Annotated in this window: 45 protein-coding genes and 1 pseudogene; 26 read left to right on the forward strand and 20 right to left on the reverse strand. The window is 46.2% G+C overall.

What is annotated here, in order from left to right; all coding sequences use genetic code 11:
- A partial coding sequence (locus tag ACAN55_RS21635) for a hypothetical protein (protein WP_379137835.1) occupies positions 1–218 on the forward strand: 218 nt, incomplete at its 5' end.
- Here the strand turns inward: ACAN55_RS21635 and ACAN55_RS21640 are convergent.
- Positions 200–571 (reverse strand): hypothetical protein, encoded by a 372-nt coding sequence (locus ACAN55_RS21640; RefSeq protein ID WP_379137838.1) that lies wholly within the window; start codon positions 569–571, stop codon positions 200–202. The two genes, ACAN55_RS21635 and ACAN55_RS21640, sit on opposite strands and share 19 nt — an antisense overlap.
- A gap of 25 nt (positions 572–596) precedes the next feature.
- Positions 597–1,544 (reverse strand): SDR family oxidoreductase, encoded by a 948-nt coding sequence (locus ACAN55_RS21645; RefSeq protein WP_379137841.1) that lies wholly within the window; start codon positions 1,542–1,544, stop codon positions 597–599.
- A gap of 167 nt (positions 1,545–1,711) precedes the next feature.
- On the opposite strand from ACAN55_RS21645, the gene ACAN55_RS21650 reads away from it, so the two are divergent.
- Positions 1,712–2,086 (forward strand): MerR family transcriptional regulator, encoded by a 375-nt coding sequence (locus ACAN55_RS21650; protein WP_379137844.1) that lies wholly within the window; start codon positions 1,712–1,714, stop codon positions 2,084–2,086.
- Positions 2,087–2,409: 323 nt separating this feature from the next.
- Positions 2,410–4,494 (forward strand): methyl-accepting chemotaxis protein, encoded by a 2,085-nt coding sequence (locus tag ACAN55_RS21655; RefSeq protein ID WP_379137847.1) that lies wholly within the window; start codon positions 2,410–2,412, stop codon positions 4,492–4,494.
- Between the two features lie 122 nt (positions 4,495–4,616).
- Here the strand turns inward: ACAN55_RS21655 and ACAN55_RS21660 are convergent, their stop codons facing one another.
- The 7 genes from ACAN55_RS21660 to ACAN55_RS21690 all read right to left on the reverse strand — a co-directional run bounded on the left by ACAN55_RS21660 (position 4,617) and on the right by ACAN55_RS21690 (position 11,851).
- Positions 4,617–5,432 (reverse strand): ABC transporter ATP-binding protein, encoded by an 816-nt coding sequence (locus ACAN55_RS21660; RefSeq protein WP_379137850.1) that lies wholly within the window; start codon positions 5,430–5,432, stop codon positions 4,617–4,619.
- On the reverse strand, positions 5,432–6,463 hold the full coding sequence (locus tag ACAN55_RS21665; protein ID WP_379137852.1) for a FecCD family ABC transporter permease: 1,032 nt from the start codon (positions 6,461–6,463) through the stop codon (positions 5,432–5,434). The genes ACAN55_RS21660 and ACAN55_RS21665 overlap by 1 nt, the downstream gene beginning before the upstream one ends.
- The gene (locus ACAN55_RS21670) at positions 6,460–7,494 is read right to left on the reverse strand and encodes a FecCD family ABC transporter permease (protein WP_379137855.1); all 1,035 of its coding nucleotides are present in this window, start codon (positions 7,492–7,494) and stop codon (positions 6,460–6,462) included. The genes ACAN55_RS21665 and ACAN55_RS21670 overlap by 4 nt, the downstream gene beginning before the upstream one ends.
- Positions 7,495–8,568, reverse strand: a complete 1,074-nt coding sequence (locus ACAN55_RS21675) for an iron-siderophore ABC transporter substrate-binding protein (protein ID WP_379137858.1) — start codon at positions 8,566–8,568, stop codon at positions 7,495–7,497.
- Positions 8,569–8,803: 235 nt separating this feature from the next.
- A complete protein-coding gene (locus ACAN55_RS21680; protein ID WP_379137861.1) occupies positions 8,804–10,297 on the reverse strand; it encodes a peptide MFS transporter in 1,494 nt (497 codons plus the stop codon).
- Between the two features lie 284 nt (positions 10,298–10,581).
- A complete protein-coding gene (locus tag ACAN55_RS21685) occupies positions 10,582–10,986 on the reverse strand; it encodes an SRPBCC family protein (protein ID WP_379137864.1) in 405 nt (134 codons plus the stop codon).
- A gap of 22 nt (positions 10,987–11,008) precedes the next feature.
- Positions 11,009–11,851, reverse strand: coding sequence for a helix-turn-helix transcriptional regulator (locus ACAN55_RS21690; protein WP_379137866.1), 843 nt, complete (start codon positions 11,849–11,851; stop codon positions 11,009–11,011).
- A 116-nt stretch (positions 11,852–11,967) separates the two neighbouring features.
- Between ACAN55_RS21690 and ACAN55_RS21695 the strand changes: the two genes are divergently transcribed.
- From ACAN55_RS21695 to ACAN55_RS21710, 4 genes are all read left to right on the forward strand, one after another.
- Positions 11,968–12,810: an NAD-dependent epimerase/dehydratase family protein gene (locus ACAN55_RS21695; RefSeq protein ID WP_379137868.1), complete on the forward strand. Its 843-nt coding sequence runs from the start codon at positions 11,968–11,970 to the stop codon at positions 12,808–12,810.
- A 339-nt stretch (positions 12,811–13,149) separates the two neighbouring features.
- Entirely contained in the window at positions 13,150–14,004 is an 855-nt protein-coding gene (locus ACAN55_RS21700) for a GyrI-like domain-containing protein (protein WP_379137957.1), read from the forward strand.
- Positions 14,005–14,009: 5 nt separating this feature from the next.
- On the forward strand, positions 14,010–14,594 hold the full coding sequence (locus tag ACAN55_RS21705; RefSeq protein WP_379137871.1) for a GNAT family N-acetyltransferase: 585 nt from the start codon (positions 14,010–14,012) through the stop codon (positions 14,592–14,594).
- A 41-nt stretch (positions 14,595–14,635) separates the two neighbouring features.
- Positions 14,636–15,049, forward strand: a complete 414-nt coding sequence (locus ACAN55_RS21710; protein ID WP_379137874.1) for a VOC family protein — start codon at positions 14,636–14,638, stop codon at positions 15,047–15,049.
- 143 nt (positions 15,050–15,192) lie between these two features.
- Here ACAN55_RS21710 and ACAN55_RS21715 read toward each other — a convergent pair whose 3' ends face one another.
- Positions 15,193–15,624: a MarR family winged helix-turn-helix transcriptional regulator gene (locus ACAN55_RS21715; RefSeq protein ID WP_379137876.1), complete on the reverse strand. Its 432-nt coding sequence runs from the start codon at positions 15,622–15,624 to the stop codon at positions 15,193–15,195.
- Between the two features lie 181 nt (positions 15,625–15,805).
- Between ACAN55_RS21715 and ACAN55_RS21720 the strand changes: the two genes are divergently transcribed.
- The 3 genes from ACAN55_RS21720 (at position 15,806) to ACAN55_RS21730 (ending at position 19,629) form a co-directional block, all read left to right on the forward strand.
- On the forward strand, positions 15,806–17,086 hold the full coding sequence (locus tag ACAN55_RS21720) for an amidohydrolase family protein (RefSeq protein WP_379137878.1): 1,281 nt from the start codon (positions 15,806–15,808) through the stop codon (positions 17,084–17,086).
- Between the two features lie 4 nt (positions 17,087–17,090).
- Positions 17,091–18,509: an MDR family MFS transporter gene (locus ACAN55_RS21725; RefSeq protein ID WP_379137881.1), complete on the forward strand. Its 1,419-nt coding sequence runs from the start codon at positions 17,091–17,093 to the stop codon at positions 18,507–18,509.
- Positions 18,510–18,648: 139 nt separating this feature from the next.
- On the forward strand, positions 18,649–19,629 hold the full coding sequence (locus ACAN55_RS21730) for a phosphotransferase (protein WP_379137884.1): 981 nt from the start codon (positions 18,649–18,651) through the stop codon (positions 19,627–19,629).
- A 106-nt stretch (positions 19,630–19,735) separates the two neighbouring features.
- Here ACAN55_RS21730 and ACAN55_RS21735 read toward each other — a convergent pair whose 3' ends face one another.
- Entirely contained in the window at positions 19,736–20,713 is a 978-nt protein-coding gene (locus ACAN55_RS21735; protein WP_379137887.1) for a hypothetical protein, read from the reverse strand.
- Positions 20,710–21,204 (reverse strand): RNA polymerase sigma factor, encoded by a 495-nt coding sequence (locus ACAN55_RS21740; RefSeq protein ID WP_379137890.1) that lies wholly within the window; start codon positions 21,202–21,204, stop codon positions 20,710–20,712. The genes ACAN55_RS21735 and ACAN55_RS21740 overlap by 4 nt, the downstream gene beginning before the upstream one ends.
- Positions 21,205–21,351: 147 nt before the next feature.
- On the opposite strand from ACAN55_RS21740, the gene ACAN55_RS21745 reads away from it, so the two are divergent.
- From ACAN55_RS21745 to ACAN55_RS21755, 3 genes are read left to right on the forward strand one after another with little or no spacing between them, the layout of a single operon-like run.
- On the forward strand, positions 21,352–21,858 hold the full coding sequence (locus ACAN55_RS21745; RefSeq protein WP_379137893.1) for a MerR family transcriptional regulator: 507 nt from the start codon (positions 21,352–21,354) through the stop codon (positions 21,856–21,858).
- Positions 21,855–22,286 carry an SRPBCC family protein gene (locus ACAN55_RS21750; RefSeq protein WP_379137896.1) on the forward strand — a complete coding sequence of 144 codons (432 nt, stop codon included), beginning with the start codon at positions 21,855–21,857 and terminating at the stop codon, positions 22,284–22,286. Before ACAN55_RS21745 ends, ACAN55_RS21750 begins: the two co-directional genes overlap by 4 nt.
- A 12-nt stretch (positions 22,287–22,298) precedes the next feature.
- On the forward strand, positions 22,299–22,745 hold the full coding sequence (locus ACAN55_RS21755; protein ID WP_379137899.1) for an SRPBCC family protein: 447 nt from the start codon (positions 22,299–22,301) through the stop codon (positions 22,743–22,745).
- Positions 22,746–22,871: 126 nt separating this feature from the next.
- Here ACAN55_RS21755 and ACAN55_RS21760 read toward each other — a convergent pair whose 3' ends face one another.
- Positions 22,872–23,510 carry a nitroreductase family protein gene (locus tag ACAN55_RS21760; RefSeq protein WP_379137901.1) on the reverse strand — a complete coding sequence of 213 codons (639 nt, stop codon included), beginning with the start codon at positions 23,508–23,510 and terminating at the stop codon, positions 22,872–22,874.
- A 118-nt stretch (positions 23,511–23,628) separates the two neighbouring features.
- On the opposite strand from ACAN55_RS21760, the gene ACAN55_RS21765 reads away from it, so the two are divergent.
- The 3 genes and pseudogenes from ACAN55_RS21765 (at position 23,629) to ACAN55_RS21775 (ending at position 27,107) form a co-directional block, all read left to right on the forward strand.
- Positions 23,629–23,988: a MerR family transcriptional regulator gene (locus ACAN55_RS21765; protein WP_379137904.1), complete on the forward strand. Its 360-nt coding sequence runs from the start codon at positions 23,629–23,631 to the stop codon at positions 23,986–23,988.
- A 255-nt stretch (positions 23,989–24,243) separates the two neighbouring features.
- Positions 24,244–26,657 (forward strand): annotated as a pseudogene (gene helD / locus ACAN55_RS21770) (RNA polymerase recycling motor HelD).
- A gap of 69 nt (positions 26,658–26,726) precedes the next feature.
- The gene (locus tag ACAN55_RS21775; RefSeq protein ID WP_379137908.1) at positions 26,727–27,107 is read left to right on the forward strand and encodes a YciI family protein; all 381 of its coding nucleotides are present in this window, start codon (positions 26,727–26,729) and stop codon (positions 27,105–27,107) included.
- Between the two features lie 242 nt (positions 27,108–27,349).
- Here ACAN55_RS21775 and ACAN55_RS21780 read toward each other — a convergent pair whose 3' ends face one another.
- Entirely contained in the window at positions 27,350–28,753 is a 1,404-nt protein-coding gene (locus ACAN55_RS21780) for an S-layer homology domain-containing protein (protein ID WP_379137912.1), read from the reverse strand.
- Positions 28,754–29,068: 315 nt separating this feature from the next.
- Between ACAN55_RS21780 and ACAN55_RS21785 the strand changes: the two genes are divergently transcribed.
- Positions 29,069–31,141 (forward strand): methyl-accepting chemotaxis protein, encoded by a 2,073-nt coding sequence (locus tag ACAN55_RS21785; RefSeq protein ID WP_379137915.1) that lies wholly within the window; start codon positions 29,069–29,071, stop codon positions 31,139–31,141.
- Positions 31,142–31,237: 96 nt separating this feature from the next.
- Here the strand turns inward: ACAN55_RS21785 and ACAN55_RS21790 are convergent, their stop codons facing one another.
- From ACAN55_RS21790 to ACAN55_RS21800, 3 genes are all read right to left on the reverse strand, one after another.
- Complete coding sequence (locus ACAN55_RS21790; protein ID WP_379137918.1) at positions 31,238–31,618, reverse strand: hypothetical protein; 381 nt, start codon at positions 31,616–31,618, stop codon at positions 31,238–31,240.
- Positions 31,619–31,631: 13 nt separating this feature from the next.
- On the reverse strand, positions 31,632–31,859 hold the full coding sequence (locus ACAN55_RS21795; protein WP_379137920.1) for a hypothetical protein: 228 nt from the start codon (positions 31,857–31,859) through the stop codon (positions 31,632–31,634).
- A gap of 163 nt (positions 31,860–32,022) precedes the next feature.
- The gene (locus ACAN55_RS21800) at positions 32,023–32,781 is read right to left on the reverse strand and encodes an SDR family NAD(P)-dependent oxidoreductase (protein WP_379137922.1); all 759 of its coding nucleotides are present in this window, start codon (positions 32,779–32,781) and stop codon (positions 32,023–32,025) included.
- Positions 32,782–32,927: 146 nt separating this feature from the next.
- Between ACAN55_RS21800 and ACAN55_RS21805 the strand changes: the two genes are divergently transcribed.
- The 7 genes from ACAN55_RS21805 to ACAN55_RS21835 all read left to right on the forward strand — a co-directional run bounded on the left by ACAN55_RS21805 (position 32,928) and on the right by ACAN55_RS21835 (position 37,739).
- Complete coding sequence (locus tag ACAN55_RS21805; protein WP_379137961.1) at positions 32,928–33,299, forward strand: MerR family transcriptional regulator; 372 nt, start codon at positions 32,928–32,930, stop codon at positions 33,297–33,299.
- 32 nt (positions 33,300–33,331) lie between these two features.
- Positions 33,332–34,279 (forward strand): helix-turn-helix transcriptional regulator, encoded by a 948-nt coding sequence (locus ACAN55_RS21810; RefSeq protein ID WP_379137925.1) that lies wholly within the window; start codon positions 33,332–33,334, stop codon positions 34,277–34,279.
- 64 nt (positions 34,280–34,343) lie between these two features.
- Positions 34,344–34,883, forward strand: a complete 540-nt coding sequence (locus tag ACAN55_RS21815) for a DinB family protein (protein WP_379137928.1) — start codon at positions 34,344–34,346, stop codon at positions 34,881–34,883.
- A 321-nt stretch (positions 34,884–35,204) separates the two neighbouring features.
- Positions 35,205–36,194 (forward strand): effector binding domain-containing protein, encoded by a 990-nt coding sequence (locus tag ACAN55_RS21820; protein ID WP_379137931.1) that lies wholly within the window; start codon positions 35,205–35,207, stop codon positions 36,192–36,194.
- 158 nt (positions 36,195–36,352) lie between these two features.
- Complete coding sequence (locus ACAN55_RS21825; RefSeq protein ID WP_379137934.1) at positions 36,353–36,796, forward strand: hypothetical protein; 444 nt, start codon at positions 36,353–36,355, stop codon at positions 36,794–36,796.
- Position 36,797: 1 nt separating this feature from the next.
- Positions 36,798–37,022, forward strand: coding sequence for a helix-turn-helix transcriptional regulator (locus ACAN55_RS21830; protein WP_379137936.1), 225 nt, complete (start codon positions 36,798–36,800; stop codon positions 37,020–37,022).
- A gap of 21 nt (positions 37,023–37,043) precedes the next feature.
- On the forward strand, positions 37,044–37,739 hold the full coding sequence (locus ACAN55_RS21835; protein ID WP_379137938.1) for a DUF4386 domain-containing protein: 696 nt from the start codon (positions 37,044–37,046) through the stop codon (positions 37,737–37,739).
- Between the two features lie 21 nt (positions 37,740–37,760).
- Here ACAN55_RS21835 and ACAN55_RS21840 read toward each other — a convergent pair whose 3' ends face one another.
- On the reverse strand, positions 37,761–38,672 hold the full coding sequence (locus ACAN55_RS21840) for a GNAT family N-acetyltransferase (protein ID WP_379137941.1): 912 nt from the start codon (positions 38,670–38,672) through the stop codon (positions 37,761–37,763).
- A 144-nt stretch (positions 38,673–38,816) separates the two neighbouring features.
- Between ACAN55_RS21840 and ACAN55_RS21845 the strand changes: the two genes are divergently transcribed.
- The gene (locus ACAN55_RS21845; RefSeq protein ID WP_379137944.1) at positions 38,817–40,328 is read left to right on the forward strand and encodes a M64 family metallopeptidase; all 1,512 of its coding nucleotides are present in this window, start codon (positions 38,817–38,819) and stop codon (positions 40,326–40,328) included.
- 138 nt (positions 40,329–40,466) lie between these two features.
- On the opposite strand, the gene ACAN55_RS21850 is transcribed toward ACAN55_RS21845, so the two are convergent.
- Positions 40,467–42,125 carry a histidine kinase N-terminal 7TM domain-containing diguanylate cyclase gene (locus ACAN55_RS21850; RefSeq protein WP_379137948.1) on the reverse strand — a complete coding sequence of 553 codons (1,659 nt, stop codon included), beginning with the start codon at positions 42,123–42,125 and terminating at the stop codon, positions 40,467–40,469.
- Positions 42,126–42,271: 146 nt separating this feature from the next.
- Between ACAN55_RS21850 and hprK the strand changes: the two genes are divergently transcribed.
- Positions 42,272–43,192, forward strand: coding sequence for an HPr(Ser) kinase/phosphatase (hprK, locus tag ACAN55_RS21855; RefSeq protein ID WP_379137951.1), 921 nt, complete (start codon positions 42,272–42,274; stop codon positions 43,190–43,192).
- A 117-nt stretch (positions 43,193–43,309) separates the two neighbouring features.
- Here hprK and ACAN55_RS21860 read toward each other — a convergent pair whose 3' ends face one another.
- Positions 43,310–43,543, reverse strand: a complete 234-nt coding sequence (locus ACAN55_RS21860; RefSeq protein WP_379137954.1) for a hypothetical protein — start codon at positions 43,541–43,543, stop codon at positions 43,310–43,312.
- Positions 43,544–43,602 lie beyond the last annotated feature (59 nt).

A 43,602-nucleotide genomic window follows, 5' to 3' on the forward strand; every position in this document is an offset into this window, starting at 1 on the left:
AATATTCCATGAACCGCCGTATACCGAACGGTACGTACGGTGGTGTGAGAGGTCGGGGGCTCGCCGCCCCCTCCTACTCGATTGAAGCTATCCTAATAAGGCAAGCCATCTTGCTGCTAACAGAACATGGCTCGCCAGGTAAAGTGCTTGTTTTTACTAATAAAAAAGGCGAAAGAGTGCTTACTTCTTCAGATCCAAATTACAGGTGTAGCAGATAGGAAGCAATAGCTGCGATAACGAGCAAAACAAATACGGCACTGATGAATTTCGGTTCCTTATACGGAAGGAATTTAATGCTGAATGCCAGCCAGAGAACGGCGGCAGCGAGGGTGAGCGTGAGGACCGGCCATTGAACCACCAGTTCCGGTGCCCGAAGAACAAGGATCAGGCCGAACAACCCAAATAGAATTTCCCCCAGTGCGAAGGCGGTATTCATTCCATAATAATAGGTTGTCTCCGTACTGGGAGTTCGTACACCTCGCACATATTGGGAAATCACATCAACTATGAAATGCATTGAACCCGTAACAATAATCCAGCCATAGGCTACTACCCACAAAGTTATTCTCATAGATTCAAACTCCCGATCAAGAGGATTATGGTTTCATGGAAGCGATTGTGTCGAAATCGATATGCGTCAGTTGTTTGGACACTTCCCACAGTCTGGAAGCGACAGCGGTATCTAACCCTTGAGGAGCAATCTTGCCAGGCTTTGGTAATCCTCTTATCTCTCCAGGACCGCCGGGACCGTAATAAGTCTCCGCTTTAGCGTCTGGCGATGTGGCTGCAAACAGCGTTGGAAGCGCGCCTTGTGCGGCCGGTTGGAAGAGGATCGGACCCAGCAGTCTTCTTGCAATACCTGCGGGGCTGTTCGGCCCGGCCCCATTGACAAGTAAGTCCGTACGCGACACCCCCGGATGAACCGGGATGCTCAGTAGTCCCCAGCCTGAAGCGTCACTGCGTCGCTGCAGTTCTAGTGCGAACATAATCATGGCAAGTTTAGATTGCGCATAGGACTTCATTGCTTGATAACGGGCTTCGAATTGCAAGTCGTCGAAATGGATGGCGCCGCTGCGGTGGGCAACGCTGCTTAGATGGACCACTCGTGGTGCTTTTCCTTTGCGCAGCAGGGGCATCAGATGAGCTGTCAACGCAAAGTGTCCGAGGTAATTGGTACCCAATTGAAGCTCAAAACCGTCTTTTGTGGTTTTGCGGGTTGGTGGCGTCATTACGCCGGCATTGTTGATCAGAAGATCAAGGCTGTGACGCTTTTTACTCATCCGTTCACCGAACGCTTGCACCGAGGCCAGGCTGGCAAGATCCAATTCCTCAAAACGTATGTTGGCTGAGGGGACACTGTTGCGGATCTTTTTAACCGACTCTGATCCCTTTGCTGCGTTGCGGCCGGCTAATATGACCTCTGCCCCATGTTTAGCCAGCTCCAAAGCCGTTTCGTAGCCCAAGCCCCCCGTGCCGGTAACAATAGCCGAACGTCCTCGCTGAGATGGAATATCTGATGCTGTCCATTTAGGGAATTTCTCCATTTGGCTTACACTCCTTTGTTTAATTGCTATAGCTCTTATTCGTATGGTCAGCTTCTGATCATCGTCATTGAAAATCGACTGGCTGCTCTATATACTAAATGCTAACACTTAGAGTTTTATCGAAGTCAAGCGGTCGTTTTCAATATGAATCTTAGAGGTGAAGGATGATGTATAGTATCAATGAAGTAGCTGCGATTTGCGATGTGACTGCGCATACGCTCCGCTTTTACGATAAAGAAGGACTATTGCCTTTTGTGGGACGCAATGACGCGGGGAATCGGATATTTTCTGACCAGGATTTGGGGCTTATTAAATTGATATGCTGCCTGAAGAACACGGGAATGCCTATTAAAGAGATTAAAAGGTATATCGAAATGCTCATGGAAGGCGAACATACTGCGGAAATGCGGCGGCAAATGATCCTCTCACAGCGTAAGGAAGTGCTGCGGCAAATGGATGAATTAAAAAAGAATCTGAACATTCTTGATTTGAAGGCTGCTTTCTACGACTCCTATAAAGTCGGGCTTCAGAGTGAACATTAAGAGCTCTTGTCCAATCATTTACTTGGAGTTAACTCTAACTGTTTTTAATAGCATGCTCACAATAAGGCAATGGACTTGGTTCACCCAACGGTGAGCCTTTTTGTTGTAGTCGCACTTTAAGGGCAAACCCATCTGTGCCTTGAACTCGTCAAACCGTACGCAGAGCAGCGATCCTCCCATTACAGGAGAGTCGCTGCTTTTGTTTGCTTTGTTCGAGAAAATAATGTCGAATTTATAGCATAATTGTGACGAATTATGTCGTAAATTGTAGAATATATTGGTATAATGTCGGTGAGTATAAAAGTGTACATGGGGGAGATCTTATGCCAAAAGACCAGCAGCCCGTAATCAACAAGAAGAAGATTGTATTGGAGTTCAATGTATTGCAACGACTAAGAAATATTGATTTTAAGAAAATGGTCAAAGGGATGCGGTTTCGAATCACTGTTTTAATAATGATTATGTCGCTGGTCCCTCTTATTCTTATTTCCTATATTGAGATGAGTCAGTATGATAAGGAAACAACGAGTAATATCTCAGATAAGGAGCTCACTCTGGCTCGTACGAATGCCGATATTGTGGATGATTGGCTGGGTGAGAAGATATCCAACATCGAAGAAGTGATTACAAATACGAAGGATTTCAACAAGCTAAGTCTTGAGGATGTTAATAAACTGGTAAATCCTATTGGTATAATAGATACGGAGGTCGCATCAACATCAATGATACCTGCAACAGGTAAAATTGGTGTCGGTGATAAAGTGTTTGACCTTTCCGAGAGAGATTATTTTCGTATCCCTCGCGATACGGGAAATCCAGCTATAAGTGATATATTCATCAATAAATCATCAGGAAATATGAATATCGGTTTTGGTGTTCCAATCTATAATGAGACTAAGGAATTCAACGGTGTCGTTGTCAGCCTTGCAGAGATTGATATCTTGAAGAAATATATCGGCAAAATTAGTCTCGAGAAAACGGGTTACGGGTTTATGTTATCCAGTAAAGGTGATTTTATCTATCATCAGGATAAGAAGTATTTGAATCAAAACTATGCAAAGACGCTTAAAAGCAAAACATTAATGGATGCGATGAGTAATCATGTGATGGTGGAGGATAGCGGAGTTGTTACATATATAGATGATAAAGGTATAAGCAAGCAAGCGGCCTTTGCAACGGTTCCGAGAACGGGCTGGAAAGTCGTCATTACGGTTCCAAAATCTGAGGTATACGAGGAACTTGACCGTACGACGCTCTTGACCCTGATTCTGGTTGGTTCAACGGGTGTCATCGTGATCCTTCTTTCTATCCTGCTTGCAGGATTTATTGCCAGACCCATTGAGCGCTTATCCCGTCATGTGGATATCCTTGCAAAGGCAGATTTCACGAACTCCGTTTCACCTCATTTACTGAAACGCAGCGATGAAGTAGGAAACCTTGCCCGCTCGATAGACACAATGACCGGATCCATTCGCGAGGTATTGAAGCAGGTTGTAGAAGAAACCTCCAATGTTAAGCTCAATATCAATCAATCCTCCGAAAGAATGGTTGAATTAACTTCGCAAGCGGAGGACGTATCTTCTACAACAGAGCAGATGTCCGCCGGAATGCAGGAAACGGCTGCTTTGACGGAGCATATGAATGCTACTTCTGAAGAAATCTCGAAAGCTGTTCATTCTATCGCCGATAAAGCCCAGGAAGGGGCGGAGGTGGTAAAGGATATCTCCGGTAGAGCTCAGCAGTTAAGAGAAGAGGCTATTCAATCCAGAGGAACCGCACAAGAAATACGGAATGTGATTGATACGGAATCGAGGACCGCTATCAAGAAGGCGGATGCCGTTGAAGAGATTAACGTGCTGACTGCTTCCATCCTGCAGATCACCAGCCAGACCAATTTGCTCGCCTTGAACGCATCTATTGAAGCGGCACGTGCAGGAGAAGCGGGCAGAGGCTTTGCAGTGGTGGCTAATGAAATCCGCAAATTAGCTGAGCATTCAGCGGTAACGGCCAATAGAATTAAGGAGGTCAATCGACTGGTTCTGGAATCGGTTCGTGGGATACGACTGGCTTCGGAGAAGGCCCTTGAGTTTATCGATCAAACGGTAATTCATGATTATAGCCGGCTGGTTGATACGGGAGAGCAATACTTCAAGGATGCGGCTACATTTGAAAATTTGGTCGTCGATTTTAGCGCAACATCGGAGGAACTGCTGGCTTCGATCCAAACCGTGAGTCAGTCTATTAAAGAAGTGACTATCTCCAATAATGAGAGTGCAGTCGGAACTCATGACATCGCAGAGAGAACAGCGGAGATGTTAAGTAAATCGGAGGACATGTCGAATTTAATGAAGACTACGGAAGATACTGCGCTTAAGCTGATTGAGGCCGTATCCAGATTCAAGATTTAAGGATCGTCAATCAAGTTACTCAAGACCAAAAGGCCATCCCGCGAAGGATGGCCTTTTAATTTGCCATCGTGATGCCAAGGGAAGAAGTAGAGCATAATGCTGCAGGGTCATTGTTCTCTAGTTTAAGAGTACATTTGCATTCTATTATGATGCCGTCCAATAGGAACCACAGATGGAGAACCCGATACGGTGTCTTTGATTACAGCGCATTGAAGACAAAAAATGTCTTTAATCAAATTGCTTGTAATCACCTTTGACGGCTCGCCTTCGGTTACAAGCTTTCCTTCATGAAGAGCAAAGATATGGTCTGCATAACGTGCAGACAAATTGATATCATGAAGCACCATTACAATGGTGGTACCACGTTTGCGGTTCAAATCTGTCAGCAGATCAAGGATTTCGACTTGGTAGGTGATATCTAAGTAAGTAGTTGGTTCATCCAGAAACAATATGTCTGTTTGTTGTGCCAGAGCCATCGCAATCCAGACACGCTGTCTTTGACCGCCTGAAAGCTCATCGATATTCCGGTCGGCAAATTCAGTAATATTCATAATCTCCATGGCCTCAGTGACAGCTTCATAATCCTTTTTGGTCCAGCCTCTAAGAAACGTTTGGTGCGGGTATCTTCCCCGGCCCACTAAATCAGCAACCGTTATTCCTTCTGGAACCACAGGAGATTGAGGGAGAAGTCCTAACACCCGTGCCAATTGTTTTGGCGGAATTTTGTGAATGGGCGCTCCATCCAGGGTAACTTGTCCGGAGGTAGGTTTAATAAGTCTGGCCATCGTTTTAAGCAGTGTGGATTTACCACAGCCGTTGGCTCCAATAATAATGCTTATTTTATTGCTGGGAATTGAAATGCTGACCTCATGCAGAATGGTTTTATTATCGTATCCGGCGGTGATTTTTTCAGCTTGAAAAATATGTGTCGGGTTCATTATAAATCACCCTTTCGATTGATTCGGATGAGCAGGTAGATCAAGTAAGGCGCACCCAGGATTCCTGTAATTACACCTACAGGGTATCTGGCAACGAAGGCGAATTGTCCAATAAGATCGGATGCTAAAACCAAAATGATTCCAACAAGACCAGCTGGGAGAATGCCTGAAAAACCCGCACCTACAAGTCTTTTTGCGATAGGTCCGGATAGGAATGCGACAAATGCGATGGGCCCTGTTGTAGCTGTAGCTAACGCAATGATAAGTACTGAACTGACAATAAGAGCAATCCTTGTCTTATCCGTATGGATTCCGAGTGAAGTTGCTGCCTGCTCTCCAAGTTCTAACATATCTAATGGTTTCCTGAATGAGAAGATTACAGGGGTGAAGATAAGAACTGTAATGATCAGAGGATATAAGTTATCCATCTTGGCCCCGTTTAAACTGCCGCTTAGCCATCTCATGGCCGTAGGGACATCTTGTTGCTTACCAATGAGTAGTAAGTAGGATATGACAGCGTTAAGCATTGCTTGAATTCCAATTCCTATTAATATCAATCTGCCGATAGAGAAGGAGGTTCCTTTGGATAACAGCATGATCACTAACACTGTAGCCAGTCCGCCCACAACAGAAGCAATTGAAACAACCATATTACTGGCATGCAGAACAATGATGCAAAAAACAGCGGCTGCACTTGAACCGGCGGTTATTCCTATAACATTCGGGTTAGCTAAAGGATTTCGTAACATGGTCTGGAATACATATCCGCCAACTCCGAAAGCAAATCCGGCAAAAATCCCTGAAATCAGCCTCGGAAAACGTATGGTACCCACTGCAAAAGTCGCACCTTTTACATCCTCACCCAGCAGAACGCGAAGTACAACCTGAACGGGATAAAATGTGTTGCCCAGCATAAGCATTGTGCAGCAAAGGGCGAGAGCAATGCTTGCAAGTAAGGAAGTCATAATTATGAAACGACGGCGTCTTTTGGCTCTGCCTAATTTAATAAGGTTCACATTTTCATTCATCATAGAGCACGCATTTTCGCTTTCATAGTTAATAGGATTAGAATAGGAGCTCCAATAAATGCTGTAACTATACCCACTTCCAGCTCCCCGGGACTCCCAATAAGCCTGCCACATATGTCCGATATCGTTAGAATAATTGCCCCTGAGAGGGCTGACATTGGGATAATATAGCGTAAATCGGGTCCGATAATGAGTCGCACTACGTGGGTGGCTAATAGACCAATGAAGCCGATCGGGCCTGCCAGTGCTGTTGCTGCACCGCATAGTAGAATACCGGCAAAAGCAGCAACTAGTCTAAGCAATCCAGTACGAACTCCCAGTCCTTTAGCAACTTCATCGCCTAATGCTAATGCATTCAGTGCCGGCGCTGTGAACAAGGCGATCAGTATTCCAACCGTTAAAAAAGGAATAAAAGTAGAGATAGAGCTCCAGCTTCCTGATCCAACACTGCCTACTTGCCAAAATCGAAATTGATCCATAACGTTCGTGCGGGGAATCATGATTGCGATAACAAGAGATGATAATGCAGCACTTGTAGCAGCACCTGCTAAAACGAGTTTAAGGGGGGTGGCTCCCCCACTCCCCATAGACCCGATTCCGAATACAAAAATGGCTGTTATGATTGCCCCCAGCAGTGCAAGCCATATATATTGACTGGCAGTACTAGCATTCAAGAAGGAAATTCCGCAGACTACAAATAGAGCCGCCCCAGTGTTGACTCCCAATATACTAGGATCTGCAATAGGATTACGGGTGACGGATTGCATTAGAGATCCGGAGACCCCTAATGCAGCCCCGCACATAAGGCTAAATATAGTTCGGAAAATCCGTTGACGTACAACAAGTGCTTCGTGGGTCTGTACATCAGGGTGGAGCAAACCATCCATAAGCTCAGTCCATCCAATGGCACGAGAGCCAAAGGCAAGAGACGCTAATACACTAGCACCGAGTAAAATAATAAGGAGTATGAGTAATTTTATAAAATGCTTCGGAACAAGTAACTGCTTATTTTCTGAAACGGCTGTATTCATCATTTAGTTCAACTTGCTAACAGCTTCTGAGAGTAATTTCAGGTATTCATCAATGGAATAATTAATGGCAAGCGGGTTTGGATTTCCTGCCGCTGCAAGCGGAGTGTTATCTCCAATAATGACAACAGATCCTCTTTTAACGGCTGGAATCTCCCCAAGGATGGGATCAGCTTGAAGTGCTTTCAATGTATTCTCATCTCCATAAGATACAAAGATATCAAGGTCGTTAAGAATATCTGCATTTTCAGCGCTTAGTTCTAAATAGAAACTGCTTGGGTCAGTTACTTGACTCGTAATACTTTCAGGGTATTGCATGCCTAACTCCGTAAGGAATTCACCACGGGCATCGGTTGGTGTATAAACATAAAACTTAGATAAATCAGTAGCGGTAAGGCTGACAAAGGCGGCTTTTTTACCTTTAATTTCGGGATATTCATTTGCTTTATCTTGAATTAGCTTCTCTGTATCGGCAATAAGCTGCATGCCTTCTGCTTCCATTCCCATACCCATGGAATTGTATTTAATTTGTTCGCGCCATGAAGCCAGCCACGGGCTGGATTGATAAGCTACAACCGGAGCGATTTCGCTTAATGTATCATATTCTTCTTGAGTGATTCCTGAATAAGCTGCAAGAATGACATCCGGATTAGCATCCGAAATGGCTTCGAAATCCAAGCCGTCCGTATCTTGAAAGATATTTGGATTTTCTTCACCAAGTTCTTTTAACTTCTCGGCAGTCCAAGGTAACATTCCGCTCTCATCTTGAACGCCGTAGTTTGCAGCTGAGAAACCTACAGGCACAACGCCAAGTGCAAGAACAACATCATGGTTTGCCCATGAAATAGTGACAACACGTTCAGGTTTCTTTTCAATCACAGTTTCCCCTAATGCGTGCTTGATCCTGATGGGATATTTAGATGTAGCTGCTGCATCTTTGGAATCCGTAGCTTCTGGTTTTGACCCTTCATTTGAGGCAGATTCAGAATTTGATTGCTGATTGGAACAACCAACCAGTGCTAACACAAGCATAGCAATCATTAGTATTGTGAATAATGAGAATTTTCTTTTTGCATTCATTTGTGTACCCGCCCTCACCACGAATTTATTTGATAATAATTATCATTATCAATAATATAAGTTCTCCTTTGGTGGGTTGTCAACAAATTATCATCCGCGAAACACGAAAAGTGGACAACGAATTCTGCAATCTGTGGGAAATGAGCTTTTAGAGAAAGCGTGGTTAAATAGTTCAACCAACAAAAAAGGAGCACCAGAGTAAACGGGTGCTCCTTACTTATCAACGCTTGTTCTTCTACTGAATGCCTTTCATATACCCCTGAATTTTCGGGGAGAACGAGAAGAGCAGAATACCGAGGATGATTGCTGCTCCTCCAATGACACCAAAGTACACCATTTCGGTGGAAGGCGAATAGAATTTCACAATCTGCGCATTAATCGCTTGGGCAGCTGCATTGGATAAGAACCATAAGCTCATGGTCTGAGCTGAGAAAGCGGAGGGTGCTAATTTTGTCGTGGCCGATAGGCCTACAGGGGACAAGCATAATTCCCCCAGCACAACGATGAAATAACTGAGAACGAGCCATAAAGGATTGACCATGGCATCCTCACCGCCAAAGTATGCCGGCAACAGGATCACAAGGAAGGATAATCCGGCGAATAATAGACCCAAGGCGAATTTCTTCGGTATCGAGGGCTGCCGTTTTCCGAGTTTCACCCAAAGCCAAGCGAATACAGGGGCTAATGTGATTACGAACAAAGGGTTTAGAGACTGAAACCAGGCTGGAGAAATATGAAGTCCGGCGAAATCCAGTTGCGTCCGTTTATCCGCATAGCTGGCAAGGATGGTTGACCCTTGTTCTTGAATCGCCCAGAACATAATTGCTGCAATAAAGAGCGGAATATAAGCCACGAGTCTTGAGCGTTCAACGCTTGTTGTCCGCGGACTACGGAACATGACAATAAAGTACAGGGTTGGAATCAGAATTCCCAGAATACCTACGATCACGACAAAGGATTTAAACGTTAACAGACCTAACGGAATCGTAATAGCAACGATAACAGCGAGAAGCGCTGCGCCGATACCGAATAGAAGGGATACTTTTTTTCGTTCTGCTGGTGATAACGGACTTGCTACTACAGTGCCTGCAAGGCCGAGGTTTTTCTTCTTGGTACTGATGAAGAGAATTAAGCCCAGGAACATTCCGACAGCTGCAATTCCGAAGCCCAGGTGGAAATTATAATCCATACCGATGGTTCCAATAATGAGCGGTGCGATGAATGCCCCCAGGTTGATGCCCATGTAGAAAATACTGAACCCTGCATCCCGGCGCCCATCATGTTCGCTGTATAGTTCACCTACAATACTGGATACATTAGGCTTCAGCAAGCCTGTACCTAGTACGATCAGAACCATGGATACAAAAAATAAGGTAATACTTCCCGGAATGGCCAGGGTGATGTGCCCCAGCATGATTAATATGCCGCCGTAGAATACAGCTTTGGAAGCTCCAAATATCCGATCCGCTAACCAGCCGCCAATAATCCCGGACATATAGACAAGTGAACCATAGATAGACATAATGGCGAGCGCGGTGCTCTCATCCATGCCGAGTCCGCCTTGACTCAGTTCGTAGTACATATAATAAACAAGGATAGCTTTCATCCCATAGTAGGAAAAACGCTCCCAGAACTCTGTGAAGAACAGAGTGAACAACCCTTTAGGATGTCCCAAAAAACCCCGTTGCGGAACACTTTCCACGATTTTTTGCTTGTTTAAATCAGCCATGCTGATACTTCCTCCCTTGTTGGTAACTTAAATTTGTGCTAAAAGTATCATCCCTTAGTAAGAATACCCGTTATGAGTCATTTTCAACGTTCCAAGCCCATATTAGTCTCTACAGCGGATGCAAAGAGGTTATTATACTACACTCGATGTAAGGTTGGATGTGATATAACTCAAAAAATGGAGTTTATAAAGATCATTATCAAGGCTGAAGGGAAAAATAAGGATGGAATAGAAAAGGCACGATTAGCCTGGTAAAGTGCTAATCGTGCCTTTTAATCTGTACACTATATATTAGACTCGAGGGTCTTTTTCATAACCTCTGCGCCGCGATCTACACGAGCTTGAATCTCAGGAGTGAGATGCTCTGGAAGGAAATCAGTTATCCAAAGAAGCTTAGTGCCGCTATCGCCATGAGGAAAGACTTGGAAAGATGCGTGATGATGCAGCAAAGGCATGCTTCCTTCTTGTACCGCATAAGCCATTCGGCGTTCCCTTTCATCAATGGAAACGATGAACTCGCGGACCATACCACCATTTGGCAGTATGAGTGTTCTTTCGTGGCCGTTCATAAGGGTATTCTCGGTATAGCCAGGGACCAGACGATGATGGACAGCACCCACATCGCTCACCGCATCCCACACCTGATCAGGCAAGGCAGCAATCAAAATCTCCTTGTAAATTGTTGGCATATCATCACACTCCTTGAGCTCATTATATTACTTTTCCGTCCTGATTACTCACTATACTTCCCAGACGTGCAGCCGTATCCGCTGAAGCAGTATAAATCATGATCTTCAGATCCGGATGGGTCGGCGGCTGGAGAGTCACATGTTCAAACTCCATCTCTCCGATACGGGGATCGTACCACCGTTTGTGGCAGTCGGTTACGACCTGAACGTCATGCATCGGCCAGCTCTCACGAAACAACTGGCTGGTCTGCATAAATTCCTCAATAAGCTCCTGGAATCCCGGATCATTAGGGAAGTGTCCATAATCCGCACGAAAGCGTGCAATCATGATTTGTCTTTTGTTTCCCCAATCCTTTATACCTGATCCCAACCTGTTTTTTGTCAGGAAGAGTCTCATATAATTGGGTTTATACTGCAGATGATCTGATAATGACGGGAACTCGAATACAAACTCAGCGGCTTTGTTCCAGTACAGCAAATCCCAGGTTCTCCCGAGCACAAATGCCGGATTCGGTTCAAGAGCCCTAATCATCTGTTCCAAGCCTGTATTTAATTGCGGATGTTCCAGCTTGTCCTGTTCTGCCGGTCTTGCAAGAAGATAGAGATGGCGGCGTTCATCCTCAGTCAATTGCAGTGCTTTGGCTATGTTATTCAGTACATCCTCTGACGGATTAACACTTCTGCCTTGTTCCAAAGAGGTGTACCATGATGTTCCGATATGGGCAAGCTGGGCAACTTCTTCCCTTCGCAGCCCCGAGGTCCGGCGTGATCCATAGGATACCAATCCTACTTCTTCCGGAGTAAGACGCTCCCGGCGCGAGCGCAAAAATTCGCCTAATGACTTTCTGGAAGGAATTTCTTCCATTCAAACTCCTCCTTATCCTGACACTTTCAATCATACGATAAACGCAGGAAGGTTGCTACTTACGCGTTCTATTATACTGCCAGTATAGCTTCTAAAACTTAGGAGGATTTGAAACCATGAACATTTTCGTAACAGGTGCCACAGGAAAAGTAGGAAGCCGTTTTGTCCCGCGTATGTTGCAGCGGGGCCATCACGTTAAAGTATTAGTTAGGGACGCTGCAAAGGCAGATTGGCTTCGTCAGCAGGGAGCTGAACTTATTGAAGGCGATCTTTTAAAGCCGGAGGGTTATGTGGACGCTCTACGGGGTACTACTGCTGTGATTCATTTGGCAGCTCAGTTCCGCGGGGTGGACGAGAATACCGCCAAAATTTCAAACCTCGATGGCAGCATAGCCCTGGCAGGCGCTGCATTACAGGCGGAAGTGCCCCGATTTGTTTTTGCCAGTACCAATAATGTATACGGCTCCGGGAATCGGTCAAGACCCAACCGTGAAGATGACGAGCTTAGACCTGCCTTTGCTTATCCGCAAACCAAAGCCGCAGCCGAAACGGCTCTGCTGGAGCTTCACCGCGAACAGGGAATGGGACTGCGTATCGTACGGCTTCCTTTTGTCTATGGTGACCGCGATCCGCATATCGAGGAATTTCTACCGCATATGCGTAACTGGAATCCGGCTAAACGAATGCATATGGCACACCATGCGGATGTAGCTCAAGCTCTGTTACTCGCCGCTTCCACACCAGGTATTGATGGCAGGATCTATAATGTTGCTGACGATGCGCCGATCTCCGCTGCGGAATTAGCCCAACTCTATCATAGTGAATTTACGCCAGATGCCCTGCAGCAGGCTTACGATCCATGGGATATGGTCGTCGATACCACACGGATCAGAGAAGAATTAAATTACCGGCCGATTTATCCGTCATTTTATACGGCAAGAGATGCCGGGGCGCTCTAAATAAAGGTGAAGGCGCTTGATAACGGAACAAAGTGAGACCCCAAAAGGCCATCCTGCGAAGGATGGCCTTAAAACTTGCCGTTACAGGCAGCTTGGTGAACCGTATCATAAGAGATGATGCAATGTCTTTGCCCGCGAAGCACTTCGCCGACAATAATTTCTTTTAATTTCCAATCCCTACTTGTACTATAGATCTGTATTCTCTTATTTGCTCGGGTACTGAACTAAGCACTCTATGCCCGAAGGAGAGCGACGATTACCTTGCATTTTTTGTGCACAGATTGCAAGGCTTTATTTTTCGTAATGTTTTATATTGAATGTCGAGAGGATGTAGCGGCAATGGATTGGGTTTCGAGAATGAATGAGGCCATAAATTATATCGAAGATCATATTACCGAAGAGATAGCTTACTCCGAAGTAGCTAAAGTCGCATGTTACTCCGCATACCATTTCCAACGTCTGTTTTCTTTTATTACCGAGGTTTCGTTGCCAGAGTATATTAGACGGCGGCGCCTCACTTTAGCGGCCTTTGAGCTTCAGAGCAGCAATATTAAAGTAATTGATCTTGCCCTGAAGTATGGCTACGATTCGCCGGAGGCTTTCGCTCGTGCTTTTCAAAATATACACGGTACAACGCCAACCGCTGCACGCCATGCAGGAACGAAGCTTAAAGCCTTTCCCCGAATGTCCTTTCAACTCTCAATCAAAGGGGTTGCGGAAATGAACTACAGGATTGAAGAAGTGGATCCGTTTACGATTGTAGGAGTCAAGAACCGTATTAACACAGAACATGCCTTCGAAATTGTGCCCCCCTTATGGCGTGATGCAAGAGAATCAGGGGTTTTTGAGCAGCTATGGGAAATTCGGAATGTAGGCCATAAGGTCAGAGGAATTTTAGGTGTCTGTGCCAATGGAGAGTTCGGCAAAAATGAAGAATTTGATTACATACTAGGAATCACTTCTGACGAGATTCCCCCTGAAGGTATGGTGAAGATGGACTTTCCGCAAGCAACATGGGCGGTTTTTGAGGCGGAGGGATCGCCGAATCATATTCAGGATATATGGAAACGACTCTATACAGAATGGGTTCCCGTTTCTTCGTACGATCTTGCTTATTTGCCGACAATTGAATGCTACCTGCCTATAGAGGACAATAAAAACGAATTATGGGTACCCGTTATTAAGAAAGGGTGAGACTATTGAATATAAGCTCCGTTTTTGGTCAATTTCCCGAAATCCAATCCGAAACCATCGTACTTAAAAAAGTTGCAGAAACCCACCTGGACGATGTCTTTGACATCTTTAATAATGACCGGGTATTTGAATACTGTGGGATTATTCCTAAGCATAATAAAGACACCGTAATGAACATGATTGGGCATTTTGAGCGGGATTTCAATAAGAAAACAAGGATCAAATGGGGAATATTTATCAAAGCAGAAGAGGAGAAGCTTGTTGGAATCATTGAGGCTGTTGATTTTAATCAGAAAGTCGATATGGTTACAATCGGATATTTCCTGGCCGAAACTTACTGGAGAAAGGGAATTGCGACTCAAGCAGTAAACGTGCTTCTACGATATTTATTTGAAGACGTACACGTCAACCGGGTACAAGCGGAAGTGATGCCTGCCAATCATGCTTCCCAAAAGGTGTTATTGAACAATGGTTTCCTTAAAGAGGGCACCTTGCGGCAAGCATCTGTATGGTCTGGTAAGGGAGTCGTAGATCTCCAAATTTACGGTATCTTAAAGGAAGAATATATGGCACACTCTGCGGATGTATGAACTATATATTGAATTTCTATTGGAGAGGTGGAATTATCGGCGTGAGAGTTAAATTAGAAGGAATCACTGTTTTGGCGGTTGATGTGCCCGGATTAACTAGCTTTTATCGGGATGTCCTGGGGTTTAAGGCTGTTGTTGAAGAAGATCATTACGCTGAATTTGAGAATGACGGCGTGCGTTTAGCTATTTTCTCCGGACCTTTAATGGCAGATAACACGAACGGTCATCTTTCTTTTAAAGAAGAGCGTAAGGGGCAAGCCTTCGAGCTTAACTTCGAATGTAATTCACCCGAGGATGTTCATGTGATGTATGATGATTTAGTTTCAAAAGGGGCTACAGGAATAGCAGCGCCGAAGGTGGTGCCCTGGGGGCACACCACAGGATTCTTTGCAGATCCGGAAGGTAACATTCATTCCCTCTTTGCGGTTAACCCCGTTACGGCGGGGAATAGTTGAGGATCACACTTCAAGGAAATATGAGACAAGCCAGTTTATCTTTAGAATATTTCGGTTAAAACAGGAGTCCCCTTTCGGCTGAATGCTCAGCTGAAGGGGACTTTTAGATAATATATCAGGCTTACAATGATCGCCTCAAAATACTACATGGTTGTTTTAACTTTGATTAATAATTTCATGAAGGCCGCACTTTCTTCTTCGGTAAGGCCCCGGGTAATGTTTTTCTCTACTTCTGTAAATATTTCGTCGAATTCTTCGACGAGGTCGGCGCCTTTTTTTAATAAATATATTCTTTTTTGCCGCTCGTTATCTTTGGGGATTTCACGCTTGATATACCCCTTTTTCTCAAGTCCTTGAAGCATGCTGGTAATGGTAGCTCCTGTACGGTTAAAGTGATCAGCTAAATCCTTCTGGATCACGCCTTTGTCCTGATGTTCAAAAATATAGCCCATCATCTGTCCTTGCTGAGCGTTTAGCCCCAGTTCCGATAACCTGGCATTCGCCATGCCTCTGATCTTCATGCCGATATCCCGAATCGAATCCGAATAAGGGGTGTGCAAGCCTTGCTTAGTCATCCTGCGCCTGACTCCTTCGCTATAGTTTGAAATCTAATTATAAGATCATCTTAAATTTAGAAAGCCGAATTGTCAAAGGCAAACTGTTAGATAACAAATAATATTTATATTGACAGTTTGAATTCAAACAGTTATATTTCAATCATAAATAAACCATATTTTTATATTGGAGGCTGACACAATGATTACTGCAATCACAAACGTGCGTATATTTGACGGCGAGAAAGTGATCAGACCGACCACGGTCCTGATCGAAGGGGAACAGATCCTATCCGTGGGCGGGGAAATTCCGGAGCATGCAACCATTATCGATGCGGAAGGCGGGACATTGCTGCCGGGTCTGATTGATGCTCACGTTCACACTTCCGTAGAGGGCTTGCGCGATGCATTGAAATTCGGAGTTACGACAGAGCTGGAAATGATGGGCGGATACACAAAAAGCGGCCGTGAAGCACAATTGAAGGGTCTTGAGGATATTGCCGACGTACGATCTGCCGGAATGGGAGTCACACCTCCCGGCGGTCATCCGGATGAACTCATGCCGGGGGATGGAGAAATTCCGGACTTTGTTCTGAAGGAATTAGAGAAGATGAGTGAGGAAGACCGCAACGCAATGCTGGCCGCCCATGCGCATGATCATGGAGAGGCGCTAACGGTATCGAACCTTGACGAAGCTGTAGCGTTCGTCGGCGAACAGGTTAATGCGGGTGCCGACTATATCAAGATTATGATCGAAGAAGGGACGGTATTAGCTGCACCCGGGCTGCCTGTCTTAAGTCAGGATATTCTGAGAGCGGCTGTAGAGGAAGCGCACCGGCATCAAAAAATTGCAATTGCGCATGTATTGACTGCCGAATCTGCCCGGTTAGCCATAGAAGTCGGGGTTGAGGGACTCGCCCACATTTTCATTGACCGCCCGGAGAGCACTCCCGAATTGGTTGCGATGATTGCAGAGGCGGGTGCTTTCGTTACGCCATGTCTTGTCTTGAACTCCTCGATTATCGGTCACACTGCATCGGAAATGGCAAGTGATTCGCGTGTGAGTTCCAAGCTCAGCCCCGAATGGATCGATACGCTGAATTCCAGCTTCAATACGTATCCGCAAGGCAGCATGGAAGATAACTTTCTGAATGTAATGGACCTTCACCGTGCAGGCGTGGACATCCTAGTGGGTACAGACGTATCTGTACCGGTTCCATCACTGGGAGGACTTGCCCATGGAGTCAGCGTGCATCATGAGATGAAGTTGTTAGTGGAAGCGGGATTCACGCCTGTAGAAGCCCTTCAGTCTGCTACCTCGAAAACAGCACGCCGTTTCGGCCTGACCGATCGCGGATACATTGCAGAGGGGGCGAGGGCCGACCTGGTCCTGGTTGATGGCGACCCGACAACGAATATCTCGGATACGTTATCGATTCGCGGAGTATGGCAGCGGGGTATCCGGAAATCAACAGAGGCGTGAGACCATGATACAGCAATCCCAGAATGCACAAGCTGAATTTTCATTGCGGAGGATTCTACCCGTATTATTGACTGTCGCAGCCGGCATGTTCCTTGTGATCTTGGATAGTACGGTCATGAACGTGGCTGTGCCTAAGCTGGTCGAATCGTTTGACACCACTCTAGGTACGGTTCAATGGGTTATTACCGCGTATACGTTGGCCATGTCGGCCGTCATTCCGCTGGCGGGTTGGTTCTCGGATCGATTCTCAGCCAAGCGGGTATTTATCTTAAGTATCATTCTGTTTGTGCTAGCATCCGTACTTTGTTCATTCGCCAAGACGTCGGAGCAACTGATTATGTATCGGATCATTCAAGGGCTGGGAGGCGGGATGGTTGCTCCGATCGGAATTGCCACCGTATTCCGGATTTCTCCGCCCGACAGAAGAGGCTCTATTATGGGGATTCTCGGCATCCCGATGCTGTTAGCTCCGATTCTTGGGCCTGTGCTGTCCGGCTGGCTGATCGAATCTATCAGTTGGCATTGGATCTTTCTCATTAATGTTCCTGTTGGTATTGTTGCTTTCTTGATGGCCGTTAAATACCTTCCGGTCTCCAAGCCGTTGCATGAGATGAAATTGGATGTTCCGGGTGCTTTGCTGGCACCGATCGCCTTTACCTCTCTCGTATTCTGTGTTCATCAGGCCGGAGAAGAGGGCTTGCTGAACGAGTGGACACTTGCCTCTCTTGTGATCGGGTTTACTGCCATGTTGCTTTTCATTTGGCACGAACTCCGGCAGAAGCAGCCGCTGCTCGAACTGCGGGCGTTCCGTTCCCCGGCGTTTACGCACGGTATTATCCTGGGTTGGACCAACCAGATTGCCCTCTTCGGAAGCCTGCTGCTGTTCATGCTCTATCTTCAACAAGCCAAGGGGTTATCCCCGCTTGAGGCTGGACTGTACGTTATTCCCCAAGCCATCTTATCGACCATCGGAATTAACGCGGGTGGGAAGTTGTTTGACCGATATGGCGTTAGGCCGGTTGCCATTGCCGGGATAACTTCCCTCGCTTGTGCCTTGTTCGCCTTGACTCATATTACCTCGGACACCAGTCCGTTCTACATCATGTGCAGCTTTGCATTCGTAGGACTAGGTCAAGGACTGACGATGATGCAGATTAACACCCATGTCCTAAGGTCGGCACCCAGGGAGCTGGTCAGCCGTGTAACCCCGATTACTGCATCTGCGCAGCAGATTATGTCATCATTCGGGATCACGATAACGACTGCTTATCTCTCTCGTCAGATCCGGGCTTTACCGGCGCAGCATTCCGTAGAGCAGTTGGGACGCGCATTTGGTCATACCTTCTGGATTACACTATCCTTCTCGCTGATCGCCTTGATTCTGAGTTTGTTTCTACAACAAAAAAAGCCCAAGGAATCGTAATTCCTTGGGCTTTTCGTATGATCATTTTTGCAAAGACCTTATTCAACATCATAACAAAACGCGAAGAAACAGTCTATACTTTTTTTTCCAAATGCCCTATATTAATCAAGCAATAAATTGAGTAGAAGGAGAGCGGAATATGGACGGATGGAGTCATTTATTACAGGGAAGGCTCGGGATTTGGGCAGAACAGATTTTTGGAAAAGGTTATCCTCCGGAAGAAGCTGTGCAGCTGCGCGGCGGAGCGCAGAAGGTCGTTTATCAGGTTCGTTGTTCCAATGGTTTTCGTTTTATCCTGTATATCTGGGATGTACGGTTGAATTACTTTCGCCAAGAACTGGAACGGGATGAGGCTAAAACCGTTTCCGGTTTCGGGGGACTGCAATTTCAAACCGTTAACGCTTTGCTCAGGAAGCTGCATATTCGTACACCGGAGCTGTATCACTTTGAACCGGGCGGGCTAAAGGGTGAGGCGGATTTCGCATTTGTGGAGTATATCGAAGGAAAGGAAGCTTCAGAATTTTTTCATGCTGATCTGGCGATTCAGGATCAAATCTTCGAACCGCTTTCCGGGATGCTGAATCAGATGCATCAACAAACTAGAGAACACTGGGGGGCGCTGCATGAACCGGTGCCGCAAGTACAGTCCGGGTGCCATTTTCCTATGCTTGCCGAAGCTTACCGGCAGTTGGAGTATTTGGCTGAGAACCTTTCGGAATATCGGAATCATCATGACAGGTTTGTTCAAGTCATAGAGGCGTTGGCAGCACGAATTGTTGAAAGACCGTATTACAGCTTTATCCATGCGGAGCTTGGGCCGAACCATGTCCTGGTGGACAACCAACTGCGCCCGTGGCTGATCGATATCGACGGTGCCTTGTTTTTCGATCCTGAATATGAACACAGCTTCTTGGAGTTCCGGTTCGACAACTACGGGCGTTACTTGAAACATACTCACCTGGATCCCCATCGGATGGCCTTCTATAAGCTGTATCATCACATTTCCTACAGTGCGGGTCCCCACCGGTTGCTTCAAAGAGGATTTCCGGAAGCGGAATTAGTCAAAGAAATCATGGCGTTCAACACGCAGAGTGCCTTACGGGTAATTGCAGATTACTAAAATTTTGAAGAAGCGAATTTGGTTAAGGAACGATTGCACGCCGATGTGCATAAAGAAAGGGCCACCCCGCTAAGGATGGCCTTAAATCTTGCCGCTCGCGCTTACTTTACGGATTCATACTGTTCCACAGCGTTTGGAAAGCACCGGACTCGACCTCGAAGAATACCGGTGAATTGCCGTAGCGTACAAGTCCCTGACCAAATAGTGTCAACTCAACCCGGGCTTTGTCTTCCAATTGCAGGTAGATAATCTTGCGGTCTTCATTATCGTAAATGCCTTGCTCGATTAGCGGCTCCGCAGCCAGTGGTTTGGCCGCTTGGAGTGCTGTCAGGAAGCCTTCAAAGGCTTCATTGCCGGTGAGCGATGTGTACTGCTGCTTGCCGTTGTTCCAGCTGTCGAAGCTTTCCCACTGGGCGGCAGCGATTCGGCCTTCCAGATTCAGCTTGCCGAACAGGTCTGCTCCGCTGCTTACAGTGATGCCATTCGTATGTTCGAACAGTTCGGCGAAGATCTGGCCGTCCATTTCCGTATAAGACATAACGAGGAAGTCGGTGTCGTATCCTTTTACGGAATAGATATCCGCTTCACCGATGTTGGAGGATAGCTCGACATATTCATCTTTGCCGCTCCATTCGTCGATACCGCCAGTCGTCCGGCCCAGCTTCTCGCCGCGCAGCGCAGCAGCGTCAGCCGGGTCAATGCGAGTTGCTGCTTGTGTATAGATATTGTCCTTATATACGACTAGGGCGATCATATCTGCCTTGACGCCTGACTCCTTATCCGGCAGATCTATCTTGGGAATAACGATGCTAGCAGAAGTATTCGTTGCAGAGCCGCCCGGGCTTGAAGCGTCCGGATTTACTTGGGCCACCTGCTCCGGGGATGCCGTACCGTTCAACTGTTGCCATATACTTGGTGCAGACAAGCCGATCCCGGCGGCGAGCACAACGCTAGCTGCAATAATGACCATTTTACGGGGACGCTTCCGCTCCATTTTGCTGACTAATCCATGTTTCATTTCTTCGCTCGATTTCATCGAATCCACCGCTTTCTTGTATGTTGTCCGAAACTGATCTTCCTTCACTGCGGTTCATCTCCTTCCAGTTCCAGTTTTAACAGCTGCCGTCCCCGCTGAAGTCTCATCTTCACCGCAGACTCGCTGATTTGCAGAATCTTGCTGATCTCCTGGACGGGATAATCCTCGTAATAATACAGATGAATAACAGTCCTATACTTCACCGGCATCGCCAGCACGAGCTGTAAGATCGCCAATTCCTCGGGGCTGTCAGCCGTAACCGGCTCCGCGCCCTCCAGCCTGACTTCGCGCTTGCGCCAGCCTCTGCCCAGTAGATTCTTGCAATGATTGGTGATTACCCGGATCAGCCAGGCTTTCTGGTGTTCGTCATCTTTGAATTGAGGTGCTTTCTCCATTAGTTTGATGAAGGTGTCCTGAGTGGCTTCTTCAGCATCCTGGTAACTGCCCAGATGAACCAGAGCAATCCGGAACAGCATATCTGCGTAAATTTCGTAACTCTTCATCACATGATTGCCCGGCCGGGTCATGGATCGCTGCATGAGGTTATGCCCTCCTTTACCTATAACACCCTTAAGGACGGCATTTGGTCACATTTTGTTCCGAGGAAATTTTGCTTGCCCCTTACGTGACGTCATCTTTTATAATGAAGATACCGGTACACAGTTAGCGCTAACGAAGGAGTCGTTATGAAACGATATTGGAAGGTGGGAGATTTGGCAAGACTAACAGGACTCACCGTACGGACCTTGCGATTCTATGATCAGATCGGTATTTTCTCGCCATCGGGCCAGACGGAATCCGGTCATAGGCTTTATGATGAATCCGACCTGTCGCGTCTGCAGCAGATTGTATCGCTAAAGGAACTGGGCTTATCTCTTGACGAGATTCATTCTGTCCTATCCGAGGAGCAGATCAGCCCGATTGAGATCGTCAACCTGCAAATAGCCCGGACCCAGGAGCAAATCAAGCTGCATCAGAAGCTTCTTGAACAGCTCCAGCATGCATCCAAGTTGATGCAAGGGAAGTTGTCATTAACCGTAGAAGACTTCACAGGGCTCTTGCAGGCGATGAAAAAGAGCCATGAGAAACTGGTCATTGAGCGGCGTAAAAGTTGGGAGTATAGTCTGGATTTGCTGGGTCATTTTCTTGACGAGGAAGAGGAAGGAACGAAAGAAGAGGAGGACAAACCATGACCGAACGATTCGTCAAACACGCCACCTTCGTAGTGGAGCGGACGTATACAGCATCACCTGCGAGGGTCTACCAGGCCTGGGCCGATCCGGTAGCCAAAGCTAAGTGGTTCTCGAAGCCCGAAATCTTCGAATTTCGTCAGGGAGGACGTGAATACAGTAGGGGAGGTCCGCCAGAGGGACCGATCTTTACCTTCGATGCCTGCTACCAGGAGATTATTCCGGAGCAGCGCATTGTGTATACCTACACTTTGGATTCAGGTGACACACGCATTTCCGCTTCGCTCACAACAGTCGAGCTTATCCCGGCTGAGGGAGGCACGAGGCTGATCTTCACCGAGCAAGGGGCATTTTTGGACGGACACGACACGCCGGAAGTTCGCGAGCATGGTACGAATCTAATGCTGGATACACTGGGCACAACGCTCTAAGGAGGCATCTTTATGACAGTTAGCGCAGGCGAGAACGAAGTTATATCCTTGCGTGAGTTTGATTATCCGCGTGAGTTGGTGTTTGAAGCTTGGAAAAACCCCGAGCAACTGGCTCGCTGGTGGGGGCCGAAGGGTTTCACCAATACGTTTCACGAGTTTGACTTCAAGCCGGGAGGCCAATGGCGGTTTGTCATGCTAGGACCGGATGGGGTAGACTACCCTAATCACAGTGTCTTTGAGGAGATAGTCCCGTGGGAACGCATCGTACTCCATCATCTGAACACCCCGGAATTTCAGATCATCGCCACTTTCGAGGAGGCTGGGGGCCGCACCCGAATGACTTGGCGTCAGCGATTTATGAAAGCGGCAGTATTCGAACAGGTCAAAACATATGTGATTGAAGCCAATGAACAAAATTTCGACCGGCTGAGCGATCTGCTTACCGAATGTAGTGAATAAACGTATTAGAATGTTCCCATTGAAAAAGAATGCGGCAGCCATGGACAAGAAATAAGGTCCAAGGGCTGCCGCATTTTTTATTAAACAATTGCTTACGAAAATCAAAGGTAGATTACAGGTAAGTGGTTATCTCCAAAATGTAATCTTGTCCGAACTTAAGCGAACGGATTCATACCCTTCCTCCTTGGCTTTTCCTATTGAGATAATCATTACTGGAGCATAACGTTCTTCATCTAAATCAAATGCTTTGGCTACCTGGTCAACCTCAAAGCCAGCCATTGCATTCGTATCATAACCATGTGCACGAGCTACTAACATTAACTGCATGGCAAAAAGGCTGCTATCGACCTTTGCAACTTCAATTTTCACTTCTTTGGGCAGAGTCGGATACATCGACAGAATGGTCCCGAGTTGACTGTCCCGAACTTCAGCCGGCATTTTCCCTTGTTCCACGGCGGTATTATAAATTTCTTCAACATGTAAATAGCTCTGGGTATCACCAAAAATTAATAACATGGCAGATGAAGTATCGTTTTGTAATGTATTGAAACGTACAAGAGGTCTGAGTTTCTCTTTTCCTTCCGGAGTATCGACCACAAGTACACGCCAAGGCTGCATATTTGCAGAGGACGGAGCTAAACTGGCTTCCGAAATGATTTCGTTTATCTCATCTCTCGATATTTTAATGTTCTCATCATAATTACGCACCGAACGCCGGCCCTTGACTATACTGGTGAAATCGTTATTCAGAATATGGTTAAACATAGAATCTCTCCTTTGGATAACATAAAATTTTTGACATTGTGTATGTCGTTCGTTATCATAATCGCATTATGAACTATAAACTTAGGTTTATAGCAAATGAATAAAGAGAGGCCATAGGATGAGAATAAATGACGTTTCAAAATTAACGGGTCTGCCCATATCAACATTGAGATTCTATGAACGTAAAAATCTAATTCCGGACCCATTTGTGAAAAGAGATGTAAATAATTATCGTATTTACTCCGATGAGATTGTTGAATTTCTAGAAGATGTGAAGGCACTTTTATCCGTGGGCTTTTCTGTAGAAGAGTTAAGTTTACTGGTCAATCAACAACTTAATTTATCCTACGAGGAAAAGAAAACAATAGTTGAACAAAAAATCAAAGAAATTGAAGATCTCCAGAAGCGATTGACAAAGTCGAAAAAATTCTTGCATGCAACTCTCGAAGGAAAAGCAAATTTCCAAACAAAGTGTTAAGGACATAAGGCTAACCGCCAATGCGGCGTAACCATAACTTAATAAAACAAAAAAACCCGGCATATTTGCCGGGTTATTCTATGTATTAAATTGCACACAAAGAAGCTCTATGGTATGATGAGAAAATCACTAATGTTTTTTGAAAAAACCGCAGTATTACCGCATCTTATTTATACCTTAATTTTAGCACGCGGAAACACGGTTTGTCAAACCTTCTTTTTCCTAAAATTTAAATGAAGGAGTGCATGCAGAAAGATGATAAACGCGGAGGACTGGAAGCAGGAAGAAGAGCGACTCAATCAGGTTACGGAAAAGCTGCAGGCAAGAATCACGGAACTGGAGCCGGAGGTGACAGGGCTGCGCGATCAGGCGGCGGAGATCCGCAAACGATTCTGGGAGGAAGTCACTGTCAACACGGGTACTGATGAAGATTTTGAGGAGACCTTCTATAGTATCAAGCAGCAGGAAGCGTTATTGTCCGAACGGGAACGAAGCCATAAGCAACGCGTGCAGCAATGGAAAAACATGAAGCGGCTGTTGCCCTCGCCATACTTTGGACGCATCGATTTTCAGGAGGATGGCTTGAACTTTACCGAGCAGGTCTATATCGGGGTCTCTTCATTTGTTGATGTTGACGGCATGAATTTTCTGGTATATGACTGGCGTACCCCGATTGCAAGCATGTACTACGACTATTCCCCGGGAGCTGCCGGATATGAAACGCCGGGCGGAACCTTCACGGGGATGATGAAGCTGAAGCGGCAGTACCAGATCCGCGAGGGTCAATTACGAAATGTGTTCGATACGAGCTTAACGATCGGTGATGAATTGCTGCAGCAGGTACTCGGCAAGGGTGCGGATGCTCAGATGAAGAACATTGTGGGGACCATCCAGAGAGAGCAAAATGCCATTATCCGTGACGATAAAAGCCGGATGCTCATTGTGCAGGGAGCGGCCGGCAGCGGGAAGACCTCTGCGGCACTGCAACGAGTGGCGTATCTGCTATACAAACACCGGGAGCGGCTCAAGGCTGACCAAATCGTTCTTTTCTCGCCGAATCCGATGTTTAACAGCTATGTATCCACCGTCCTTCCCGAACTTGGCGAAGAGAACATGCAGCAGACCACCTTCCAGGAATACCTTGAACATTGGCTGGGCAGCTCGTTTGATCTGGAGGATCCGTTCGACCAAATCGAATATGTGCTGACACAACCAGGAACGCCAGGGTATGAGGCCCGGATGAAGGGGATTGAATATAAGTCGTCGGAAGCCTTTCTTCAAGCTCTGCAGAGTTATGCCGGGTGGCTGGGGCAGGAGGGGATGCAATTCACCAGTATTCGTTTCCGGGGGCGTGATTTGATCACTGCAGAGCAGATGAGAACAAAGTTTTACAGCTATGATCCTTCCATTCGTATGGGCAATCGCGTGGTCATGCTGCAAGAGTGGCTACGGCAGGAGCTGATCTTACTGGAGCGTAAGGAGCGAGAGGCATCCTGGGTGGAGGAGGAGCTCGATTATCTTGACAATGATCAGTATGCCTCGGTGTTTAGCGATCTGCACACAGAGAGGGGCGTCTTTGACTTCGCCGAGCAGTATGAAGAAGTTCAGGAGAAGCTGCTAAATAAGCGCCGGAGTGACGAGGGAGATTTCGATTTTGGAGACCGGGAGGAAGAACTGCTGCGCCGCATGGTCGTTAAGGAGCAGTTTAAGCCGCTGAGACGAAGCGTGAAGCAGATGCATTTTATAGATATGGCCCAGCTGTACACTCAGTTGTTCAGCAATAAAGAAGCATACCTGAAGATGAGCAATCAGGCTGAAGTTCCCGAGCTTTGGCTGGACATCTGTGAGCAGACCAAGGAGAAGCTGAGCCGGTTCGAACTGTTCTACGAGGATGCTACACCGTATTTGTATTTAAAAGAGCTTGTCGAGGGTGTGCGAATGAGCACCGAAGTGCGACATATATTCGTCGATGAGGGTCAGGATTATTCGATGTTTCAATATGAATTTCTTAAAAGCTGTTCCCCCGCGCCCGTATGACGGTGCTTGGTGATTTCGGTCAGGCCATCTTCACTCAGGCAACGGAACTCCACGGTGAGGGCTCGCCGTTAATCCGGCTCTACGGGGAATCGGATACGCGTCTGTTTCATCTTGTCCGCAGCTATCGGTCAACTCGCGAGATTGTGGAATTCACGAAGTCGCTGCTGCCGGGCGGCAAGGAGATCATCCCCTTCGAACGAAGCGGGAAGAAGCCGTTTCTCTCAAAGGTGGATAGTGATGAGCAACGGGCGGAACGAATCGCAGAGGATCTTAAGATGCTACAGGCAGAAGGCTTCGCTACCATCGCCGTCATTACGAGAACTGCGGCCGAGAGCAGAGAAGCTTATGACCTCCTGAAGACACAGGAATGTCCATCGCTGATGCTCGTTACGAAGAATAATCCCACCTTCGAGCAGGGAACGCTGGTTATTCCAGCGTATCTTGCGAAGGGTGTTGAATTCGATGCCGTTTTGATCTATGATGCCTCGTCACAGACTTATCATCGGGAAAGTGAGCGCAAGCTCTTTTATACAGCTTGTACACGTGCGATGCATCAGCTTATACTATATTCGGCGGGAGAATGGACGCCATTCCTTCAGACATTGGATACATCTTTATATGAGGTAAAATAATAAGGCGTTGATGCATATTCTCGACCCTCCTTGCCAATCATTGCAATCTAACGCAAAGGAGAAATGAAAATGAAATTCCTATGTTTAGGTTACTTGAATTCAGCGAAAATGGATGCCAGCCCTAAGGAAAAGATTAATGCTGTTATGAGCGAATGTCCGCCTCACCTAGAGAAGCTCTACGAGAGTGGTCAAGTGATTCTCGATGTGGGCCTCACTGCAGAAACTATATGCTTGCGGCAGGAGAACGGACAGGTGGAGGTTATGGATGGTCCTTTAATTGAAACTCAGGAGACGATAGGCAGTGCTTTTATTATAGAAGCAAAGGACATGGAGGAAGCAATCCAAATAGCCTCCTTGCATCCGACCTTACAGGTGAGTGCGGGTGAGCAGTTTGGTTGGCGAGTCGAGATTTCTCCAATCCACTATTTCGAGAATTTCTCATCCCCCTAAAGATCGTTCAAATGAGGGATATGATCCACTCCCCAGTCATAATCATCATTCAATCTACTATGGGAATTGTCTCCATTCTCAAGAATGATCATATTACGAAGCTCGGAATCCTAGGTTATAGGAATCCGGGTTTTTTTGTAATAAAAAGTTAAAACCCCCTCTGCCATTTTGGCAGAAGGGGCACTTCAACAATATACTGTTGCAATCTGTGGGTAGACGGGACTGCCGCCCCAGCCAAATTCTTAATGATTGGCTAAGCTGTCTAAGATCACATGCACTTGGCTGACCATAGCGGTCGCATCTGCACGAGTGATTCCGTCCTTAGGGTTAAAATTTCCATCTGTGTCCAGTTTTACGATCTTCAAGGCAATCGCTGTCTGAATAGCCCCTGAGTTTAAGATGTCGATCTTGTCGTTATCCTTGATTTCTACCGGGATCAGCTTAAGCATCGGTAGTTGTCCGCTTGTTTGGAGCGTATGAATCAGCAGATACGTGAACGATTCGCGGCTCATTTCGGATTTGGGGTCGATCTTGATCTGCAGGTTCGCCTTCGGTCCAACGGCTTCCTTGATTAACTGAACGGCCTGCTCTGCCGTAAGGACCTCGCTCACAGCTCCAGGTGCGGGGTGAGCTTTCAAAAAGTCCACAGCTTTGTTAACGATGTCGGTGCCAGCCGTACGGGTAATATCGGCCTTCGGATTAAAGTTCCCAGCCTGATCCAATGTAACGAAGCCAAGGGCGATTGCCGTTTGAATGGCACCTGAATTTGAGATGTCCATCTGACTCTCATCCTTCACTTCGACCGGAATGACATTGATCATCGGTAGTTGTCCGCTCGTTTGGAGCGTATGGACTAGCAGGTACGTGAACGATTCGCGGCTCATGCTGGCTTTCGGATCGATCTTGATCTGTAGGTTCGCACTCGGTCCTACGGCGTGCTTGATCAATTGAACAGCTTGTTCCGCCGTAAGGGTCTCATTCACAGCAACTGGTACCGGATGCGCCTTCAGGTATGACAGTGCATTGCTAATCTCTACGGCTGCCTCAGCCCGGGTAATCTCTTTCTTGGGGTTAAACTTTCCGTTCGCATCCAGCTTCACAACACCATAGTTCAAGGCGCGCTGGATCGAACCGGAATAATCAACCTTGACTTGATCCTGGTCTTTAAATTCAACAACAACAGGCTTCACCATAGGCAGTTGGCCGCGTACCTCGATCGCATGAATGAGCTGGTGTGTGAACTCTTCGCGCGTAAACTTCTGGTTTGGCTTCAAGTCTGCGGGAAGATCGAGTCCGTTGACGGCAGCAATAATGAGGGCTTGCGAGTACCAAGCGGAATTGCTGGCATATGCAAAGTAGTCCGTAGCCTTAGGCTCTTTAACGAATCGAACCAGGTCCAAATTAAGTCCTAACGAATTGACGATCATCTGAACGCCTTCTGCCTCTGAGATGGGAATGTGCGGACCAAACAGGTAGGTGCTGATCCCCTTGATCAGGCCACTGTTTTGCAGGGCAATGATCTTCTCTTTATCCTGAACGTTATTTAAATCTTTGAAAGTTGCGGCCGAAGCGAATTGTTGCCCGGCGAAACTTAGTGTTAGTGCAGCGGCAGCGGACATCGTAATGATCTTGAATGTTTTCTTCATTTCCTTCACCTCGTGATGTAGTTTGTTATTTACTTGTGATCTCAGACGCACCATTGTGCAAAAAGGTTACAACACGATTTATTTTTCTATACATGGAAGTGAATGAGGTGAGAGGGAACCCCCTGCAATAAATAATAATCTGAAGGAGGTACAGTGTAGGTGGGTAAGAGGAAAGAAGCAAGATCTGGCGGCTTAATGGGGTCTTGGTTTTGATGCGGAATCTGCAATTCGTCATAGCATTAATGTCGAAACTTGTTTATTATTGTTGTCGTGTTTATAAAATTTTGTCGAATATTAGGGGGAATTATGAGGAGTTTGAAGAGAAAGCTAATTGTGTTGGTAGTTATTCTGGTGTTTAGTATATTGCTGTTTACCAATTTGGTTAGCAATTTATTTATTACACGGGATTATGCAGGGATTATTGATGATAAGAACCAGGGTTTTGCTAATGCAATCTCAACGAATGTAACATCGTTTATAGAAGCTTCGTATGGGATAACCAGTGAAATTTCTGATCAGACCGATATTAAAGACTTCAATGCAGAGGCCCAAAAAAGTATATTGGAACGCTCGGCTAAGCGGAATTCCCAATTCGATCTGCTGTATATACAAGGAATAGACGGAATGCAAACGGCAAGGTCCAGTGGAAAACTCGGGAACCGCGCTGACCGCTGGTGGTTCAAAGAGATGATGGAGAAGAAGACATCCTTCGTCAGCAAGTCGTATTATTCACTGAGCGGCAATACTGCCGTTACGTCGATTTTTCATCCGATTGTAGATGAGTCGGGAGCGATGACAGGTATTCTCGGAAGTGATATTAAGCTCGATGCCCTGCAGCAACTTGCAGAACAAAACTCGCTGGGGAACGGCAGCTATATTTTTATCATAGACGGTGAAGGAACGATTATTGCACATCCCAACAAACAATATGTTGAGGAATTATACAACTTAAAAACATTAAAGAAAACCGTTCTTGTTAAGGATAAAAGCGGAAAAGTGGTTCTTGATGATGCCGGTAATCAAAAGACGGAAGAGCAATCCATCGAATTCAAATCTGACTTAAGCGATATCGCCAAAAAAGCGCTTAGCGGTGAAACCGGAACAGGTAAATATCTAAAAGGGAATATCCATATGGTAGCAGCGTATAACCCGATCACACTGCCTGGAACTTCGGATAAGTGGGCAGTTATTGCAGTTCAGGAAGAGAATAAGGCTTTCGCTTTCGCTACAGATATCCGCGACAAGATGATATGGCTCTCCTTGTTATTGTCTGTTGTGGCGAGTGTGTTCACTTGGTTTGTAGCGCATAAGATTACTACTCCAATCTTGCGGCTGATGAAGATCATGGAGAAGGCTGCTCATGGAGACCTTACGGAGCGCTTCACTCATAAATCCAAGGATGAACTCGGGCGATTGAGTGTCAGCTACAACAATATGATGGATAAGATTGAAGAAAGCCTGCGTGATATCTCTATTGCGTTCTCTGGTGTTATCGGTACATCTAAAGTACTGGAAGCAACCACCCGTGAAACTGCTATATCCATTGGTGAGGTAGCCAGAGCGGTTAATGATGTTGCGGACGGGGCAGAGCAGCAGACAAGGGATACTGAAGATGGCGTTCAAGTCTCGGCGGCATTGTCGCAGACGTTTAATGAAGTAGCCGCTAATGTTCAAATGTGTAAAGAAGCAACTGATACAGCGCATTCTTCGAATCAGAAAGGCATAGCTGTTATGGAAATGCTGATGAAGGCATCGGAGGAGAGCGCAGAAGCTGCGGAATCCGTCGGAGAAATTGTTGAAGCCTTAGGCAGCAAAGCCTCAACCATTGAGCAGGTTATCCAAACGCTGACCTCCATTGCAACCCAAACCAATCTTCTGGCTTTGAATGCAGGAATCGAGGCGGCTCGCGCGGGAGAGAGCGGAAGAGGTTTCGCCGTAGTTGCTGCAGAAATCCGTAAACTTGCTGAGGGTGCGGCGGCTGCCAGCAGTAATATAGGCGAAATCATAAGCGGAATTGCCGGAGATATCAAGCAGGTTCAACTCACCATGGATCAATCGAAACAGAAAGTGACTGAACAGCTCCAGACGGTGGAACAAACGAATCAGGCCTTCCAGGAGATCGCAGACTCTGTGCTGAGCATTACAGAAAGAACGAATCACATTGTAAGCCAACTGAAAGAATTCGATGAGAACCGGGAGCAAATCTCTTCTATCATCCAAAATATTGCCGGTGTGTCTCAATCCGCCTCAGCCTCAACAGAAGAAATATGTGCTGCAACAGAAGAGCAGGCTGCGGCTATGGATGAAATTCAAAAGCTGTCAGAGCTGCTGAATGACAACGCGCTGCTGGTGGAACGCAGTATTAATATCTTTAAGTTAGGCCAATAGATGAAGAAGGCACCATTCGCATGAGTAAAGGCACCCGCAAGGGTGCCTTTTCACTTGTTGGTAACGATGTGTAGAAAATAAGTGACCAATTAGGGGTTATTCCATCTTTGCCCCACATTCCTTACAGAACTTTCCTTCAGGGACTCTTTCGCCACAATCGGAACAATATACTTTTCTGGCATCAGATGTAGAAGATTGTTCAACTGCCATTGAAGATGGCTGTAACTTCGTCAAGGCATTGATCATTGCTTTTTCTGATCCCCAGGCCTTTCTATTATTACTTGGGTCCAGAAGTCTACAGTGATCCGTTAGTTTATTCTTTTGAAGTTTCCAACCGCCTGACTCCGCTAACGTTTCCCAAAAGAAGTGGCCACCCATTGTAGGGAAATCGACATTTGGCATTGTGCCCAGTAGATCACATAATTTGCCTACCAATTTAGGGTTAGCTGCTAGCATAGCTATTTTTGATTGTAGCATCCTCTAAACCTCCTTATCTTTTTACAGCGAAAAATAAAACAAATACAATTGCGCCAATACCCCAACCTATAGGCCCTAACATAAAGGCGGCAACAATACCTACTAAAGCCAGAATAATAAAGAGAAATTTTCCAAAAGCATTAAAAATTCCGGAAGTTAAGACAAAGATAATTCTCAAAATACCAGAAACAATAGGCCATAAAAGCCAGACTATAGCAATTGCGGCAATGATGTAGGGCATCGAATTCAGTCCTTAAATTTGTGTTGAAAGCTGTCACTTTCTTGGGGTAAGTAGTTCAAATGTCGCAAGGTTAATAGTACCAATATACTATATTAATAAAGGAAATGTAATCCTGAAAGGGAACGAATAAAGGCCACCTCAAAGGGTGGCCTTACCTATAAGCTTATCGGATACGGCTTTTGTATTTGAAGATGGGATCCTTTAGCTCAAATTCGTACGACGATCCGTTCACTATCCCGACTACGTTGTCACTGTCATACAAATCTAGTAAAAACCCCGCCATTTCTTTAGCCGTATGATACTGGGGTACAGTTCCATTATAATTGAAGCTCGGGGCATCGAATGCACGCTTCGCAAATTCAGTTTCGGTAGCGGCAGGGGCTAATACTTTGGCTTGCATGCCCGCGCCTTGACCTTTCAGTTCGTATGAAAGACCCTCTGTTAAGGCACTTACATAGAACTTGGTCGCGCAGTAGGTAACGGAGTTCTCGATAATGGTATACCCCCCGCCGGACGATATATTGATTAATTGCGTACCTTCAACCTGGGAGTAATCACGAACGAATAGGGTGGAGAGTATCGTTAATGCTTCGATGTTGAGATGTAGCATGGATTCTATTTTATTCAGGTTTTGATCGCCTACTGTGGCGAAATTGCCAAAACCCGCATTGTTGATCCAAGTTTCGATGTCCAGTTCTTGCAGGCTCTCGTAGAGCTGGTGGGCGTGATGGGCAATGGATAAGTCCGTTGTTCGAATGACGACATCGACGTGAGGATAGGCCTGAGTGATTTCAGACTTTAGCGCCTCCAGCTGATCCGTTCTTCGAGCAACAATAACAACGTTTTTGCCGCGGGCAGCAAAAGCTAAAGCGGCTTCATAACCGATACCGGAGCTTGCGCCGGTGATAACTGTATATTTCATGGGTGTTCCTCCTTATTGATTGTGATTGCTGATCCAGCGTGACGACTGGAATATGAGTTGATTGTATGCCTTAAAGTTGACTCTAAGGCAAGCCTTTTTTATAATCATAGGGCCTGCTAATCCGGTAAAGAAAGATGGGGATGAGGATGTATACGATTAGTGAAGTAGCGAGGTCTATTGGGATCACCGCCCATACCCTGAGATATTACGAAAAGGAAGAAATTATCGTTCCGAAGCGTAATCTATACGGGGAAAGAGTGTATGATGACTCAGATCTTGCCTGGCTGCGATTTGTGGTGAAATTGAAGCAAACCCAAATGCCGATTATGCAGATTCGGGAATATACCCGTTTATACAAAGAAGGAGAGCATACAACCAAAGACCGTTTGAAGCTCCTGGAAGATCATCGAGAAGATATACAGAGTCAAATGAAGGCCTTAGCAGCCACGGAGAAGATGCTGGAAGACAAAATTACGATGTATAAAGATATTTTAAGTCAACCCGATGTTGCACACTAGCATTCAATCTCTCGGGGGAAGGGTGCGGCGGCATGAATAAAACGGATCGTATGTTAGCCATAATACTTGAGCTGCAGCGCAACAAAATGTTACGGGCAGAAGATTTGGCCGCTACCTTTGAAACAAGTGTAAGAACCATCTACAGGGATATTCAGGCATTAAGTGAAGCGGGCGTATCTGTTGTAGGTGCTCCCGGGCAAGGCTATTCCCTAATGGACGGGTATTTCCTGCCGCCAGTCAGTTTCACGGTGGAAGAAGCAGTGACATTACTCATCGGGACAGACTTCATCGAACAGTGGTTTGATGCCCGCTATGTCAGTAAGTCTCGAACTTCCAGAAGAAAGATTGAAGCCATTCTGCCGGAACCGGTCCGCAGTGAGTCAACCCGGATTCGCCAGAGCTTTCGTCTGATTGCAACGGCTGAAGAAGTCGCACGTGTACAGGAGAAGGCAGCCATAGAGGTGATCCGCCAGGCGATATTGGAGGAAAGGAAGATAAGTTTCTGTTATTCCAAAAGAATTGCCGAGGCGGACGGGAACCGTCAAAGTATTCGGACAGTTGCCCCTTATGGGCTTGTGCTTGTTCAAGGGACGTGGATTCTCATCGCATGGTGTGAGCTGCGTCAGGACATCCGTCATTTCCGGTTGTCCCGGATGACGGAGCTTATGAAGCTGGAGACCGGATTTAAGCTGCCGGCCGATTTTCAATTGGATGAATACCAGGCTCCGGATGATCGTAAAGTTCTTGTGCGTATCCAGGTTCAACCTGACATTGCCGACAAGGTAAGGGAGTCGAATAACTTCTATCTAGAGAGTACGGAGGAACATGTGGAAGGGCTCTTGATGACCTTTCGTGTCCGGCAGCCTGAGGAATTGCTGCATTGGGTGCTCGGCTGGGGTGGCGGAGTGGTTGTGCTGGAGCCGAAATCCTTCCGGCATGTGGTACGAAAAGAACTGAAAAAGGCGCTAAAACGCTACTGACATAATGGTGTCAGTAGCGTTTTTGTATACTTGGATCAAAGATGATTAAAGGAGCCGATAAATGATGACGACAACTAAGGAAGTTTTACAACGGTTTGAGGAAACAGCGAATTATTATATTCGTGAACTGGACTCGTTCAGTTTGGAGCAGCTGCAGCGCAAGCCAAGTGACAACGAGTGGTCCATTGGGCAGATGATTCAGCATCTCATTAACTCGGCGCTTTATATGCAGCTTCGTAATGTGGATCAATGCCTGTTGCCAAACCAAGATTCCTCAGTATCTCAAGCCGCTAAAACTGAGGCTGGTGCGGCTGTATTTGCTCAAGGAAGCTTCCCGCCTATTCGCATTCAGGTTCCGCCTTCCCCGCAGTATACGCCGGAGCAGCCGGCAAGCAAAGAGCAGCTAATTCAAGGGTTGCATACGGTCATCCAAAGAATGCGGGAGATTGAGCCTGCTCTTGCCAAAGCATCCAAACAAAACACAGTACCTCATCCGCGCTTCGGCGGACTGTGCGCGGAGGAATGGTATGTACTCATTGAAATGCACTATCGTCATCATCTTCTGCAGCTGGACCGCTTGAAGCATGATTTGGTTCTTGGCTAATGCAAGGCAGTGGACTAAGCAGGGCGATGATATAAGGGTGGATGACTGGCAGGCAGAATTCATAGCGAAACGGCAGGAGGGGACCCTCCTGCCGTTTTAAATGCAATTTATTTTTTTATAGCAGTCATCCTCATAAGCGTTAAGTAATTAGTAAGGGCTTACAACGGAATTATATCCAGCGCGTATAAGGAAAGCAATGTTAAAATGGAGTATAAAAAACGTAACCATACGGACTGTGTGGAGTTTTCTGTCTTGCAGAATTATTGTTGACTTTGACGTCGCGGCGTCCCTTAGACTTCATTTGAAGGAAGGAGGATAAATGTGGAACTATCAACCATCAGCGAAGTATCAGGTTATTTTCAGGTAACGACTCGGACACTCCGTTATTATGAGCAGCTAGGGCTTATAGAGAGTACCAAAAAAGAAGGGTATGCGTACAGAACCTATGACCAGGCTTCTCTTCGGAGGCTCCAGCAAATCATGATTTTAAGAAAACTCAGTATTCCTTTGAAACAAATTGCTGCTATTCTTGAGAACAAGGATGCGGTAACCGCTGTAGATATTTTCAAAAAAAGAGTGAAGGAACTGGCCAGTAAAATCGATTCACTCACCACGGTCAAAGATATTATAGCGAAGCTTGTCGAGGAACTGGAACGGAACCACGTGCTTGAAATTAACCCGGATCTCTTAAGCGATGAAGTGATACTTCGGGAAATTGACTCCTTATCCTTATCTAATTTCGATCTTAAGGAGGAAAAGTCAATGAAGGATTTAAACAAAGCGCAAGAGAAACTGCAGAAGCTTGAGCAAGTGCGGATTGTTCATATTCCACCCTGTGCGGTCGCGGCGAGTCATTATATGGGGGAGAACCCTGAGGAGCATGCCGGAGATCAGCTGGCGGAGTTTTTGCGGAGCAGTCAGCTTTATACCATCAAGCCGGATGCTCGTGTCTTTGGCTTTAATCATCCGAACCCCTCTAGTGAGCGACCGTATTATGGGTACGAGCTTTGGGTTACCATCCCTGCCGACATGGATGTACCTGCGCCACTTGTGAAAAAGCAGTATACCGGCGGTATGTTTGCAGCACATACGATCACATTGGGCAACTTTCAAGAATGGGAGCTGCTATCCGATTGGGTTCAATATGATAATGCGAAGTATGAAGCCAATACCTTGGATGACCATGGCGAGCTCATGGGCGGATTGTTAGAAGAACACTTGAATTATGTCTACCACTGCCATCACAATTGGCCGGAGAGCGACGAGCACCAGTTGGATTTACTGTTCCCCATCAAGCTGAAGAGATCTTAATGAGCAGGCCATCCACCCGGATGGCCTTTTATAATTCAATCGGGAGCTAAGAATTTAAGCCCAAGTGTTAAATAAACTTGACATAGTGAATGGTTTTTATTACATTATGTACATAAGACTTGACTTGTTATAAAAATACAGTGTAGGCGGTGTAGCGTATGACCTATCAAGAAAAGAAGAGCATTGTCTCCTTGATTACTGCCATTCTCATCTTCGGATCTTATTGTGCTTACATGTATCCGAAGTACCCCGAGGGGGCGGGTATGACAGAAGCCCTTCATTATTGGGGTTCCTTTGTCCTCGTTCTGACTCTGGTCTCCATTGTCGCACATATCATCATCAGCATTATTTTCAACATCATCTTCCGCATGACGACCGGGGAGAAGGAGCCTAATTTCGCGGACGAACTGGATAAACTCATCGAATTAAAGTCCAACCGAAACGGCTTCTTTGTGTTCATCCTGGGCTTTATACTTGCAATGGGCTCGCTGGTCCTCGATCAGCCAGTACAGGTGATGTTCGTGATCCTAATCGCTGCCGGATTTATTTCGGATGTGACCGGTTCTGTTACTAAACTTTATCATTACCGGAAAGGAGTCTAGGATGGGAAAGAATCTTGTTGGCAATCACATTCGCAGATTACGCTTCAACCAGGGTGAAATGACACAGCAGCAATTAGCTGACAAGGTGGGCGTAACGAGACAGACGATCGTAGCTTTGGAAAAAGGCAACTATTCACCGTCTCTGGAATTGGCTTTTCGCATTGCACTCGCCTTTGACTTAACGTTAGAAGAGGTATTCTTTTACGGAGAACACGCGAAGGATTAAGTACGAAGAGGAGATGAAGGAATGAAATCAAGCCCAATAGCAGCGAAAATCGTGGGTATCCTGTTTATTCTTGCGGCCGTTTCATCGATAGCTGGTCTTCTTCTATACGATCCAATTCTGAATGGTCCTGATTATTTGGAGCAGGGCTCCGCACACGGGAATCAGGTAATATTGGGAGCAATTATGGAGCTGATTCTTGTTGTTTGCGCAGTCGGCACTTCGATTACCATGTTCCCGTTATTAAAAAAATACAATGAGACGCTGGCTCTCGGGCATGTGCTTTTCCGGTTTCTCGAAGCGGTTATCATCACTGTGGGAATCATCAGCGTACTCTCCCTTTTGACCTTAAGCCGGGAATTTGCATCCTCAGCTGCTGCGGACATGGCTTCTTTTGAAGCTTCAGGTACCCTGTTAAAAGCCATCCATGATTGGACGTTTATGCTGGGGCCCAATTTCATGCTGGGGATAAATACGCTGATGTATAGTTACATCTTTTATAAAACCAGACTCGTCCCCCGGTTTATATCAGTCTTAGGCATAACGGGGTCAATACTGGTATTTCTTGCAGCCTTGTTAGAGATGTTCGGAGTATTCCCTCAACTGTCTGTATGGGGGGCCATCCTGTCGCTGCCGGTAGCAGCGAATGAAATGATCCTTGCCGTTTGGCTGATTCTAAAAGGCTTTAACTTCACCGGATTCAATTACAGCCGATCGTAAACCGAAGGGGCCTTGGGAGAATCAGTCTTCCAGGGTTTTTTCCCAGACATAGCTTCGAAACGCAGCTTCAAATCCAATTCTCTTATAGAAACCCATAGTAGATCCAACGTAAGCCGATTTCGCCCCATAAGCGGCCAGCCGTTGCTGTCCTTCCATAATGACGGAGCGGGATAATCCTTTCATACGTGCAGCAGGTATTGTCCCGACGGGCTCTAGAATTCCATGCTGGTTCCGAGTGTCGTACCACAGTGTACAGAACGAAACGACTTCTCCCGAGTCGTCGACAACGGACAGATCGAGATCCGGCCGGTAATCGGGGGCTAATTTCATCCGTTCGAAGGCTAAGGGGATGGTACGGTCATGGTCATCTTCAAAATAACCGAAAGCTTTGGCATGAGCGAGTGCTTTGGCTTCACTCGAAACTTCCGTTCCGGATTGAATGCGATAACCATTTGGAAGAGCCACTGGCTCTAAATGGTCTAAAGAAATCATTGACATGGGGTCTTCCCAGTCTAACTTTGTATAGCCTCTTGAATATGCGATGGATTCCCGTATGGAGTCACCAGCCGGAATTCGTAAGTGGATGAATCTTCGTCCCTTGTCCTCTACAGTTAAGTTTCGTTCTGCAAATGCGAACATTTCTTCAAGGACCGCTGCAGGCAAAGGAAATCTAAGTTGAAAAAAAGCTTCGCCTCGCTCTTCGCCTTCCGAGTTAACGGCTCCGACGATCGCACCGGCTTCATCTACCCAAACTCCCACTGTGTTCTCCCAAGTATCGAACGTATTATGCATCGTATGACTGACCGTCCTACAGAAGTTCCATCGGTCGATAAGCCAATTGTCTTGATAGCCTATTTCCTCGAAGCTGCTAACGAGCATATCCCGGACTTCGATGAAATCCTCTGGCTGATAACTGCGAAATTGTATGTTCATATGACCACCGCTCTCCCGATGACCGCATGTTTTCGACTTCGTACTTGCATCTAGTAACCGCTTGAGTCTAGTAACTGCGGGAACGATAGATTATAATCGATATATTGTAAGATTTTGTATGATGTTGTCGAAGGGGAGCGAGTCATGATCCGTTATTTAAGAAGATCTAAGAGCAGCTTTATTTTACTAGTAATCGTACTATTAGGTTTTATTGTGCAGCCAGTACCCTGTGTTTACGGAGCAGCAGCCGGAAGAAGTATGGTGTGGAAGGCAGATGCAGCGATCAAAGAATCCAGCTCTAATGATGGAACAGTATCGGGGAAATACTCGGCTACGCTGGTTAACGATACATTTCTCAAAAGTGTAGCTACCGGCAAGGAACTGCCAAGCAAAACGTATACAGTAAAAGGCTTGCCGCAAGGAGTGAAAGTAAAGCTCGTTAAAGCGGGCTCTTCGAAGGTGTCCGTTATTTTTTCCGGCAAGGCCAGCTCGCATACAGCTTCGGACAATATCACCTCATCCAGCAATACCATAGTCCTGATGTTCAACGATTCTGCCTTTACGTTAGGCAAAGCCAAGCAGGTAAGCAACTATAGCTATTCGAAATTTTCGGTCGTTTTTCTGAACCCTGCAGTGCAAGCCCAAAAGTATACAGTAAGTGGAACGATAGTAGGTGTGGAGGCAGCGGATCAAGTATTTCTGGTCAAAGCCTCGGTCCAGCTGAGAAATAGTAAAGGTAACAGGGTAGGCCTTCCAGTAACGGTCAATCCACAGAATGGTGATTTTATCCTAAAGGATATAGCGCCAGGAAGAGGCTACACCATCGAAGTGACAATGAACGGATATAATCAGGAGACGATTACGGGATTTGATATTCTCGATAATATCTTTGGCAAAGACATCCTCCTGAAGAAAAAGTTCGACTTTGAGCAACAGAAAATAGTCGATAATGGCGATGATGATGACAAATTGGTAATCGTGTTTGTAGGGGATGGATATACGAAAGACGAACAAGAGAAGTTTAATGCAGATGCAGACAAGATGGTTGCCGCTTTCTTGAAAGAGGAGCCGTTCAAATCCTTGAGCGAACACATTAACTTCTACCGCATTAATGTAATTTCTAATGTGACCGGTGCTTCACCAGATCCTGAACATATCAAGGATACTTTCTTTGGCACCGCCTATAACACCTCCGGAATGGACCGGTTGCTTGCGCCGACGAAATACGATGTCCTGGATGACCTCTTAACGAGCAGCAATATCAACTACGACAGTGCTGTAATTATCGTCAACTCCGAGAAATACGGCGGTTCCGGCGGTATGTATCCGACCGCTTCTGTACATGCCTCTTCCACGGAAATCATGCTGCATGAGTTCGGTCATTCTTATGCAGACCTCGGTGATGAGTATTACGCGGGAAAGATTTATACGAGTGAGTCGGCGAACGTTACGCAGGAAAGTGATCCGAAGAAGGTGAAATGGAAAGACTTTATCGGAAAGTCGAACATAGGGGTATATCCAATGCCTTCAACTACAGGGTGGTATATTCCAACACTCGACTGCAAAATGCGCGTTCTCAACAAGCCTTTTTGCCCGGTTTGCGAGGAAGAGATTCGAGAGAGAATTTTAGCTGAGGCCACAAAAAAGGCTGCATAGCGTACAACGGATACCAGATGGTTAAGTAGATCTTAACGATCTGGTTTTTGCTATCCTCCGGATAAACTAATCCGTTCTCAAATAAAAAAACTGGCCCCAATAAAGCTTGGCGCCAGTCTGTAAGCGGAGTGAAACGTCTTATCTTCCAACGGAAACGATTCGGTTGCGGCCTAGATGTTTGGCTTCGTATAAGGCCATATCCACTGTTTTTAACAAATCACTTAAGTAGGAGGCTGCGTCCTTTGCATGTGTAGCTTTGAAATCTCGGATACTTAGAAGGCCCATACTAATAGTGATAGACAACGGGTGGTCTATATTTTCGATTTTCATTTTATTGGACTCCACACTCCGCTTAAGCTGTTCCGCTAAGAGCATTGCCTCTGATTCATCCGTTATGGGCAAATAGATGATGAATTCCTCTCCGCCATAACGGGCCAGGATGTCTGTTTGCCGCAGATTGTGCTGGAGAACCTCTACCGTACTGCAAATCGCTGCATCCCCGGCTAAATGGCCATAGGTATCATTCACTGCTTTGAAGAAATCGATATCAATCAGGATGATTGCACAGGGGTTTGTATAATCCCGGCTCTGGATAACTTCATTCTCTAACTGCTGTGTCAGATAATGACGGTTATAACATCCAGTCAAGCTGTCGGTAATTGCCATCTTCCGAAGCTTGCGGTTGGTCTGAAACAGTTCTTCTTGTACCTTGATTAGGGATTCATTTCTATCCTGTAGAATGGTGTTCTGGTAGTTAGTCTCATCAATAAGCCGGCGACGTTCGGTGAAGTCCTGGAACGTAATGATCCGACCCACCCTGACGCCCTTAACTATGATGGGTGCTGCATGAATACTGAGGTATAGCCCGACGTCTGGGTGCAGAAGCTCCAACTCAGCGACCTCATATGGACGTTCCCGGTAACAATACAGGAAGCGTTCAATCGTATCGGTGCTCTTGGGTAAGACGTGAGCCATGTCAAACGGGTCACCGATCTTCAGATGCATGTAAGGAGATAGAGACTGATTGATCTCCACGACCCTTTCATGATCATCCAGCACCAGAATCCCATATGCCATTGTATCTATAATATCCTGGTGAGCGATGGTCACAATATCAAACACTTTATCCTGGTGAATGGTAATGACAAAGAAAATTGCAGATACCAAGATACCTAGAGAAGTGAAGCCCGGAATGACGGGCAGATAATCGTCTAATACAACGTTCAGAAGTACATCGAGCATAATAAATACGGTTACGGCCAGTATCCCTTTTAACATGTGCATGATCTGGTTTTTGATCCGTGGGGCCTGATCGGAGACCAGAGCTACATAAATGATATAGAGGGAGACGATCGCATGAATGATGAGGATTGTAATGTTTATCCAAAAAATCGGACCGTAGATTCGTTCGACATAACCGCCGTTTACCGGAAGGACGAACCAGCCATTTGGATTCAGCACCACACCAAGTGATGACAGGAATGCCGGGACGAACAGGAGCATTAATACTTTTCGTTTTAAGAATTGCGATTGCCCCGAGATAAGAATGGTGAAGAATATCCAGCCGGTTGTTAGCAGAGATGCATCTACAAAGGCAAGCTTCACATAAAATAACTGGTAGATAGGAGCATCAACGGTGCGAATAGCGAACTGGCAGTAGGGCCATATCATCATGGCAAAATGAAAACCTAAATATACCTTGTGTAGATTCGTGATGGTGACCGAAGCAATGATGTATACAAGCAAATAAAACAGAATAGAGCACATTATGAGGTCGATCCACGACTCTAGATCCAATATATTACACCTTCTTAATATTAATAGTAATTGTTGATATTTATGGGTCGAAAGTCTTATGTATTGATCTAAATATATAATTAGCATGTAGAAATTACAAGAATTTTAGGGGAATATAGAAGAGAAGGTATAGGAGGAGATCAAATATGAAGTCGATTACCGTTCAGGGGCTTACGGAGATGTTCCAATTGGAAGTGCTTGCCGGAGGCAGCCGCATGGACCGTGTAATTACCCGTTCACGAACGCACAGACCCGGACTTGAGTTTGTCGGATATTTTGATTTTTTTCCGATGGAACGTGTGCAAGTGCTCGGCCGCAAGGAAATCAATTATTTATTGACGTTAAGTGTTGAAGAACGCAGGCTGCACATCGAGAACGTCGTGAAATATCATCCGCCTTGTTTTATTGTAACGACTGGCCAGCAGGAGATTCCTTATCTGACGCTGTTCTGCGATCAGGAAGGTATTCCGCTGCTGCGGACGGAAGAGACGACAAACGAGTTTATTGCTAAACTGGACAGTTACCTGGTGAAGGCGCTGGCACCTGAGCTGTCTATTCATGGTGTATGCGTCAATGTTTCGGGTATTGGCATCCTGCTCCGGGGTAAATCGGGAATCGGCAAAAGCGAGACGGCGCATACACTTATCCGCAGAGGTCACCGGTTCGTGGCAGACGATATTGTGGTCCTTAAAAAGCTGGGGCCATCGACACTTCTCGGAACGCACAATGAGACTACGCGTGAATTCTTGGCCCTGCGGAGCATTGGCCTGATTAATGTTGTGCGTCAATACGGGCGCAGGGCATTTCAGGATGAGACGAGAATTGTACTAGACATTGAGCTGGCCCCCTGGCGGGAGAATGCCCTGAATAATGAGCTGGAGCTGATGCCCCAGTTCACTGAATATTTGGGAGTCCAAGTTCCGCATATCGAGGTCCAGCTTCAGCCGGGACGAGACGTCGCTGGTCTGATCGAGGCGGCAGCCAACAATTGGTACCTTAAGCAGCTCGGCTACAGCGCCGTTGAAGATTTCATGAAGCGGATTGAGAGCGGGATGCAGCCGGAATAAAGACCGGTCTGTGCGTGAGGTAAGACAGGAATCTAAAACCCTTGTAAATTTAAGCAGCCAGCCGCCGGAAATCCACCGGCGGCTGGCTGCTTAGTTTTTTTGAATGCAAATAACGACTTAATCCAAATCCATCTTCTTCCGTTCGGGATACTGACCTGCCAAGGAATCTAACGAGTCAGCTGCTTCCTGTTTTAAATATTGGTCAAAGAATGCTGATGTTAGAGCATTCGTGATTGTAAGGCATCTGACAGGATCTATTGTTCCATGTATGCCGATGAGTTCGCGCAATGGAGCGATACCAAAGAAAAGCCCGATATCAGTGAACTGGTCAAGACCCCATTTAGTAGACATTGAAAAAAAACCTAGGATACAAGCTGATTCCTGTACTCAACAGGAGTCAGCTTGTTTAG

Source organism: Paenibacillus oryziterrae, assembly GCF_042610485.1.
Classification (GTDB): Bacteria; Bacillota; Bacilli; order Paenibacillales; family Paenibacillaceae; genus Paenibacillus_AQ.

Excerpts from the sequence above, each read along its gene's own strand:
- ACAN55_RS21640 (WP_379137838.1), bottom strand. The coding sequence starts at position 571 with ATGAGAATAACTTTGTGGGTAGTAGCCTATGGCTGGATTATTGTTACG.
- ACAN55_RS21645 (WP_379137841.1), bottom strand. The coding sequence starts at position 1,544 with ATGGAGAAATTCCCTAAATGGACAGCATCAGATATTCCATCTCAGCGA.
- ACAN55_RS21650 (WP_379137844.1), top strand. The coding sequence starts at position 1,712 with ATGTATAGTATCAATGAAGTAGCTGCGATTTGCGATGTGACTGCGCAT.
- ACAN55_RS21655 (WP_379137847.1), top strand. The coding sequence starts at position 2,410 with ATGCCAAAAGACCAGCAGCCCGTAATCAACAAGAAGAAGATTGTATTG.
- ACAN55_RS21660 (WP_379137850.1), bottom strand. The coding sequence starts at position 5,432 with ATGAACCCGACACATATTTTTCAAGCTGAAAAAATCACCGCCGGATAC.
- ACAN55_RS21665 (WP_379137852.1), bottom strand. The coding sequence starts at position 6,463 with ATGATGAATGAAAATGTGAACCTTATTAAATTAGGCAGAGCCAAAAGA.
- ACAN55_RS21670 (WP_379137855.1), bottom strand. The coding sequence starts at position 7,494 with ATGATGAATACAGCCGTTTCAGAAAATAAGCAGTTACTTGTTCCGAAG.
- ACAN55_RS21675 (WP_379137858.1), bottom strand. The coding sequence starts at position 8,568 with ATGAATGCAAAAAGAAAATTCTCATTATTCACAATACTAATGATTGCT.
- ACAN55_RS21680 (WP_379137861.1), bottom strand. The coding sequence starts at position 10,297 with ATGGCTGATTTAAACAAGCAAAAAATCGTGGAAAGTGTTCCGCAACGG.
- ACAN55_RS21685 (WP_379137864.1), bottom strand. The coding sequence starts at position 10,986 with ATGCCAACAATTTACAAGGAGATTTTGATTGCTGCCTTGCCTGATCAG.
- ACAN55_RS21690 (WP_379137866.1), bottom strand. The coding sequence starts at position 11,851 with ATGGAAGAAATTCCTTCCAGAAAGTCATTAGGCGAATTTTTGCGCTCG.
- ACAN55_RS21695 (WP_379137868.1), top strand. The coding sequence starts at position 11,968 with ATGAACATTTTCGTAACAGGTGCCACAGGAAAAGTAGGAAGCCGTTTT.
- ACAN55_RS21700 (WP_379137957.1), top strand. The coding sequence starts at position 13,150 with ATGGATTGGGTTTCGAGAATGAATGAGGCCATAAATTATATCGAAGAT.
- ACAN55_RS21715 (WP_379137876.1), bottom strand. The coding sequence starts at position 15,624 with ATGACTAAGCAAGGCTTGCACACCCCTTATTCGGATTCGATTCGGGAT.
- ACAN55_RS21720 (WP_379137878.1), top strand. The coding sequence starts at position 15,806 with ATGATTACTGCAATCACAAACGTGCGTATATTTGACGGCGAGAAAGTG.
- ACAN55_RS21725 (WP_379137881.1), top strand. The coding sequence starts at position 17,091 with ATGATACAGCAATCCCAGAATGCACAAGCTGAATTTTCATTGCGGAGG.
- ACAN55_RS21730 (WP_379137884.1), top strand. The coding sequence starts at position 18,649 with ATGGACGGATGGAGTCATTTATTACAGGGAAGGCTCGGGATTTGGGCA.
- ACAN55_RS21740 (WP_379137890.1), bottom strand. The coding sequence starts at position 21,204 with ATGCAGCGATCCATGACCCGGCCGGGCAATCATGTGATGAAGAGTTAC.
- ACAN55_RS21745 (WP_379137893.1), top strand. The coding sequence starts at position 21,352 with ATGAAACGATATTGGAAGGTGGGAGATTTGGCAAGACTAACAGGACTC.
- ACAN55_RS21750 (WP_379137896.1), top strand. The coding sequence starts at position 21,855 with ATGACCGAACGATTCGTCAAACACGCCACCTTCGTAGTGGAGCGGACG.
- ACAN55_RS21755 (WP_379137899.1), top strand. The coding sequence starts at position 22,299 with ATGACAGTTAGCGCAGGCGAGAACGAAGTTATATCCTTGCGTGAGTTT.
- ACAN55_RS21760 (WP_379137901.1), bottom strand. The coding sequence starts at position 23,510 with ATGTTTAACCATATTCTGAATAACGATTTCACCAGTATAGTCAAGGGC.
- ACAN55_RS21765 (WP_379137904.1), top strand. The coding sequence starts at position 23,629 with ATGAGAATAAATGACGTTTCAAAATTAACGGGTCTGCCCATATCAACA.
- ACAN55_RS21775 (WP_379137908.1), top strand. The coding sequence starts at position 26,727 with ATGAAATTCCTATGTTTAGGTTACTTGAATTCAGCGAAAATGGATGCC.
- ACAN55_RS21780 (WP_379137912.1), bottom strand. The coding sequence starts at position 28,753 with ATGAAGAAAACATTCAAGATCATTACGATGTCCGCTGCCGCTGCACTA.
- ACAN55_RS21790 (WP_379137918.1), bottom strand. The coding sequence starts at position 31,618 with ATGCTACAATCAAAAATAGCTATGCTAGCAGCTAACCCTAAATTGGTA.
- ACAN55_RS21795 (WP_379137920.1), bottom strand. The coding sequence starts at position 31,859 with ATGCCCTACATCATTGCCGCAATTGCTATAGTCTGGCTTTTATGGCCT.
- ACAN55_RS21800 (WP_379137922.1), bottom strand. The coding sequence starts at position 32,781 with ATGAAATATACAGTTATCACCGGCGCAAGCTCCGGTATCGGTTATGAA.
- ACAN55_RS21805 (WP_379137961.1), top strand. The coding sequence starts at position 32,928 with ATGTATACGATTAGTGAAGTAGCGAGGTCTATTGGGATCACCGCCCAT.
- ACAN55_RS21810 (WP_379137925.1), top strand. The coding sequence starts at position 33,332 with ATGAATAAAACGGATCGTATGTTAGCCATAATACTTGAGCTGCAGCGC.
- ACAN55_RS21815 (WP_379137928.1), top strand. The coding sequence starts at position 34,344 with ATGACGACAACTAAGGAAGTTTTACAACGGTTTGAGGAAACAGCGAAT.
- ACAN55_RS21825 (WP_379137934.1), top strand. The coding sequence starts at position 36,353 with ATGACCTATCAAGAAAAGAAGAGCATTGTCTCCTTGATTACTGCCATT.
- ACAN55_RS21830 (WP_379137936.1), top strand. The coding sequence starts at position 36,798 with ATGGGAAAGAATCTTGTTGGCAATCACATTCGCAGATTACGCTTCAAC.
- ACAN55_RS21835 (WP_379137938.1), top strand. The coding sequence starts at position 37,044 with ATGAAATCAAGCCCAATAGCAGCGAAAATCGTGGGTATCCTGTTTATT.
- ACAN55_RS21840 (WP_379137941.1), bottom strand. The coding sequence starts at position 38,672 with ATGAACATACAATTTCGCAGTTATCAGCCAGAGGATTTCATCGAAGTC.
- ACAN55_RS21845 (WP_379137944.1), top strand. The coding sequence starts at position 38,817 with ATGATCCGTTATTTAAGAAGATCTAAGAGCAGCTTTATTTTACTAGTA.
- hprK (WP_379137951.1), top strand. The coding sequence starts at position 42,272 with ATGAAGTCGATTACCGTTCAGGGGCTTACGGAGATGTTCCAATTGGAA.
- ACAN55_RS21860 (WP_379137954.1), bottom strand. The coding sequence starts at position 43,543 with ATGTCTACTAAATGGGGTCTTGACCAGTTCACTGATATCGGGCTTTTC.